This window comes from Pseudomonas sp. GW704-F2 (assembly GCF_059423025.1).
In genome coordinates this window covers 55,069-112,739 of sequence record NZ_JBWKXO010000016.1, presented here as the reverse complement: position 1 = coordinate 112,739, position 57,671 = coordinate 55,069, and the positions used below count along the sequence as shown (strand labels likewise).

53 protein-coding genes and 2 pseudogenes (1 of these 55 running past the window's edge) are annotated in these 57,671 nt (G+C 54.1%); 31 read left to right on the top strand and 24 right to left on the bottom strand.

The features are described 5' to 3' along the window. Window positions 1-199: 199 nt before the first annotated feature. The 12 genes from AC07W0_RS15695 to AC07W0_RS15640 all read left to right on the top strand — a co-directional run bounded on the left by AC07W0_RS15695 (window position 200) and on the right by AC07W0_RS15640 (window position 15,294). Window positions 200-970 carry a DeoR/GlpR family DNA-binding transcription regulator gene (locus AC07W0_RS15695; protein ID WP_169885952.1) on the top strand — a complete coding sequence of 257 codons (771 nt, stop codon included), beginning with the start codon at window positions 200-202 and terminating at the stop codon, window positions 968-970. A gap of 10 nt (window positions 971-980) precedes the next feature. Continuing rightward, the gene (gene glmS, locus AC07W0_RS15690) at window positions 981-2,813 is read left to right on the top strand and encodes a glutamine--fructose-6-phosphate transaminase (isomerizing) (RefSeq protein WP_046484443.1); all 1,833 of its coding nucleotides are present in this window, start codon (window positions 981-983) and stop codon (window positions 2,811-2,813) included. Between the two features lie 281 nt (window positions 2,814-3,094). Then, window positions 3,095-3,949, top strand: coding sequence for a TnsA endonuclease N-terminal domain-containing protein (locus AC07W0_RS15685; RefSeq protein ID WP_010567715.1), 855 nt, complete (start codon window positions 3,095-3,097; stop codon window positions 3,947-3,949). Next, window positions 3,946-6,114 carry a TnsB C-terminal domain-containing protein gene (locus AC07W0_RS15680; RefSeq protein ID WP_034101595.1) on the top strand — a complete coding sequence of 723 codons (2,169 nt, stop codon included), beginning with the start codon at window positions 3,946-3,948 and terminating at the stop codon, window positions 6,112-6,114. Before AC07W0_RS15685 ends, AC07W0_RS15680 begins: the two co-directional genes overlap by 4 nt. Further along, window positions 6,111-7,571, top strand: a complete 1,461-nt coding sequence (locus tag AC07W0_RS15675; protein WP_017848908.1) for an ATP-binding protein — start codon at window positions 6,111-6,113, stop codon at window positions 7,569-7,571. Before AC07W0_RS15680 ends, AC07W0_RS15675 begins: the two co-directional genes overlap by 4 nt. A 16-nt stretch (window positions 7,572-7,587) precedes the next feature. Then, on the top strand, window positions 7,588-9,255 hold the full coding sequence (locus AC07W0_RS15670) for a TnsD family Tn7-like transposition protein (RefSeq protein ID WP_082136168.1): 1,668 nt from the start codon (window positions 7,588-7,590) through the stop codon (window positions 9,253-9,255). A 382-nt stretch (window positions 9,256-9,637) separates the two neighbouring features. Beyond that, entirely contained in the window at window positions 9,638-11,269 is a 1,632-nt protein-coding gene (locus tag AC07W0_RS15665) for a TnsD family Tn7-like transposition protein (RefSeq protein ID WP_232591053.1), read from the top strand. Between the two features lie 187 nt (window positions 11,270-11,456). Next, window positions 11,457-11,789: a DUF2790 domain-containing protein gene (locus AC07W0_RS15660; RefSeq protein ID WP_034101776.1), complete on the top strand. Its 333-nt coding sequence runs from the start codon at window positions 11,457-11,459 to the stop codon at window positions 11,787-11,789. Window positions 11,790-12,006: 217 nt separating this feature from the next. Continuing rightward, a complete protein-coding gene (locus AC07W0_RS15655; RefSeq protein WP_010565095.1) occupies window positions 12,007-13,332 on the top strand; it encodes an OprD family porin in 1,326 nt (441 codons plus the stop codon). 484 nt (window positions 13,333-13,816) lie between these two features. Beyond that, entirely contained in the window at window positions 13,817-14,092 is a 276-nt protein-coding gene (locus tag AC07W0_RS15650) for a metal/formaldehyde-sensitive transcriptional repressor (RefSeq protein WP_010565096.1), read from the top strand. A gap of 11 nt (window positions 14,093-14,103) precedes the next feature. Continuing rightward, window positions 14,104-15,075 carry a CDF family Co(II)/Ni(II) efflux transporter DmeF gene (gene dmeF, locus AC07W0_RS15645; protein WP_010565097.1) on the top strand — a complete coding sequence of 324 codons (972 nt, stop codon included), beginning with the start codon at window positions 14,104-14,106 and terminating at the stop codon, window positions 15,073-15,075. A gap of 36 nt (window positions 15,076-15,111) precedes the next feature. After that, on the top strand, window positions 15,112-15,294 hold the full coding sequence (locus AC07W0_RS15640) for a DUF1289 domain-containing protein (RefSeq protein ID WP_010565098.1): 183 nt from the start codon (window positions 15,112-15,114) through the stop codon (window positions 15,292-15,294). Window positions 15,295-15,627: 333 nt separating this feature from the next. On the opposite strand, the gene AC07W0_RS15635 is transcribed toward AC07W0_RS15640, so the two are convergent. From AC07W0_RS15635 to AC07W0_RS15615, 5 genes are all read right to left on the bottom strand, one after another. Beyond that, on the bottom strand, window positions 15,628-16,095 hold the full coding sequence (locus AC07W0_RS15635; RefSeq protein WP_010565099.1) for a DUF411 domain-containing protein: 468 nt from the start codon (window positions 16,093-16,095) through the stop codon (window positions 15,628-15,630). Between the two features lie 129 nt (window positions 16,096-16,224). Next, on the bottom strand, window positions 16,225-17,289 hold the full coding sequence (locus AC07W0_RS15630) for a copper resistance protein B (protein WP_017848904.1): 1,065 nt from the start codon (window positions 17,287-17,289) through the stop codon (window positions 16,225-16,227). Further along, window positions 17,261-17,509, bottom strand: a complete 249-nt coding sequence (locus AC07W0_RS15625; RefSeq protein ID WP_130926104.1) for a hypothetical protein — start codon at window positions 17,507-17,509, stop codon at window positions 17,261-17,263. The genes AC07W0_RS15630 and AC07W0_RS15625 overlap by 29 nt, the downstream gene beginning before the upstream one ends. 12 nt (window positions 17,510-17,521) lie before the next feature. Beyond that, window positions 17,522-19,474 (bottom strand): copper resistance system multicopper oxidase, encoded by a 1,953-nt coding sequence (locus AC07W0_RS15620; RefSeq protein ID WP_016963499.1) that lies wholly within the window; start codon window positions 19,472-19,474, stop codon window positions 17,522-17,524. 178 nt (window positions 19,475-19,652) lie between these two features. Continuing rightward, the gene (locus AC07W0_RS15615; RefSeq protein ID WP_010565102.1) at window positions 19,653-19,859 is read right to left on the bottom strand and encodes a co-regulatory protein PtrA N-terminal domain-containing protein; all 207 of its coding nucleotides are present in this window, start codon (window positions 19,857-19,859) and stop codon (window positions 19,653-19,655) included. 399 nt (window positions 19,860-20,258) lie between these two features. On the opposite strand from AC07W0_RS15615, the gene flgB reads away from it, so the two are divergent. Further along, window positions 20,259-20,672, top strand: coding sequence for a flagellar basal body rod protein FlgB (flgB, locus tag AC07W0_RS15610; protein WP_010565103.1), 414 nt, complete (start codon window positions 20,259-20,261; stop codon window positions 20,670-20,672). Window positions 20,673-20,702: 30 nt separating this feature from the next. On the opposite strand, the gene AC07W0_RS15605 is transcribed toward flgB, so the two are convergent. The 5 genes from AC07W0_RS15605 to AC07W0_RS15585 form a co-directional block, all read right to left on the bottom strand. After that, window positions 20,703-20,903, bottom strand: a complete 201-nt coding sequence (locus AC07W0_RS15605; protein ID WP_010565104.1) for a heavy-metal-associated domain-containing protein — start codon at window positions 20,901-20,903, stop codon at window positions 20,703-20,705. A 112-nt stretch (window positions 20,904-21,015) separates the two neighbouring features. After that, the gene (locus AC07W0_RS15600) at window positions 21,016-23,373 is read right to left on the bottom strand and encodes a heavy metal translocating P-type ATPase (protein WP_080943238.1); all 2,358 of its coding nucleotides are present in this window, start codon (window positions 23,371-23,373) and stop codon (window positions 21,016-21,018) included. 2 nt (window positions 23,374-23,375) lie between these two features. Then, window positions 23,376-23,621, bottom strand: coding sequence for a DUF2933 domain-containing protein (locus AC07W0_RS15595; protein ID WP_026140267.1), 246 nt, complete (start codon window positions 23,619-23,621; stop codon window positions 23,376-23,378). A 93-nt stretch (window positions 23,622-23,714) separates the two neighbouring features. Then, window positions 23,715-24,251: a cupredoxin domain-containing protein gene (locus tag AC07W0_RS15590; protein ID WP_010565107.1), complete on the bottom strand. Its 537-nt coding sequence runs from the start codon at window positions 24,249-24,251 to the stop codon at window positions 23,715-23,717. A 166-nt stretch (window positions 24,252-24,417) separates the two neighbouring features. Next, window positions 24,418-24,771 (bottom strand): co-regulatory protein PtrA N-terminal domain-containing protein, encoded by a 354-nt coding sequence (locus tag AC07W0_RS15585; RefSeq protein ID WP_010565108.1) that lies wholly within the window; start codon window positions 24,769-24,771, stop codon window positions 24,418-24,420. Between the two features lie 205 nt (window positions 24,772-24,976). Here AC07W0_RS15585 and AC07W0_RS15580 point away from each other — a divergent pair, with 205 nt between their 5' ends. From AC07W0_RS15580 to AC07W0_RS15525, 12 genes are all read left to right on the top strand, one after another. After that, window positions 24,977-25,666 carry a heavy metal response regulator transcription factor gene (locus AC07W0_RS15580; protein ID WP_010565109.1) on the top strand — a complete coding sequence of 230 codons (690 nt, stop codon included), beginning with the start codon at window positions 24,977-24,979 and terminating at the stop codon, window positions 25,664-25,666. Continuing rightward, a complete protein-coding gene (gene copS, locus AC07W0_RS15575; RefSeq protein ID WP_010565110.1) occupies window positions 25,663-27,051 on the top strand; it encodes a copper resistance membrane spanning protein CopS in 1,389 nt (462 codons plus the stop codon). The genes AC07W0_RS15580 and copS overlap by 4 nt, the downstream gene beginning before the upstream one ends. Before the next feature lie 359 nt (window positions 27,052-27,410). After that, window positions 27,411-27,794, top strand: coding sequence for a copper homeostasis periplasmic binding protein CopC (gene copC, locus AC07W0_RS15570; RefSeq protein WP_010565111.1), 384 nt, complete (start codon window positions 27,411-27,413; stop codon window positions 27,792-27,794). Between the two features lie 3 nt (window positions 27,795-27,797). After that, window positions 27,798-28,736, top strand: coding sequence for a copper homeostasis membrane protein CopD (gene copD / locus AC07W0_RS15565; RefSeq protein ID WP_010565112.1), 939 nt, complete (start codon window positions 27,798-27,800; stop codon window positions 28,734-28,736). 74 nt (window positions 28,737-28,810) lie between these two features. Then, window positions 28,811-29,152, top strand: a complete 342-nt coding sequence (locus tag AC07W0_RS15560) for a hypothetical protein (RefSeq protein ID WP_080752870.1) — start codon at window positions 28,811-28,813, stop codon at window positions 29,150-29,152. Window positions 29,153-29,251: 99 nt separating this feature from the next. Continuing rightward, window positions 29,252-30,508, top strand: coding sequence for a TolC family protein (locus AC07W0_RS15555; RefSeq protein ID WP_010565113.1), 1,257 nt, complete (start codon window positions 29,252-29,254; stop codon window positions 30,506-30,508). Next, the gene (locus AC07W0_RS15550) at window positions 30,505-31,989 is read left to right on the top strand and encodes an efflux RND transporter periplasmic adaptor subunit (protein WP_010565114.1); all 1,485 of its coding nucleotides are present in this window, start codon (window positions 30,505-30,507) and stop codon (window positions 31,987-31,989) included. The genes AC07W0_RS15555 and AC07W0_RS15550 overlap by 4 nt, the downstream gene beginning before the upstream one ends. Then, window positions 31,986-35,129 carry an efflux RND transporter permease subunit gene (locus AC07W0_RS15545; protein ID WP_010565115.1) on the top strand — a complete coding sequence of 1,048 codons (3,144 nt, stop codon included), beginning with the start codon at window positions 31,986-31,988 and terminating at the stop codon, window positions 35,127-35,129. Before AC07W0_RS15550 ends, AC07W0_RS15545 begins: the two co-directional genes overlap by 4 nt. Before the next feature lie 352 nt (window positions 35,130-35,481). Continuing rightward, a complete protein-coding gene (locus AC07W0_RS15540; RefSeq protein WP_102617660.1) occupies window positions 35,482-36,648 on the top strand; it encodes an SAVED domain-containing protein in 1,167 nt (388 codons plus the stop codon). Then, window positions 36,649-37,899 carry a nucleotidyltransferase domain-containing protein gene (locus AC07W0_RS15535; RefSeq protein WP_102617661.1) on the top strand — a complete coding sequence of 417 codons (1,251 nt, stop codon included), beginning with the start codon at window positions 36,649-36,651 and terminating at the stop codon, window positions 37,897-37,899. It begins immediately after the preceding gene. After that, window positions 37,883-39,667: a ThiF family adenylyltransferase gene (locus AC07W0_RS15530; RefSeq protein WP_057005870.1), complete on the top strand. Its 1,785-nt coding sequence runs from the start codon at window positions 37,883-37,885 to the stop codon at window positions 39,665-39,667. Before AC07W0_RS15535 ends, AC07W0_RS15530 begins: the two co-directional genes overlap by 17 nt. Then, on the top strand, window positions 39,664-40,146 hold the full coding sequence (locus tag AC07W0_RS15525; RefSeq protein WP_057005871.1) for a Mov34/MPN/PAD-1 family protein: 483 nt from the start codon (window positions 39,664-39,666) through the stop codon (window positions 40,144-40,146). Before AC07W0_RS15530 ends, AC07W0_RS15525 begins: the two co-directional genes overlap by 4 nt. A 28-nt stretch (window positions 40,147-40,174) precedes the next feature. Here the strand turns inward: AC07W0_RS15525 and AC07W0_RS15520 are convergent, their stop codons facing one another. Next, on the bottom strand, window positions 40,175-40,723 hold the full coding sequence (locus tag AC07W0_RS15520; protein WP_010565120.1) for a 3'-5' exonuclease: 549 nt from the start codon (window positions 40,721-40,723) through the stop codon (window positions 40,175-40,177). A gap of 227 nt (window positions 40,724-40,950) precedes the next feature. Between AC07W0_RS15520 and AC07W0_RS15515 the strand changes: the two genes are divergently transcribed. Then, complete coding sequence (locus AC07W0_RS15515) at window positions 40,951-41,583, top strand: antitoxin Xre/MbcA/ParS toxin-binding domain-containing protein (RefSeq protein WP_219730814.1); 633 nt, start codon at window positions 40,951-40,953, stop codon at window positions 41,581-41,583. 122 nt (window positions 41,584-41,705) lie between these two features. Here AC07W0_RS15515 and AC07W0_RS15510 read toward each other — a convergent pair. Then, window positions 41,706-41,795: pseudogene (locus AC07W0_RS15510) on the bottom strand (arsenical resistance protein ArsH); the annotation flags it as partial. Window positions 41,796-41,805: 10 nt separating this feature from the next. On the opposite strand from AC07W0_RS15510, the pseudogene AC07W0_RS15505 reads away from it, so the two are divergent. From AC07W0_RS15505 to AC07W0_RS15495, 3 genes and pseudogenes are all read left to right on the top strand, one after another. Next, a pseudogene (locus AC07W0_RS15505) lies at window positions 41,806-42,351 on the top strand (arsinothricin resistance N-acetyltransferase ArsN1 family B). A 68-nt stretch (window positions 42,352-42,419) separates the two neighbouring features. After that, window positions 42,420-42,866, top strand: coding sequence for a DUF6957 family protein (locus AC07W0_RS15500; protein WP_146015062.1), 447 nt, complete (start codon window positions 42,420-42,422; stop codon window positions 42,864-42,866). A gap of 400 nt (window positions 42,867-43,266) precedes the next feature. Then, complete coding sequence (locus AC07W0_RS15495) at window positions 43,267-43,455, top strand: hypothetical protein (RefSeq protein WP_102617662.1); 189 nt, start codon at window positions 43,267-43,269, stop codon at window positions 43,453-43,455. A 134-nt stretch (window positions 43,456-43,589) separates the two neighbouring features. Here AC07W0_RS15495 and AC07W0_RS15490 read toward each other — a convergent pair whose 3' ends face one another. Continuing rightward, on the bottom strand, window positions 43,590-44,570 hold the full coding sequence (locus AC07W0_RS15490; RefSeq protein ID WP_083333486.1) for an IS5 family transposase: 981 nt from the start codon (window positions 44,568-44,570) through the stop codon (window positions 43,590-43,592). Here AC07W0_RS15490 and AC07W0_RS15485 point away from each other — a divergent pair. Both AC07W0_RS15485 and AC07W0_RS15480 read left to right on the top strand, forming a co-directional pair. Further along, a complete protein-coding gene (locus tag AC07W0_RS15485) occupies window positions 44,512-44,976 on the top strand; it encodes a MarR family transcriptional regulator (RefSeq protein ID WP_404942699.1) in 465 nt (154 codons plus the stop codon). The two genes, AC07W0_RS15490 and AC07W0_RS15485, sit on opposite strands and share 59 nt — an antisense overlap. A 76-nt stretch (window positions 44,977-45,052) precedes the next feature. After that, window positions 45,053-45,379, top strand: coding sequence for a DUF6957 family protein (locus AC07W0_RS15480; protein ID WP_404942698.1), 327 nt, complete (start codon window positions 45,053-45,055; stop codon window positions 45,377-45,379). A 160-nt stretch (window positions 45,380-45,539) separates the two neighbouring features. Here the strand turns inward: AC07W0_RS15480 and AC07W0_RS15475 are convergent, their stop codons facing one another. From AC07W0_RS15475 to AC07W0_RS15425, 11 genes are all read right to left on the bottom strand, one after another. Beyond that, window positions 45,540-45,725 (bottom strand): DUF3606 domain-containing protein, encoded by a 186-nt coding sequence (locus AC07W0_RS15475; RefSeq protein ID WP_057005873.1) that lies wholly within the window; start codon window positions 45,723-45,725, stop codon window positions 45,540-45,542. An 833-nt stretch (window positions 45,726-46,558) separates the two neighbouring features. Next, the gene (locus tag AC07W0_RS15470) at window positions 46,559-47,908 is read right to left on the bottom strand and encodes an ATP-binding protein (RefSeq protein WP_102617663.1); all 1,350 of its coding nucleotides are present in this window, start codon (window positions 47,906-47,908) and stop codon (window positions 46,559-46,561) included. Next, window positions 47,884-48,549: a response regulator gene (locus tag AC07W0_RS15465; RefSeq protein ID WP_057005899.1), complete on the bottom strand. Its 666-nt coding sequence runs from the start codon at window positions 48,547-48,549 to the stop codon at window positions 47,884-47,886. The genes AC07W0_RS15470 and AC07W0_RS15465 overlap by 25 nt, the downstream gene beginning before the upstream one ends. Window positions 48,550-48,613: 64 nt before the next feature. Further along, a complete protein-coding gene (locus AC07W0_RS15460) occupies window positions 48,614-49,042 on the bottom strand; it encodes a hypothetical protein (RefSeq protein ID WP_057005875.1) in 429 nt (142 codons plus the stop codon). Between the two features lie 16 nt (window positions 49,043-49,058). Beyond that, a complete protein-coding gene (locus AC07W0_RS15455) occupies window positions 49,059-49,823 on the bottom strand; it encodes a COG4705 family protein (protein WP_057005876.1) in 765 nt (254 codons plus the stop codon). Window positions 49,824-49,910: 87 nt separating this feature from the next. Further along, entirely contained in the window at window positions 49,911-50,939 is a 1,029-nt protein-coding gene (locus AC07W0_RS15450; protein ID WP_057005877.1) for an ABC transporter ATP-binding protein, read from the bottom strand. Beyond that, window positions 50,936-52,498 carry an ABC transporter permease gene (locus AC07W0_RS15445; protein ID WP_082643910.1) on the bottom strand — a complete coding sequence of 521 codons (1,563 nt, stop codon included), beginning with the start codon at window positions 52,496-52,498 and terminating at the stop codon, window positions 50,936-50,938. Before AC07W0_RS15445 ends, AC07W0_RS15450 begins: the two co-directional genes overlap by 4 nt. Before the next feature lie 27 nt (window positions 52,499-52,525). Further along, window positions 52,526-53,539, bottom strand: a complete 1,014-nt coding sequence (locus AC07W0_RS15440; protein WP_057005879.1) for an iron ABC transporter substrate-binding protein — start codon at window positions 53,537-53,539, stop codon at window positions 52,526-52,528. 1,028 nt (window positions 53,540-54,567) lie between these two features. Beyond that, window positions 54,568-55,353 (bottom strand): glycosyltransferase, encoded by a 786-nt coding sequence (locus tag AC07W0_RS15435; RefSeq protein ID WP_057005881.1) that lies wholly within the window; start codon window positions 55,351-55,353, stop codon window positions 54,568-54,570. 507 nt (window positions 55,354-55,860) lie between these two features. Next, window positions 55,861-57,228: a sensor histidine kinase gene (locus tag AC07W0_RS15430; RefSeq protein ID WP_026140411.1), complete on the bottom strand. Its 1,368-nt coding sequence runs from the start codon at window positions 57,226-57,228 to the stop codon at window positions 55,861-55,863. Continuing rightward, on the bottom strand, window positions 57,206-57,671 hold the 3' portion of the coding sequence (locus AC07W0_RS15425; protein ID WP_017850090.1) for a response regulator transcription factor. It continues 227 nt past the right edge of the window; only the last 466 of its 693 coding nucleotides appear in the window; its start codon lies beyond the right edge, outside the window — the gene reads right to left on this strand; the stop codon is at window positions 57,206-57,208. Before AC07W0_RS15425 ends, AC07W0_RS15430 begins: the two co-directional genes overlap by 23 nt.

Genomic DNA, 57,671 nt, shown 5'->3' with positions numbered 1-57,671 from the left:
AGCCAATGTGGGAGGGGGCTTGCCCCCGATGGCGACGGTCCAGTCAAAGCACTTAATGACTGACGCACTGCTATCGGGGGCAAGCCCCCTCCCACATTAGCCCTTCGCCAGTTTCAAAAATTTGCGGCATGCTGCTTGACGATCTTTCGCCAATAGGTTTTTATTGCCTTCGTTATCTTTCGAAACGAAACATAAATTCATCATGTCGAAACGAAATACACCCCAACGACGCCACAACATCCTGACCTTGCTCAATCAACTGGGCGAAGTCAGCGTGGATGAATTGGCCAAGCGTTTCGAAACCTCGGAAGTCACCATCCGCAAGGACCTGGCCGCCCTCGAAAGCAACGGCCTGCTGCTACGCCGTTACGGTGGCGCGATCACCATGCCCCAGGAACTCGTCGGCGACCCTGCCCAGCCGATCTCGGTCTACAAGCGCGCCATCGCACGTGCCGCCGTGATGCGCCTGCGCGAACATGCACGCATCATCATCGACAGCGGCAGCACCACTGCCGCCATGATCCCCGAACTGGGCCACCAGCCCGGCCTGGTGGTGATGACCAACTCCCTGCATGTGGCCCGTGCCTTGAGCGAACTGGAACACGAGCCGGTGCTGCTGATGACCGGCGGCACCTGGGACCCGCATTCGGACTCGTTCCAGGGCCAGGTTGCCGAGCAGGTGCTGCGTTCCTACGACTTTGATCAACTGTTCATCGGCGCCGACGGCATCGATCTGCAGCGCGGCACCACCACGTTCAACGAACTGCTGGGCCTGAGCCGCGTGATGGCCGAGGTCGCCCGTGAAGTGGTGGTGATGGTCGAGTCCGACAAGATCGGCCGCAAGATTCCCAACCTGGAACTGCCCTGGAGCAGCGTCCATACCCTGATCACCGATGATCGCCTGCCGCATGAGGCCCGCGACCAGATCCAAGCCCGCGGCATTACGCTGATATGCGCGGCAATCATCTAGGAGAAACACCATGTGTGGCATTGTTGGCGCAGTCGCTGAACGTAACATCACCCCCATCCTGATCGAAGGCCTCAAACGTCTGGAATACCGCGGCTATGACAGCGCCGGTGTGGCGGTCTTCACCAACGCCGGCAAGCTGGAGCGCCTGCGTCGTCCGGGCAAGGTCAGCGAGTTGGACCAGGCCCTGGCCGGCGAACCGCTGGTCGGTCGCCTGGGCATCGCCCACACCCGTTGGGCCACCCACGGTGCGCCGTGCGAACGTAACGCCCACCCGCACTTCTCCGGCGACGTGGCCGTGGTACACAACGGCATCATCGAAAACCACGAAGCGCTGCGTGAACAGTTGAAGAACCTGGGTTACGTGTTCACCTCGGACACCGACACCGAAGTCATCGCCCACCTGCTCGACCACAAGCTCAAGGACCACAGCGACCTGACCGCCGCCCTCAAGGCCACGGTCAAGGAACTGCACGGCGCCTACGGCCTGGCCGTGATCTGCGCGAGCCAACCCGACCGCGTGGTTGCCGCGCGCAGTGGCAGCCCGCTGGTGATCGGCCTGGGCCTGGGGGAAAACTTCCTCGCCTCCGACCAACTGGCCCTGCGCCAGGTCACCGACCGCTTCATGTACCTGGAAGAAGGCGATATTGCCGACATCCGCCGTGACAGCGTGGCGATCTGGGACGTAAACGGCAATTCCGTCGAGCGCGAAGCCGTGCAATACCGCGACGGCGCCGAAGCGGCCGACAAGGGCGCGTTCCGCCACTTCATGCTCAAGGAAATCCACGAGCAACCGGCCGTGGTGCAACGCACCCTGGAAGGTCGACTTGGCGACAAGCAAGTGCTGGTCAACGCCTTCGGCCCGCAAGCCGCCGAGCTGTTCGCCAAGGTGCGCAATGTCCAGATCGTGGCCTGCGGCACCAGCTACCACGCCGGGATGGTTGCGCGTTACTGGCTGGAAGAACTGGCCGGCATCCCGTGCCAGGTCGAAGTCGCCAGCGAATTCCGCTACCGCAAGGTGGTGGTGCAGCCCGACAGCCTGTTCGTGACCATCTCGCAGTCCGGCGAAACCGCCGACACCCTGGCCGCCCTGCGTAACGCCAAAGAGCTGGGCTTCCTCGCCAGCCTGGCGATCTGCAACGTCAGCATCAGCTCCCTGGTGCGTGAGTCCGACCTGACCCTGCTGACCCAGGCCGGTCGCGAAATCGGCGTGGCCTCCACCAAAGCCTTCACCACCCAACTGGTCGGCCTGCTGCTGCTGACCCTGTCCCTGGGCCAAGTACGCGGCACCCTGGCCCCCGGCGTCGAAGCCACCCTGGTGGAAGAACTGCGCCGCCTGCCGACCCGCCTCGGCGAAGCGCTGGCGATGGACAGCACCGTAGAAAAAGTCGCCGAGCTGTTCGCCGACAAGAACCACACCCTGTTCCTCGGCCGTGGCGCGCAATACCCGGTGGCGATGGAAGGCTCCCTGAAGCTCAAGGAAATTTCGTACATCCACGCCGAAGCCTACCCGGCCGGCGAACTGAAACACGGCCCATTGGCCCTGGTGGATGACGACATGCCGGTGGTCACCGTCGCGCCGAACAACGAACTGCTGGAGAAGCTCAAGTCCAACCTGCAGGAAGTGCGCGCCCGCGGCGGCCAACTGATCGTCTTCGCCGACGAGAAAGCCGGCATGGTCAATGGCGAAGGCACCCACGTCATCAACATGCCGCACATCCACGACACCCTGTCGCCGATCCTCTACACCATCCCGCTGCAATTGCTGTCGTACTACGTCGCCGTGCTCAAGGGCACCGACGTTGACCAGCCGCGCAACCTGGCGAAGTCGGTGACGGTGGAGTAATACGGCTGGCGCCTGGAGGCCTGGTGGTTTTGAACAATAAAGATTGACACAAAACAATAAAGTTTGACACTGATGAACATAGATTGACACAAGGCTCAACCCCCCGTATCTACAGGGGTTTTCCTTTCCAGGCTTTCCCTTTGGTCTGGATTCATCGCTTCAACTTTCAGCGGGTGTAGTCTGGAAAATGTTTTGAATACGGCCGCTTTGGCAGTCGTGTCCTTCTACGACTTTTTCTCGACGCGAGGTGAAGCGGTCCGCATCGACTGAGGAGGCGTGGGTTGCGAGGTCGTAAGTTTGCATCACAGCAGGACATTGAACGGCACATTGCAAATGGATTTGGCGAAGGCGCCGGGGCAAGCTACGTGCCTTGGCTGCGGGTACAAGATGTCCCGTCGATAGGTCGTTCGCACAAGATTCAAGGTGTGAAGATCGAGAGAATTCATCACCTACTGTCAGATCTCGAGCGTTCGTACTTCCTTGTGTGTGAATTTTCTGAAGACGTCGTGGATATCCGAGAGCAATACCCTTTACTACCCACAGAGCGTGCGCAAGCGATAGCGTCGGCGATAGCTGTACGCTATCCAAGATACCCTAGAACAACACTGCCTTATGTGATGACAACAGACTTCCTGTTAACTGTTAAAGACCCGAGCGGAAACTTCAAATCGGTAGCTAGGACGGTGAAGTATCGTTCCGATTTAATTGGCAACAGAAGTAAAAGAACGCTTGAGAAACTTGAGATTGAAAAGCGCTTTTGGGAAAGCCAAGGTGTTGATTGGAAAATCGTAACAGACGAGTTTTTTACACGAGATTTGATAAAAAATATTGGACTAATCAGGAGATACTCGAAGCTCTCTCGTGATTTAATGAAACTGCCGTTGCATTCGAATTTTATTGAGTGCCTAGTGAACAGCCGGGAATATTCGTGGACCTTGGCCACCTGTCTAAGAAAAATAGCATCCCTTCTGTCAATTTCCTATATAGACGCTCAAGCAATTTTCTTTCATCTGGTTTGGACCAAGATACTGAAAATAGATTTGGTTAACACTCCTCTCCATCTTACTGGTCTAGTTCCTGACTTCGAAGTTTCCGCGAGCCCTGTCCAAGTATCGTTGAAGGAGAAAATGTCATGACTGTTCTCGTTAATGACGTTTTCGAGCCTGTAACCGATCTGTCGGTCATCTCTACGATAGCCAGGCTCCTTTACCAGGATGAAACGCGTGACTTAGCAGTTGTGATAGATCTAGCTGACCCACCCCGGCAGCCGTACGCGGTTGGTCTGGAGGAGCTGCGTCGCTCGATAGCATCTGGTCACACCAAACCAGCAGCCATCACCACGCCCGAGTTTATGCTTGTGCTTGAGGAACAGTTGGATGAGAGAGCCAAGCAAGGCCGGGACGAAAAGTGGGCCGTTATCGCCCCTCTATTAGATCCTGAATACCCGGGACAAATATTTGTACGAGGTGAGTTAGGCCGGCTTGTTAGCAGACGGGCGTCAGAGCTCGGAATCCAGCGGAAAACGATCTATCGGCTTCTTTACCGATATTGGTTTTATGGTCAAGTTCGCAACTCATTGCTTAGTAATTATACGGCGGTAGGTGTTGCGGATAGAAAATATGATCCAAGTAGGCCACCAGGGCGAAAGCCTAAATTTCAAGGCGTTCTTACTTCGCCTTCCAAGATGCTTAGTGCGGTTGATAAACGATGCATCCGTGTTGGGTATGCTCTATATGTAAGAGATAAGAAATCTTCTATTTCGAGCGCATATGACGAAATGTTGAGACGATTCTACTCAGTTCGAGACATCTCTAAAAACAGTGAAGAAGAGCTTCGTTTGTTGCCTGGTTCAGAACTCCCCAGCTTGAGGCAGTTCCAATATTGGGGACAGATTTTTTTCGACGAGATTGAAACCGAGCGTGGCCGTAAAGGATTGAGGAGATGGTTAAAAGACTGCCGTCCGCTTTCAGGTACCGTTCGCGATTGGCTGCGTGGACCCTGTCATCAGTTCGAGATCGACGCGACTATTGCCGATATTTATTTGGTCAACAGCTACTCCAGGCGGATGCTCATTGGCCGGCCCGTAGTTTATATCGTTGTGGATAGCTTCTCCGGAATGATTGCTGGTCTCTATGTAGGATTGGAGGGCCCTAGTTGGAATGGGGCCAGGCAAGCGCTGTTCAACGCATTTACCTCCAAAGTCGAGTTCTGCGCTCAGAACGGCGTCGAAATCAATGCAGATGATTGGAATTGTCACCACCTGCCCCACCAGATTTACGCCGACCGAGGAGAGATGCTGTCACTCGCAGCAGAGGGGCTATCGTCAGGATTGGGAATTGAGATGGGCACTGCTCCGCCTTATCGGCCGGATTGGAAGCCTATGGTGGAAAGTCGGTTTGGCATTTTGAATGATTTGACGGGTATCAGATGGCTACCTGGCGGGGTAGCAGCGCGAGACAAAGAGCGAGGCGAGCGAGACTACCGGCTCGATGCCACGCTGAATCTCAAAGAGTTCACCCAAATCCTCATCAAGTGCGTACTCCACTATAACGGGCACCATCGACAGCCTGAACGACTGACTCAGGCGATGATGAATGACGGCGTTGAACCTACACCCAACGGGATATGGAATTGGGCCTACGACAACGACCTGATCGAATCCAACAAACGTCCTGACGAGCTGGTTTACCTCCATCTCTTGCCTCGCGAGCGCGCGACCGTTCAAAAGGGCGGGGTGATGTTTCGCGGCATGCACTACGTGTGTGATATGGCCATAGAGAAAGATTGGTTTGCCAAGGCTCGCAAAGGGGGCGTTTGGTCAATAGAGTGTTGGTTCGATCCGAACTCTGCGGCACACATTTGGATTCAGGGAGAGGCCAAGCAGTTTATCCGTTGTGATCTTCGACGATCGGATGCCGGTTACGCGAATTACCGCTCGGACGAGATTTTTGATCTGCTCGAAGCCTATCGCCAAAAACCGCCTACTCGCCGGCGAGCCGAGCTGGAAAGCCGTGTGCAGCTTAGCGATCAGGTCCACCAGATCATCAGTCATGCACTCGCAGAACGAAAACTGGAACCTGCTCCGCCCACCAAGGCAGAGGCCACTGGAAACATCCGCGAGAACCGCGCAGAAGAACGTCTCCGTGAGCGTGAAAATGCTGTTGTTCCTGAAGGCGTTAGGGCGGAGCCAGCTTCACTTCAATCTGAATTGACACCGAAAGCGCATGATTCATATGCCGGCGAGCGCACTGCGCAGGTTATCGATTTGCTCAAAAGAATTCGGCCAGGACAGGCAAAATGAAAGGTGCACAGACGTTTGCCAATTACGTCAGACAGGACATTAGTGAGTATGCGGGTAACCCGCTTATCGAAGCTTTGCCTCCGATATTGTCGGAGGCGGCGGCTGTTGAGCTGATCTCGAATTTTCCTCAGCCGGTGGATCCGAAAGAGCTGACGCTCGAAGGAGCCACTCGAATTCACTGTATCGACCGGCTAAGAACCGTGGTACAGCCGTTTTTGCTACATCTGGAACTGGAGGCCCTGTTCTCACTGCTCATTCGTCGAGGGTATGTTGGGCGTAACCCGATGTCGCCCGCTACCGTCCGGCATTTGCATTCTTTATCTGGGGCTCAGCGTTACCACGATGCGTTCAAGTCCACTGCAGAAACGTTTACCGTCGTTGGCCTGAGCGGCATTGGCAAGTCAACGGCACTCCACGCCATTTTGAGCCTTTATCCACAGACAATCCGTCATGAGCGCTATGAAGGAAAGCAGTTTGTTCATACCCAAATCACATGGCTGAAGCTTGACTGCCCTCGGGATGGATCGCTGGCTGGATTTTGTCAGCAGTTTTTTTATGCGGTGGGTGACGCTCTGGGAGACAAGGACTACCACAAGCGCTACAGGCATCGAAACATCAATGATGCGCTGCAACAAATGGAGCAGGTGGCCAGCACGTTTTTCATCGGCGCCTTATTGATCGACGAGCTGCAAAACCTCCACCTGGCGAAAACCGGTGGTAAGGAGAGCATGCTGAATTTTTTTCTGCATTTGGTAAATAACATTGGGATCCCGGTCGTTTTCAGTGGCACGAATTCGACGATTAGCCTGTTCTCAGAAGCCATGCGGACTGCCCGCCGAGTCTGTGGTGCCGGCACGCTCGAATTCAAACGATTCGAAAAGGATGATGAGGAGTGGCGGTTGTTGGTCGAAAATCTCTGGAGCTATCAGTGGTGCAAGCAGATTGCTGAGCTGACCGACGAGATTTTTGACACGCTGTATGAGCACACTCAAGGCGTCACAGATTTCTTGGTCAAGCTGCTGGTATTGAGTCAGCGTTATGCGGTCCAGAGTGGCTCGGAGTGTTTGACTGCTGAGATCCTGGTGAAGGTAAGCAACTCAAAAATGCAGATTCTAAAGCCAGCCCTTTCAGCTCTGCGTAGCCGAGATCCGAAGCGGATGCGACAGTTCGACGATTTGCTGCCGATCGAGGATCAGCTGAGCGAAATGATGGTCTTCGATGGTTTGGCACGAGAGGATCGCCTTGCCTTGCTTCGAAGCGTTGTATCCCGTGAGAAGCCGGCAGACCCATCTCCAAGCATTCTTGCGAAAGACCACCCATCGCCGATTGCTACTGCTGTGGAAAACTCAGAGGCTAAAGCGCTTAGCGAACATGACGCTCCTCTCGAAGCTCTGCGCGCTTCGGGCTGGCTCAACGAGGACCTTTTTGAGTTCTCACCGATGTATCACAAAGCGTGAGTCGGAGGGTGGTGAAGTGCACCTTAAACTCCATTTCTTCCCTGCCGCGTTTCCCGACGAGACGCTGCACAGCGTGATTTCTCGCTATGCCCGTCTTTGTGGTGTTCGTAATTGCCAAGCAGCATTTGCCGGACTGAAATCGGCGGCAGCATTTTCGCAAAATGTGGCATTCCCGAGTCACTTAGGGGATTTTGTCGATGCACTACCCAGCGGTACCGAGCTATCGGTAGCCGAGGTCCTCATGCGCCACACATTATTACCCTACTATGCGCCGTTTTTGAGGATGAGCCAGGTTGAACACGCTCGGACGCTGATGACCGCTGATGGGAAAGGTTTGATGTTAAAGCTGGGCGTCAACGCGAGCCGTATTGGATTCGCCTCCCGAGTGCGGTTATGCCCAGAATGTATCGCCCAAGATCAGGCTCAACGGGGAGTTGCTTACTGGCACAGGGTACACATGCTTCCAGGCGTGCTGGTATGTCCGCATCACGGCACGTCACTCAGGATTCTTGATCCTCGCTGGTCCAGCCGCAGCTCTCGACAACTTAATCTGCCGAGTGATGAGAATGTGCAAGCACACACGGTACTTCTCGACACCCCGTTGCGGTGTATGCCGCCGCTTCACGAAATAGCGTTGCGTTCGCTTCAGGTCATAGAGTCTGAAGTCAATGCTTTGTCGGCGGAGGCGGTGCGCTACACGCTTTTACAAAGGGCGACGCAGCTCAACCTTGCCTCTGATAACCATCGCTTGCACCTGCACATGCTGGCGCAGCACATGGCCGATTTTTTTGCCGCACTCCCGCGTGAATGGGAATTTTCTATACTCGGAGATGTTCGTGCAGGTACACCCGCCTCATGGGTCACGAAGCTGCTTCGTACGCCTATAACCTCCCACCATCCGCTCAAATACATTTTATTGGCCGGTGCTCTGGGCATTGAAATGGTGAGCTTGCTGCATGGTCAATGCCCAGTGAAACAGGCGGTGGCATGTGATCCGAAAGCTCACATTCGGCTTCTCGCGCGCCTTTCTCCGGTGATGCCTAGTAAAGGCCTGGACTGTTCGTCAGCCGCTGTGTGGAAACATGCTCTTGAAGGAGCTGATGCCAAAAAGATCGCTGCCGTTCTAGGCGTTTCATCAGCGTATGTCTATCGTCACATCCGAAATGTACCCGGTGGGCAAGATGCTTGGAGGGAGGCACGATTTCACATTGAGCTATGCGCAAGACGCGCGGCTTTCGAGGCTGATTATCGATGTTACAAAGCACATGCATGCAGGGGGTATGCATGGCTGTATCGTCACGATATACAGTGGCTTTCGGAGTCAACTGCAAACCCAAGCCCACATCGTACGCCTCGTCTAAATAGCACCGAAATGTTCGCTGCCCTCGATGCGAGACTGGCCGGCGAAGTCCGTCAGTGTGCCGATACGCTTTATGCTCTCGCGGGTAAGCCTGTCCGCATTTCGCGTACCAGGATTGGTCGGGAGCTTCATGTTCTTTCTCGCTTCGAAAAGCAGCTCTGCAAGCTTCCTCTCTGTGCAGCAATGCTCGAAAAAGTATGTGAACCAATCGAAGGCTTTCACGATAGGCGTCTGCGATGGGCTAGACGCCAATTGTTCTCGGAGGGCAAGCCTATATCACGTTCTTCGCTCTACAGGGTCGCGAGCATTCGGCCCCCGCTGTAATCCAGCCGGGCATTCCCTCTATCTAAAAAAAGTTCTAAATCAATTCACCGTGAACACATTGTTTTTCTGTTAATGAAAATTTACACCCACCAGAATAGCGCCGGCATACGCTGGATGATCACAATCATCATCTAAAACGTATTAACCCGCGATCACCCGAAATAGTTTTGCAATCGCCATTGGCTGACCTACACGGGTTATCGATACGTGTTCTGTATTTCAAGCAGTACGGGCGCGGCGGGGTTTAGATGAATTTACTACGATTCAAAGTTGAGCGGCTGTGTAATTTCCAAATCCAGACCGGATACAGAATTTTACGGGTTGCATATATACTGCCCCCGGATGCACGTTCTCTTCGACCCCTACCTTTAATTGGTAAATGATGTCTGATCTATTATTTTTTCCCGTGTCGATGCCGGATGAAATGCTGCACTCTCGTGTCACCCGCTATCACTATCTGTCAGGCAATAGAACCGCGGCAGAAACCTACCGCGATTTGTTCGCATCGAAACCCTTTTGCATTGGTGGCATCGTACCCAAGCAGATCGAGAGGCTCGCGCACAGGCTGCCGGGGCAATCGGAGAGCAATCTCGCAGAGCTGATCAGTAGCAATACTACTTTTCCTGCTTACCGGCCGTTTCTTGGGGTTAAGCAGGGGCCGGAGAACAACGAAGGACCGCTGGGTTATGACGGGGTGGTACGGGTGCCCCGCAGAGAAGAGTCCACCCATGGCAAGGCTAAGCTTTGTCCTACCTGCGTTCAGGAAGATTTGATTGAGCGGGGTTCTGCCTACTGGCATCGATCTCACCAGATACCCGGTGTTGCCGTCTGTTGGCGTCATGGCGACGCATTGATCCATGCCTGCCCCGAGTGCTCTCGCCCGTTCTACCGTAAATTGAAACTGCTTCCCAATCTGACTGAGCCATGCGCATGCGGCTGGAGCCCGTTAAACAGCGCAGCAATACACAAGGGTTCAAAGATGGAACAGAAAGTCGCTCTGTTCGCACACGATATCTTGCAACGCAATATTCCTCCGATAGGCAGCACGGTATTGAGTTCGTGCTACGTCCGCCAATGCAAGAAGCGCGGATTCATTTTCGGAAAAAATGCGGGCATTGCGAAACTATTCGACAGCATCCAAAGCGCTTACGGCGATGAACTTTTGGCGCAGATTGATCCAGCCTACAACAACGGAAAGCATGAGCAATGGATCCGGCTCAAATCAGATAAAGGTCAGCTAAATATGCCGCTCGCGCGGCATTTGATCATTGCTCTTCATTTGTTTTCCAGTGCAGATAACTTTGAAGAGGCTCTGAAGAATGAGTCTATCCTGCTGAGTGCCTCTGTTTCTACGCGAGTTCCCAAAGGCGAACAATCGCTTCCTAACCAAAAAACTAGATATCGCCAAAAAATTGAGTTGCTTTTAGCGCTGCGTACCGACGCCGATGTCGAGTACCTCTGGAAGAAGGCGTACAAACCTACGCAATGGATTCTAGAAAATGATAACGCATGGTTAATGGCAAAACTCCATGCACCTAAAAAACCTACAGTTACGGTCGAAAAGTCCGTCGACTCAAGAGACGGCGCCTATGCAGCCCTTATCGAAGCGGGCGTAGATGAGCTGTATAAAGTTACGAAAGATCCGAAGAGAGTGAACATTCGGAATTTGCAATCGCTACTCCCAGGTTCGTTACCTCATGAGCTGGATCTACGCAAGCAGAGGTTCCCCCTTACTTATCAACAGATCAAGATTCATCAGGAGTCAGTATGGCATTTCCGTCTAAGAACTTTGGTGTGGACTGTCTCTGAACTCATCAGGATGAAGCTCCCCGTGAATTACTCGACGGTAAGATTGACCTCAGCGGTATCAAGCAAGGTTTTCCTGGTTTTTTCCAGTTTCTTCGAGTGGGATCTGGAAAGCCTGGCCAGAACAGGGGTCGACGCAGAGGCCTTGCTCAGATCTACCGGCGTATCAAGGGATTGGGAGGGACCACCGGTTTCAATAAGCTTTTGAGGGCATCTGTGTTCCGTTAGCTTCTGCCAACCTTTGGTGATAACAAAAATGCCATCTGGCTTGAAAGCGTAAACGCGGAGTAGGGTCCACCTTTCACATTAGTAACCTTCGCGGCAGCTTTCTGAAAGCTTTCACTTGTTACTCTTTAACTCAGAAAATTGAGCTTTAGGAGAAAATCATGAAAGCAATGACAGCAATGAAAGCGTTTTGCGCCGCTTCGATTTTGACCTTATCTTCATTAGCCATGGCTGAAGGAGGCGGTGACCGTGTGTATGGTCGGATGATGCAAGAGAACCAACAGGCAATGGAGCAGTACGCCTTAGAAAACGGAAAGGCGATACCTGAAGTTGTTCATTATGAATATGGAATGAACCTTGATGTCCAGAAGGTAATCAGTACCACTCAGGCCAATAAAACCTGCGGCGTAGCCCCTTCGCGCATGACTTATGAAGATTCGGCGGGCAAGATCAACACCTTGGAGTACATGGTCATGGGCACAAACTGCCCGCACGGAAGCTAGTAGAGATAAGCGATGTCTGCACCAGACTACTCGATATATTTTTAGGCATGCTTACTGTTCGCTGACATAGAAGTAATTTTCAGGTCACGCTGGAGTTATCTATTGTATGAAATTATGTCTGCCGGCGCGTAGAGGAAACCCTCACGTGCCGGTGGCTTTTATAATGATAAAAATATTTCACAAAGAAACTCTGCCAAGCTAAAGCCTGGAGTGTTAAATGAACAATAAAAGCTTTTACAGTCTTTCTCTCATTGCCCTTGGCATGAGCATGGGGCAAGTTGCAGTGGGCGTTGAACAAAAGCCTGAAGGGTTCATTGAGGGGAGCACCTTTAGTATTCTCAATCGAAATCTTTATTTCAATCGAGATTATCGAAAAGGCCAGTCAAGTCCTACGGGCAATGGCTACTCAGCAGAGTGGGCTCATGGCATTATCGGTCGTTTTGAGTCTGGTTTTACACAAGGCGCCGTCGGGTTCGGCATCGATGCGTTTGCAATGGAAGGCCTCAAGCTTGACTCAGGCGATGGTCGCTCGGGAGCTCGAAGTTCAGTCGATGTCTTGCCGCACAACAGTAAAGGCCAACCTGAAGACTCCTATTCAAAAGTAGGCGGCGCCGCAAAGGTCCGTTTCCTGGATACAGTCGTCAAGGTAGGGGATGTCTTTCCGTCGACTCCTGTCGTGGCGTATGGGGATTCCCGACTCCTCCCGGAAAGTTTCCGTGGTGCAACGTTTACCAACACCAGCATCAAAGACCTGACCCTTCAGGGTGGTCGGCTGCATGCGATGAGCCAACCCAACTCCAGTGGCATGCGTGATGGCTTTTCGACTTTCTACGCCGGGGCGGTTGATGCTCCGTGGATTGCTTATCTAGGGGGCGATTACACCGTCAATGAGCACGTAGGTGTAAGTCTTTACACCAGCCAATTCAAGGATGTTTGGAACCAGTATTACGCGGGCACCACATTGAGCTATCCACTCTCAGACAGCGTATCGCTGATCGGTGGCTTTAATTATTACCGAGCCGTTGATGAGGGAAAAAAACTTCTGGGGAGCTTCGATAACAACATCTGGAGCGGCAAGACCGGGGTCAAATTCGGAGCTCATACGGTGACCGTCGGGTATCAGCGTAACAATGGCAACGACGACTTTGACTACCTACGTCAATCAGATTCGATTTTCTTGGATAACTCTATTCAGTACAGCGACTTCAACTCCCCGAAAGAGCAATCTTTGCAGCTACGCTATGATCTAGATATGCAGGCTTTCGGCATCCCCGGTCTTAGCTTCATGACTCGTTACGCGAAGGGTTGGGACGCGGACTATTCCAACGCGAACAGCGTGTACATGCGTCGCGGAGCGGATGGTGCCCCATTACAGGACCAAAAGCGTTGGGAGCGAGACATTGAGGCTAAGTACGTCATCCAGTCAGGTTCTCTGAAGGATATGTCTTTGCGTGTTCGCCAGGCAACGACACGAGCCACCGATTTCGAATCTGATTTGGACGAGGTCCGACTGATTGTCGAATATCCACTGCAACTCCTTTAACGGGCGCTAGCCCTCGGCATCAGGTGTCCGATTACCAGATACACCCCGTCTCTTTGTTTCTCCTTTGGTTTTGGAGACGGCTTAGGCGCCCTAGTGGCGCCTTTTTTTGTGGACTGTCGTTACAGTTTATTTGTCTTAGCCGTCGTTCCAGTGTTCGCACTATGGGGCCAACTACTGTACTGAGTCGCTTTTGCGGAAGATGACGTCTTGCTTGAGAGGCCTCATAGCCTATCCCTGAGTTGTACGGGGTTCTGCGCGATCCAAGGCTAGGGCATTCAGATAATCCTACAGACACCCGCCATCTAAGCGTGACTGAGGGGCGTATCTGCTCCTCGACTTTATTGGTTTTGCCCAGCAAAACGATATTGTTTCGATTGCAGATTTTATTGCAGCAACGCTGCCGGTCGGAAGGCTTCCACGGCACGCTTGTATGGTTCGTTGGAGCATGTGATGATGCACTCAATATAGGCAGGGGGGGTATGGTATGGGTCATTTGAGATCAAGCAAAGACAATCTTCTTAAACGCGTGAAGCGCATCGCTGGGCAGATCCAGGCGATTGAGCGAGCACTCGACTCTGATGATGACTGCTCCAAAACCTTGCTTTTGGTCGCTTCGACCCGTGGCGCTATTAATGGGCTGATGGATGAAATCATCGAAGATCACGCTCGTGAACACGTCGCGAATCCCACACTCAGCAACGAAGAAAGAGCGAAAGGCGTCGATGAGCTTCTCGAAGCCATTCGCCGCTATTCCAAATAGGATTTACCCAAATGAGTAATGCGTACATCGACTTTTCCCACGACCATATGTTCCTTGGGAAATCACATGAAGAAAACGCAAAGCGAACCTTGTGGGTAGTGGCTCTGACCGTCGTAATGATGGTTGCTGAAATCACTGCCGGTTATCTCACTGGCTCAATGGCATTGCTGGCAGATGGTTTTCACATGGCAACGCACGCCGGAGCACTTGGCATAGCCGCAGCTGCTTACGGTTACGCAAAAAGACATGCCTCAAGTGCGCGCTACAGTTTTGGAACTGGCAAGGTGGGAGACCTGGGTGGCTTCGCCTCTGCTCTGATTTTGGGACTGGTCTCCTTGGGAATTGCCGGAGAGTCGCTATTTCGTCTCTTTCAACCGACTCAAGTGCAATTCGGAACAGCGACTTTTATCGCAATTGTAGGATTAGCAGTGAATGTGGTGAGCGCGCTTTTGCTGTCTGGTGGTCATGATCATCACCATGGGCATGACCACGGCCACGATGAATCTCACCATGCGCATGGTCACGACAATAATTTGCGCTCTGCTTACGTTCACGTCATTGCAGATGCACTGACTTCGGTTCTGGCCATCGCAGCACTGCTTGCTGGTCGATACCTTGGCTGGGTATGGCTCGATCCTGCAATGGGGATTGTGGGTGCAGTTGTCATTGCGCGCTGGGCTTGGTCGTTGATGCGGGTGACTGCGGGTGTATTGCTCGATCAGACAGATGATCATGTCGCTGAAGAGATTCGTGAACTGGTTGAGCAACCGGGAGATGCTTCGATCATTGATCTTCATGTCTGGCAGGTGGGGCCGCAAGCCCGCGCTGCGATTGTGAGTGTTCTGGGCAGCCCAGCAGTGAATGCGGAAAACATACGAGAACGGCTTGCAACGGTTCATGAGATCACTCATTTGACAGTTGAGTACCGCACGAAGTTGGTCGCTGATTCACCCGATCAGCTCGCCGTGCTTGCTTCGCAATGAACCCGTAGCACGTAGAGTTCGACGAGAAATTGAACAATGGCCAAGGACATCGAAAATCCCTGTATCTCTGTTTGCCAGCTGAACAGCGAACTGTGCGTCAGCTGCGGTCGCACCAAGGAAGACATCAAAAAATGGAAACGAATGAAGCGTCCAGAAAAAATGGCCTCTGTACAACGGGCGACCCTGCGCCTGAAAAGCCTGCAAAAAAAGAACTCTTAAACCACCGTCATTTACATTTTCAACTTTTTCAGCCGAGACAGATGTCCTGGTTTGGGAGGGCAAGCTGAGGGGCAACGCCATTTCCAAACCGATCACTATCGCGGTCAGCAATCTGCTGCGCAGTGCGTGTCACGGCGTCATCACCAATTACTTGAACTCATCTAAAATTGTTATTGAGGACAGCGGTGCGGGGTTATCCGATGTGGTTTAAGTGCGCCTGTACAACTGTTGCTGATCGTCCTTGGCGAATTGTTTGAGAATAATGTCGACAGAGCAAGTCCCACTGCATGGCCATGAACGGTGACCATGCTGTAACGGGATGGATCGGGGGGGTTAGTTTTCGGGGTATTCAGCAATGACCTGATCTGTGCCAGCTTTGTTCCGGCCGATGATCTGGTAAGCCTCATGCACTCCGTCGACTTCCATTCCTGGAGAACCTGCTGGCATACCAGGGGCGGCGATTCCGAGAAGGTCGTCACGTTTGCTCATCGCAATTATTTGCTCGGCAGGCACGTGACCTTCAACAAACTTTCCGTTGATCATCGCAGTGTGGCAAGACGAGAGTCGTGGAGCGACCCCCAGATCTTGTTTGACAGCACTCATGTTGGTCTCTACATGATCTATGACGGTGAAGCCATTGGCCTCAAGATGCTGAATCCACTTCTTACAGCATCCGCAGTTAGCATCTCGGTGAACATCGATGGCCAACGCCTGTGCTGCTTGAGCGGTTGAACCGATGAACAGTGCGGCGAACGTTGCGATACGCAGAAATCGACTTGAGAGTCGGAAGCTACCTGTCATGGATATTTCCTTTTCCCTTGGCGGCGGCGAGATGAATGCCGCTGCAAAGGTTTGGTTGAAGGTATTATATTTGAGTCGGGGAGCCGCCCCCCTGTTATTCAAAAATCGTAGGGCTTTTGCTCAAACCACTCAGAACCACATCCGAATACCGGCTACAAATCGAGCCTCGTTGGTCTTTTCCCCTTCATCGCTGGCCAGGTCGGCGGTCTTGCCGTAGGAGCGATTCCAGGTAACCCCGACATAAGGGGCAAATTGGCGAACAATCTCGTAACGCAACCGGAACCCTACTTCGGTGTTGGCCAATCCAGATCCTATGCCGCGCTGGGGATCATTTTTTCCATACATGTTTACTTCGACTGTCGGCTGTAAGATCAGGCGATTTGTCAGCAGGATGTCGTAATCGCCTTCAAATCGAGCAGCGGTTTGACCGTTTTCACCGATATAGGCAGTCGCTTCAGCTTCAAAGTTATAGAGGGCCATGCCCTGAATACCGAGCGCTCCCCATGTTTGAGGCGACCCGGGTTTGAAGTCTTGCCGAACGCCCGTGACGACATCCCACCATGGACCGATGGCGTGCCCCCAGAGTGCTTGGAGTTCGGCGTTTTCCGTCACGCCATTGGTACGTTCACCTTCCGAACGCAGCCACAGGCGATCAACGTCACCGCCGATCCACCCTTTGGCATCCCAGGCCAACGCACTCCCGTTGTCAGCGTCTTGGTACTCAAACTTATCCAGAAGGATGAACGAGTTGATTTTTTTGTCGTGTACACCATGACCTGCCACATCTGGAAAGGCGGCTGCACGGTCAGCGTCGGTAAGTACGGGGACAGGGGTTCGGCTTGTGGTCGTAGCCCCTCCAGCCATGCTTTCCATACCGTCCATTTGCCCGTCGTCCATGCTCATCTTGCTGTGATCCATGGCCCCCATCTTGTTATGGTCCATAGTTCCCATTGAGCCGTGGTCCATCTTGGAGTGATCCATTGCGCCATCTTTTGCTTTGGCTGGTTTGGATTTCTGCGCAGTTGAAGGCTTCGCGTTCGCACTTGATGGCATCGCCATCGACGGATCCATCTCCTCAGCAGCTTGGGCCATGAAGAAAAATGCAGGACTGGTAGAGACTGCAAGTGCCATCAACGTTGGGCGTAAAAATTTACTGGTCATGATCTCAATCTGCCTTTTTGGTTTTTTGGTCATGATCCATCGACTCATGGCTCATCTTGCTATTGTCCATTGCCCCGTGATCTAGCTTCGAATCGTTCGCCGTCATTGCTGGCTTGTCCGTTGCTGTAGCAGGAACATTGGTTGAATGATCGCTGCCATTTTCTTGTGCCAGCACCATGGGCGGGAGTCCACCCAGCAGGCCAACGGCAAAGAGGCAACCCACCAGGGAATTACGATTAAGGTATGTGCTCACAGATCGTCTCCTTTACTCATCAACCCGTACTTCACGGAACATGCCCATTTCCATATGGAAAAGCAGGTGGCAGTGATAGGCCCAACGGCCTAAGGCATCAGCGGTAACTCGATAGCTGCGTTTGGTACCTGGCGGCATATCGATCGTGTGCTTGCGCACCATGAACTTGCCGTTCTCATCCTCGAGGTCACTCCACATGCCGTGAAGGTGGATGGGGTGGGTCATCATGGTGTCGTTCACCAAGGTGATGCGCAGACGCTCACCGTACTTCAGGCGAAGCGGCTCGGCGTCAGAGAATTTTATGCCGTTAAACGACCACGAAAACTTCTCCATGTGACCGGTCAAATGAAGCTCGATGGTACGATTTGGCTCGCGGCCGTCAGGGTCTTGGAAAGTGCTTTTCAAGTCGGAGTAAGTGAGCACTCGACGACCATTATTCCGCAAGCCTATTCCAGGATCGTTTAGTTTTGGCGTTGGATTCATGGCTTGCATGTCAACCAGGGGGTTGTTGGTTTCGGAGGCAGGGTGTGTCTGCATTTCTCCACCCATACCGCCCATGCCAGCCATCCCTGACATATCACCACTACCCATTCCAGCCATCTTGCTGTGGTCCATCCCGGCCATGCTGGACATGTCGCCTTTGTCCATGCCCGCCATCTTGCTGTGATCCATACCCGCCATGTTAGTCATGTCACCGCTGTCCATGCCGGTCATCCCGGTCATGTCGCTTTGGTCCATACCGGTCATCTTGCTGTGGTCCATGCCAGCCATGCCCGACATTTCACCTGACTTCTTCTCGGCGCCGCCCATACCGGCCATGCTGCCATGGTCCATACCAGCCATACCGCCCATCCCCATGTCATCCATAGTGACGATTGGACGTGGATCTATAGCAGGTACCTGAGCAACTAGCCCTTCACGAAGTGCGAGGGTTCCGCGTGCATAACCCGTCCGATCCATAGACTGGGCGAAGATGGTGTAAGCCTCTTCACTGGCAGGCTCTACGATCACGTCATACGTTTCAGCTACGGCGATGCGGAATTCGTCAACGCTCACTGGGTTCACGTGTTGGCCGTCGGCGGCCACAACGGTCATTTTCAAACCAGGAATGCGGACGTCGAAATAGCTCATCGCCGAGCCGTTGATAAAGCGTAGGCGTAGCTTCTCACCCGGCTTGAAAATACCGGTCCAGTTACCGTTGGGCGCCTGGCCATTCATGAGATAGGTGTAAGTATCTGCGCTGACGTCTCCAAGGTCGGTTGGGCTCATGTTCATTTCAGCCCACATCTTCCTGTCAGCTACTGTTGCTGACCAACCTTGCTTACTGACATCGTCGATGAAATCACCAACAGTGCGTTTATGGTGGTTGTAGTAGCCCGACTGTTTCTTAAGCTTGGCCATGACACGACTAGGATCTTCATCGGTCCAGTCAGTCAACATCACCACATAGTCGCGGTTGTATTGAAAAGGTTCAGGCTCTTTCGAGTCGATAACGATTGGTCCGTAAACCCCTGCCTGCTCCTGTAAGCCCGAGTGGCTGTGGTACCAGTACGTACCATTCTGATGAACCTTGAACTTGTACTCGTACATGCCGTCGGGTGCAATGCCATGGAAACTCAAGCCAGGTACACCGTCCATATTGGCCGGCAGGATGATCCCGTGCCAATGGATTGAGGTGTCTTGGTCCAGGCGGTTTTTTACACGCAGAGTGACCGTCTCTCCTTCGCGCCAACGCAGCAAAGGTCCTGGCAATGATCCATTGATAGTCATGGCTGTTCGCGGCGAGCCGGTTATGTTTACCGGGGTTTCACCAATAAACAGATCAAATTCATTGCCGGTGAGTACGCTCGGCAGACCAGGACTTGTCACCGCCCATACAGGAGTGCGCCAAAGGCCAAAGCCGCCGAGAATGCCACCAGCGGCCAAGCCTTTTACGAATGTCCGTCTAGAGGTTTTGGAATGCATGCCGTTTATTTCCAATCAGTCAAAAGGGAAGCCGTGCGAAACAACCGATCATGAGTTGCCCGGATCAGCTTTGCCCACCGTCACAAAAGACAAACTCTTACGGCAAGCGAGTTCAGAAATTGCCACATTTAAACCACCGCAGTGATTACATTTCTGTCAGCTTGGAGGGCCCAGCTATTTAGCAATTCTTGTGGTCCATCGCCTTGGCTTTGCTTTCAGCGACAGGAGGTTGGGCATTTTGCGTTTGAGCCACTCGGTACGATTCCATCGAATTATTCCTGGCCACTTCCATGCGTGCGAAAGTCCGGTCACCACCGCCTTCAGCCATAGCCAAAGAAGAAACGGTCAGAGCAGCGATGACGAACAAGGTTTTGATAGGATTCATTTGGGGTTCCTCGGATGAGTATTGATGCCCCCTGAATCCACATCAATCGTTGACTCTAAGAGGTGAGCTTGAGGCTCAATAGGACTATAAGACTCATCCCCTGACAGGAAGCTTAGGCCAATATTACAGTTGTGTCAGGTTGCGATATTTCTCTTGAGATACAGAGTGAATAGTCCGTAAGGTCTAAGCCATCCAGCGTCACATAACCGCCATTTACTCTTTAAAACTTACCTGTGCGGTTGTGTAATCTTCCGGTCACTTTCGCGGAGGTTTGACGTTTTTTCGTTCGCACTTGAATTGTATCTCGACTCGGATGCACTACGTTAAGCACTTGAGTGTTCGATATAGGTGGGAATGCTAAATGGCAGCGTAACTTAGCGTAACTAAAGGTGGCCACCGGTGAGTATTAATTTTGAAAAAGCGCTTGGCTCCGCAGAAAGAGCATTACTTTTTCGCAGCCAACGAGCTGAGGTGCTTAGCAATAATATCGCTAATGTCGACACTCCTAACTTTAAGGCCAGAGATTTGGACTTTTCCGCTGTCCTGGCTAGCCAGACAAAAGGAGGTTTTGCTACTCCGTTCTCTTTGAAAACAACAAACCCAAAACATATTGCCGTAAACGAATTAGCAAGTGATATTCACAGCGGCGCTTTGCTTTACAGCACGCCGAACCAACCTTCCATTGATCAAAATACTGTGGATCAACAGGTCGAGGTGGCAAAATATACGGAAAATTCGATTCATTTCGAAACTGCTTTTACTCGATTGAATGGAGCATTTAAGGGGCTACTTAAAGCTCTACGAGGTGACTAATAAACCTCACCCAGCGAGGGAATCAGCGCCTCAGGCGCTGATTTGGGAAGGGAAACCGAGTGCTTCCACAGTTTTACGGACCTGCTCTGGGGGTTCGCTGCTTTCAACGGTTACCTTACCTGCCGCGCGATCCACGGAAACCGTAGCCTTGCTGTCCAGTGACTGAATTGCTTTGGTGATTTTGCTGACGCAGCTACCGCAACCAATGCCTGATACGTTTAAGACGAACATGGTTATTCCTCTTGTGCTGAGCGGTCTCTTTTCACCGCAACACCAGCATCAACGTTGACACAATGGCAAGGTCAAGGGTTATGTATTAACGGGCTGCGAGCATCGGTTACGCTCAATCTATTCGGGTATTCCTCAGTCTCAAAGCATTGAAAACTACAGATGCAGAACTGACGCTCATGGCTAACGCAGCGATCATTGGCGACAGAAGGTGCCCCGTCAGTGGGTAGAGCAGGCCTGCGGCGAGGGGGATACCCATTGAGTTGTAAAGGAAGGCGAACCCCAAGTTTTGCCGCATGTTTTTCACCGTTGCAACCGAAAGTGCCCGTGCTCGTAAAATCCCCATCAGGTCGCCTTTTACCAGCGTGAGCTGCGCGCTATTCATCGCGACGTCAGTCCCTGTACCCATGGCAATGCCCACGTCTGCTCGCGCCAAGGCCGGTGCGTCGTTGATACCGTCGCCGGCCATGGCAACCTTTCGACCGGATTGCTGGAGGTCCGCCACCAGGCGCTCCTTGTCCTGAGGTTTCACTTCACCATGAACCTCTTCAATACCCATCTCCCTGGCGACAGCACGTGCGGTGGTGAGCCCGTCTCCGGTGGCCATGATGATTTTTACGTTATCAGCCTTAAGCTTGGTGACTGCTTCTTTAGAGGTCGGTTTTATCGGGTCTGAGACCGCCAGTAATCCTGCCAAGACCCCGTCAACTGCTAGATAGATGATGCTGATGCCTTCAAGGCGCAACAACTCTGCACGGTCTTGTAAGACCTTAGTGCTCACGCCGGCAGCTTCCATCAGTGCAGTGTTGCCCAGCTGTACTTTCTTACCATCAACGAGGCCACTGACTCCAATCCCTGACCCGGACTCAAACGATTCAGGCTTGGTGAGCGCAACATTTTCAGTTCGGGCGTGATCGACGATGGCATGAGCCAAAGGGTGTTCGCTGCCTTGATCAAGGCTAGCGGCCAGTTGAAGAACATCGTGTGGGTTGAAATCTGGTGTGGCCTCCACACTGTGAAATACCGGCCGTCCCTCTGTCAGGGTCCCAGTTTTATCGACAATCAGTGTGTCGATCTTGCAAAGGTTTTCGATGGCTCTGGCATCCCTGAACAGCACACCCATACTGGCGGCTTTACCCGTCGAAACCATGATCGACATGGGCGTTGCGAGACCCAGTGCACAGGGGCAAGCGATGATAAGTACGGCGACAGCGTTGATCAGGCCGAAGACCCAGCTGGGTTCTGGGCCGAATAGCCCCCAGCCTAAGAGTGTCAGCAACGCAATCGCGATAACCCCCATCACAAAGTAGCCGGCAATCGAGTCGGCCATTCGTTGCATTGGCGCTTTGGAGCGTTGGGCTAGAGCGACCATTTGTACTATCTGCGACAGCATGGTGTCGGCGCCGACCTTTTGCGCCTCCATCACCAAGCTCCCATGAGTATTAAGCGTGGCGCCGATCAAACTATCCCCTGCTCTTTTCATTACCGGCACAGGTTCACCAGTGAGCATGGATTCATCCACCGCACTTTCTCCCTCGAGTACGGAGCCATCAACTGGCACCTTTTCACCAGGTCTGACCCGCAAATGGTCTCCCAAGTGAACATGGGTAAGAGGAATGTCTTCCTCCTGACCATCGGCGTTGATCTTGCGTGCAGTCTTGGGAGACAGGCCTAGAAGGGACTTAATGGCGGCGGAGGTTTGTGAACGTGCTTTGAGCTCAAGAATCTGCCCAAGCAAGGTGAGCGAGATGATGACCGCAGCGGCTTCGAAGTAGACGCCGATGCGTCCATCTTGCATGAAGGTGGTGGGAAAACTTTGGGGAAATAGGGTTGCCGCGACGCTGTAAAGATAGGCTGCGGCAGTCCCCAGCCCAATCAGAGTCCACATGTTTGGACTGCGATTTCTAACAGATGCTATGGCCCTTACAAAAAAGGGCCAACCTGCCCATAAGGTGACCGGCGTCGCCAGAGCGAACTCGATCCAGTTTTGAACCGAGCCGTGGAAGAATTGTAATGAATGACCCGCCATGGCTAGAAGGGTCACTATCACGGTTAAAGGCAGCGACCACCAAAAGCGGCGAGCGAAATCCCGGAGCTCGGTTTTGTCATCGTCATCTAGCGCGGGCATGACCGGTTCTAATGTCATGCCACATTTAGGGCAATTGCCGGGCCCTGGCTGTCTTATTTCCGGGTGCATAGGACAGGTAAATTCAGTGGCTACTTGTAGCACAGGCTCTGTAGCGGAGATGCTGGGTTCAGTGCTGGGATGATTACCACTGTAGTGGTCTGGATCTGCCCGAAATTTCTCTTGGCATTTCTGGCTGCAAAATTGATACATCTGTCCCTGATAAGACTCGCCAAATTTACTTGGAGGCGTAACCGCCATACCGCACACCGGGTCACGTAGATCACCGTCAGGGGGCGAGGCAGCGTGGGCGGGACCGTGATCGTGATGGCTCGGTGTAGTGGGCATAGCTATTTTTCGTCCTTGTTGGTTGCTGCCTGATCGCCATGATCATGTCCGCCATGTCCATGCCCAAAAAAATGCATCAATGGACAGATCAACAGAATGAGATAGGGCAAATACGGATAAACGTGGCTGAAATGTTCCCGCACCACGTAGAAGGCACCGATCGCGATGAGCATGATCAGTACAACGCCTGTTTTGCGCCTCCAAAATGGAGGGGTGGTGCTTCCAAACGGATGCTGATGGTTATTCATGATCTAGACCCCAGTGTGAGCGAGTTGCTCTGATCTCTGCCTCAGAGCGTAGTCAACTCTCGCGTCGACGCGGTTTTAGCTGTCAGCTCAGGCTTACTTCAAGTCAAATTGACCGACCATCCCCGACTGGTAATGACCTGGCACGTTGCAGGCAAATTGAAGTCCGGCGCTGTTGTTGAAGGTCCAGATCAACTCCTTGGTTGCTCCTGGCTCGACCAGCACGCTGTTCGGGTCGTTATGTTCCATTCCGACCATCTTCATCCCTCCCATGCTGTGGCCCATGTTGCCCGTCATCTTCCCAGCACCGATGGGTGTAAGCGTTCCATTCTGGAACATGCTCGCCATTTCTTTTTGGTGCGCCGCATGAGCAGCGGCCTGACCGATATTGAACTCGTGCAGCAGCGCCCCTTTGTTGTGAAGTACAAAGCGAACTGTTTCACCGGGCTTTACGTCGATGTTTTTAGTTTTGAAGAAAATATCACCCATCTCCACATCAACCGTGCGAGTAACCTCAGAGGCGACTCCAGGCTGGCCAATATCCTCTTTCCCATGACCTGCGCTGGCCATCGCTGTAGCACCGAAGAGTAGGGTGATTGCCGCAATAACTGGGGTAATAAGCTTATTTTTCATGGTGACCTCGTGGGTTAAGAGCGAATCACTGGCTATGCTAAAGGGGCGGAGCTGCCACTTAACTGACCTGAACACTACATTTCTGTAAGTTTTCAAAAGAAAACGCGGCGCCCGAATGACGCCGTGTTTAGAGGACCGGTTCAAAAAACCAATGAGACCTGGTTGGTCACTGATGGTTTTCAGAAAGCATCAGTTTGTGCTCGCGCTGCATTTGGCTCAAAACGTCATCAACCATAGCATCGTGTTTTTCCATCCAGGCGAGGTGCTGCTGAGGTGACATTGATGCGTTTGGGTGATCTTGATGGAGCTGGCTCATGATTTCGCCCAGCATTTTCATATGCTCGGCCATGTGTACATGGCGCTGTCCTTCAGGGGCTTTTTCAGCTTGTACCAAGGTTGCTTCTGCTTTGTCGCGCAGGCTCTCCATACGCTCCGCGATCCGGTCTGCGCCACCTTCAGCCAACGCAGAAGCCGAGACGAGTATCGAGCTCACAAAGAAAAGGACTTTTAGGCGATTCATAGGACAGCTCCTTATGGATTTATTTTCCGGCTCCCTTAGGTTTCATGCTGAAGAGTCGGTCGAGCACCAAGAAGTACTCATGTTTGAACCCTAGACAGCGCTCGCTGACAACTACCTGAAGCCAATATTACTTTTCTGTCAGTTGCTGGTTGGCAGAAGCATTTCGTTGCAGACTCAGCCTCACAATTATTTGAGAGCCACCCCCATGAGACTTCTGGTTGCGGAAGACGAACCCAAAATAGGTATCTATTTGCAGCAAGGACTCACTGAGGCGGGGTTCAATGTTGATCGCTTTACCAATGGCCAAGACGCGCTTCAGCACGCTTTGAGCGAGGCGTATGACCTGCTGATTCTCGATGTGATGATGCCTGGGCTGGACGGATGGGAAGTACTTCAGAAGGTGCGAGCATCCGGAAAAAATGTCCCCGTGCTTTTTCTCACGGCGCGAGACCGCGTTGAGGATCGCGTCAAAGGACTTGAGCTGGGGGCAGACGATTACCTTATAAAACCCTTCGCATTTTCTGAATTGCTGGCCCGCGTCAGAACGCTGCTGCGAAGAGGGAGCACAGCCCCCTCCCAAACCCACATGAAATTGGCGGATCTTGAGGTTGACCTGCTCAAGCGCAGGGTTGTCCGTGGAGGCAAACGTATAGATCTCACAGCCAAAGAGTTTGCGTTACTCGAATTGCTGCTCCGTCGTCGAGGCGAGGTTCTCCCCAAGTCACTTATTGCTTCCCAAGTTTGGGATATGAACTTCGACAGCGATACCAACGTCATCGAGGTCGCGGTCAGGAGGCTCAGAGCGAAGATTGATGATGATTTTGAGGTCAAGCTGATCCACACCTCTCGGGGGATGGGTTACATGTTGGACGCACCGGACTCGGGGTCGGAATGAAGCGAATGTCACTGACTACCCGCATGAGCCTGATGTTCATGCTTGCTGTAACAGCTGTGCTCACCGTCGCCGGACTCAGTTTTAACAACCTTAGCCGGCATCACTTCAAGATGCTGGATCAGCAGGCGCTGAACGAAAAGCTTCACTCGACGCAAAGAATTTTGACTGGGTTGAATAGCATTGATCAGTTCAGTGATGTTAAGCCCGAGCTGGAGGCGCTGCTTGGTGCTCATCGTGATTTGACAGCACTTATCATCGATGGTGACGGCAAGCTCCTGTTTGCTGATCCTGGTCCGATCGTAGTGCCGGAAGACTACCGAACAATCACAAACAGCAATGTCTGGGAGTGGCGAGATGAGGAGCAGGTATTTCGAGGAGTGACGGCACAAGCCATTGTGACAGGGCAAGACAAGCCATTGACCGTGATGTTGATCTTTGATGTTACTCAACATATGGCTTTCTTCGAGACGCTTGAACGCTGGTTTTGGATAGGGCTGGTGATCAGCGCGCTGGTCAGTGCTGCACTGGGCTGGATGGTCGCGAGTAGTGGCCTACGGCCTATCCGCCTAGTTACTCAGGTCGCGGCTTCAATGTCAGCTAAATCACTCAAAGAGCGTATTCCGTTAGGTCCCGTTCCTAAAGAGCTCCAGCAGATGGTGTTGTCGTTCAACGCAATGTTATCCAGATTGGACGATGCGTTTGTTCGTTTATCGAACTTCTCTGCGGACATTGCTCACGAATTACGAACGCCGGTCAGTAATTTGATGACTCACACTGAAGTGGTTTTATCTAGAAAAAGGAATATTGAGGACTACGAAGATAATCTGTACTCAAATCTTGATGATTTAAAACGTATGGGCCGGATGATTGATGACATGCTTTTTCTGGCGAAATCAGACAACGGTCTGATTACACATGAAAACAAACCGATAGACCTGGTAGCGGTAGTAGAGAAATTACTCGAATACTACCGCTTGCTTGCTGATGAGCGAGGGATCGACCTCAAAGTCACAGGGAGGGGGAGCGTCCGAGGTGACGTCCTTATGCTCGACAGGGCCATCTCTAATCTGCTCTCAAATGCACTCCGGTACACCCCCGAAGGGGAGTGTATTAGTGTCGATATCCGGCAGAAAGGAACTTCAATATCGGTCTCCGTGGAGAACCCTGGAAAGCCAATCGCGCCTGAGCATCTTGAAAAGTTGTTCGATCGTTTTTATCGCGTGGACCCGGCTCGCAGAGAAGGGAGCCCAAGCAATGCAGGGCTAGGTTTGTCGATCACTCGATCAATCATAGAAGCGCATGACGGCAAGATTTGGTGTACGTCATCAAGCGGAAAAACAGCCTTTCATATTGAACTCCCTTGTGCGGATGAAAAAAAGGCGTAAGGCCCGTTGCTCATATATATATAGCAGCATGTGGTTAGCTCAAAGGGAACGTTCGTGGATGACGGAAACCTCTTGGCGCGTCGCAAAGGGAGTCACGTATTCGGCCCTGTATACGCGCTTATCAGTGTCCAAAATCCCACCTCAAGCTGACTGAAATGTAATCGAATAGTTTGCGTTCATGTGGCATCGTGTACTCGCACTGTGACGTTAGAGTTCTTGTGATTTCTTCCTGTCCAGCCCGCCCTAGGACACGGAATCTGCTAGGTATTCGCCAGTGGCTTTAACAAGCGTCAAAAAGTAAAAACTAGATATTCCCTAAAAAACCTAGAACCAACAGCTCTTGCTGTGAGGAGTCTTGCATGTCATTCCTTAAAACTACCACCGTAGCTGTTGCGCTGACTGCGGGTTTGCTTCTGAGTGCAGTTGCTCAGGCGCATCCAAAGCTGGTTTCTTCTACTCCCGCTGAAGGGTCGGATGCGGCGGCTCCTTCTAAAATTGAACTGCACTTTTCTGAGAATCTAACGACTCAGTTCTCTGGTGCCAAACTGATCATGACCGATATGCCTGGCATGCCGAACTCTCCTATGGGCGTAAAAGCCGGCGTTGCAGGTGGCAGTGATCCGAAGACGATGGTTATCACGCCCGCATCGCCATTGACCACGGGTACTTATAAAGTCGAATGGCGTGCCGTCTCCTCGGACACTCACCCGATTACCGGTAACTTTTCCTTCAAAGTGAAATGATTCATGAGCGACTCAATAAATATCGCTGTTCGCTTTGCCCTTTATTTCGATCTTATGCTCTTATTTGGACTGGCAATTTTCGGTCTTTATAGCCTGAGGGGTAAAGAAAGAGTATCGGGAGCGGTTTTGAATTTTGAGTCGCTTCTTTACGGTACATCTGTTGTAGGTGTAGCTCTGTCCCTTGCAGCCATGCTGTTGCTTGCGAAAGCAATGAGTGGCGTATCGGGCTTTATGGAGCTACATCACCATATTTTTCAAATGGTTCTCATGGGGACTGACGTCGGTTTGACCTGGATGGTCCGAATAGGGGCGTTGGTGACGGCAATTATTGGCGTTTCCCTGAACAAGCGCTTTCCAACACTGAGTCTTTGGATTGTCACTGTCTGTGGCGCGATTGCGCTAGCGACGCTGGCATGGACGGGGCACGGAGCAATGGACGAGGGAAGCCGTCGCTACTGGCACTTTATTAGCGACATCTTCCATCTTTTGGCCGCAGGCGGTTGGTTGGGTGCGCTAGCGGCATTTGCCCTGCTGCTGCGTTTGAAATCACTGAAAGGTGAGCGAGAAGCACGAATTCTTGCTCGGGTACTGACAGGGTTTGAATCGGCCGGCGCGGTGATTGTAGTGATCATCAGCATTACGGGAGTGGCGAACTACCTATTTATCGTTGGGCCAAATCTCGATGAGGTGATGCTCAGCACTTATGGCGAGTTGCTATTTTTGAAGGTCCTGCTCTTTGCCGGGATGATCGTATTAGCGACGCTCAACCGTTTTCACCTAAGCCCGCTCTTGGAACGTTCTGTTCGAAATGGAGACTATGCTGTCGCGGTCAATGCCTTGCGCCGTAGCATGAAGCTCGAATTTTCAATGGCAGTCATCATTATTTGTCTCATAGCATGGTTAGGTACTTTAAGCCCAGTAATGGAAATGAGCGCCGCATAGCGGTTGGTGATAGCCGACAAAGGAGTCTCAAGGGTGAATTGTAAGGGCCATTTGCACCGTCTACACTCCAGCTCATGAAACGCTACCTGCGGTTTTGCCTAATTTTCCTGATTAGCTTGGCGCTTCCCCTCAGCGGGATGGCGGGTGTTCAGGCATCGACTGAACCATGCCCGATGAAAACCATGGGCATGGCGATGATGGATGGTATGGGGCAAGACTGCTGCCACGACATGAAAAGTCCCACCGAGCATGGAAAACCCTGTAAGCCGGGCCAGGAATGCAAAACTGGCGGTATGCTGCAAGTCTCGATCATCAAGCCTCCTATCACCTTGTCCAGTCCTCTCGTTCTGCCCTTCTCCAGCCATTTCCCACTCGTACAAACCCCTTCAGGGGTATGGCGACCGCCCCGTACTTGATTCCTGTACCACACTGAGCCTCATTCCGCTTTAGCGGGATGGCATATCTGCGCGCATGTCTTATGAAGCGCGCGGTGGATCATCACAGGAATCGTGAACATGAACTTCAAGTGCTATTGCACAGGTTGGTCCCTTGTGGCCGGCCTGGCGGCAAGCGTACTGGCATTGCCGTGCCTCGCTGGCGTATTGACACTCGATGAAGCTTTGCGGCTGGCCGAAAACAATGCACCGTCGTTGACCGCACAAGACGCCAAAATTCAAGCAGCCACCAGCGCGGCCATTCCCGCTGGCGAACTACCAGATCCCAAGCTACTGCTGGGCGTCCAGAACTACCCCATTGGTGGTCCGGACAGATGGAGCATCGACCAGGACTTCATGACCATGCAAGTGGTCGGGATCAGGCAGGAGATGCCTAACAGCGACAAGCGCAAAGCACGTATCGAGGTCGCGGATGCGGCTGTTGATAGAGCGTCCGCCGAGCGTCGAGTGGCGCGTCTGAACGTCCGACAGTCCACGGCACTGGCCTGGATCAGTAGCTACTCGGTTGAGCGTAAAGATGTGATGTTCCAGGACTTCTATAAAGAAAACCGTCTTCTAAGCGATACCGTCCGGTCACAGATTGCGGGTGGCCGCGCTCAACCCGCCGATGCGGTCACACCTAAACAGGAAGCTGCTCAACTGGCCGAGCTGCAGGATGATTTAGTTCGCCAACGTGCGCAGGCCCGGGCTGCCCTCAAGCGCTGGATTGGCCCTGCCGCCAATGACAAACCGGTGGGCAGCTTGCCTGATTGGCCCATCGAAACCTCTGGTTACTCCCATAAGCTGCAACATCACCCCGAACTAGCTGCTTTTGTGCCGATGACCCGAGAAGCACAAGCCAAGATTCGTGAAGCTAAGGCGGAAAAGCAATCTGACTGGAGCTGGGAATTCGACTATCAGCATCGCGGCCAACAGTTCGGTGATATGGTCAGCGTGCAGTTTTCATGGGATCTCCCGCTGTTTCCTGACTCTCGGCAAAACCCCAAGATTGCGGCCAAGCACGCCGAACTAAACCAGCTTGAGGCTGAGCGCGAAGCCCTGTCACGCGAGCATACCCAGCAACTAGAGGATGAACTGGCCGACTACGAGCGCCTCAATCGTTCAGTCAACCGTAATCAGGAAAGCTTGTTGCCGCTGGCTAAAGAAAAGGTCGAACTCACCATGGCCAGCTACCGCTCCGGCAAGGGTGATTTGAAATCGGTTGTGGCCGCCCGACGCGAACTCATCGAAGCCCGTCTCAAGCAGATTGACGTTGAAGAGCAACGTGCTCTTACCAGCGCTCGCCTGTATTTCTCCTACGGGGAGTCCGCTCAATGATTTTTAAAGTATGGAAAGGGACTTTAGTCGTCGGCATCTCGATTGCCTTGGGTGTTGCCGGTGGTTACTGGTTAGCTCAACCGCGAATGAGCGGAGTAGCTGGTGTTGTGCAGGATCAGGAACCCAAAGCCTCTGCTGATCGAAAAGTTCTGTATTGGTATGACCCAATGTACCCACAACAGAAATTCGATAAACCGGGTAAGTCACCCTTCATGGACATGCAGATGATCCCTCAATACGCAGATACCAAGGGGGACAGCGCTGCCATTCGAATTGATCCAAGCCTGACTCAGAACCTTGGTATGCGATTGGCAAGTGTCAGTCGAGGCTTATTTGCCTCGACACTGAACGTGGTAGGTGTGCTGGCCTTCAACGAACGGGACGTTGCAGTCATTCAGGCCCGTACGGCGGGTTTTGTCGAGCGCGTGTATGCCCATGCACCTGGTGATGTGCTGAAAGCGAATGCCGCCTTGGCAGATATGTTGGTTCCGGATTGGGCAGCTGCTCAGGAGGAATTTCTCGCCCTCAAGCGTAGTGGCGATGCTGGCTTGCTTACAGCGGCCCGGCAGCGATTGCGGCTAACCGGAATGCCAACTTCGTTAATTGCTCAAGTTGAGCGCAGTGGCAAGGTTCAGCCGAACCTGACTCTGACCACCCCTATTGGTGGTGTGCTTCAAGAACTGAGTGTGCGTGAAGGTATGACGGTGGCCGCAGGCGAGACGCTGGCTCGTGTTAATGGTTTGAGCAGTGTCTGGCTGGCCGTGGCTGTACCAGAGTCGGAAGCTGGGTCAATCGTCATAGGGCAAGCAGCCGAAGCGCGTTTGTCCGCGTTCCCTGGAGTTGTGCTCAAGGGCGTCGTAAGTGCGATTCTTCCGGAAACCAGTTCGGACAGTCGCACACTTCGCGTTCGAGTCGAGTTACCCAATCCGGATGGTCGACTTAGACCAGGTTTGACCGCACAGGTAAGCCTCAACCGTTCGACGGAGCAAAGTGTTTTGTGGGTGCCGAGCGAGGCCGTCATTCGTACCGGTCGACGTGCGTTGGTGATGCTCTCTGAAGACGCTGGTCGATATCGCCCGGTGGAGGTGCAGTTAGGACAGGATAACGATGGCAAGACGGCTATATTGAAAGGCTTGGAAGAGGGGCAGAAAGTGGTGACCTCTGGCCAGTTCCTGCTCGACTCGGAGGCCAGTCTCAAGGGCGTTGTCGCAAGCTCATTGGACGTTTCGCCATCTACTGTAACCGTCGGAGCTTTGCATGAGGCCGATGGTCAGATCGTTGAGATCAACGACAAAGAAGTCACGCTCGCCCACGGTCCCTTCAAGACATTGGGTATGCCAGGCATGACGATGACTTTCCCTCTCGCCACTCCAGCTCTGATGAAGGGCCTAAAAACGGGCGACAAGGTTCGGATTGCTGTCAGCCAGACGGATGATGGTCTGCGCGTTGAGCGTCTGGAACGCTCTGGGAGCCAGCCATGATTGCGGCCCTTATTCGCTGGTCGGTGGCCAACCGCTTTCTTGTGTTGCTGGCGACGCTGTTCGTCACGGCATGGGGTATCTGGGCGGTTCAAAGTACGCCCATCGATGCATTGCCAGACCTGTCGGATGTTCAGGTAATTATCCGTACACCTTATCCAGGCCAAGCCCCACAGATCGTCGAGAACCAGGTGACCTATCCATTGGCAACCACCATGCTCTCAGTGCCTGGGGCCAAGACTGTGCGCGGTTATTCCTTCTTTGGCGACAGCTTCGTTTACGTGCTGTTCGAAGACGGAACTGACTTGTACTGGGCCCGCTCGCGGGTGTTGGAATACCTGAGCCAGATACAGAGTCGCCTTCCGGCCAGTGCCAAGCCCGCCTTAGGACCTGATGCCACAGGGGTTGGCTGGATTTTTCAGTACGCGCTGGTTGATCGCAGTGGTGGGCACGATCTGGCGCAACTGCGAGCCCTACAGGATTGGTTTCTCAAGTTCGAGCTCAAGACACTGCCGAACGTTGCGGAAGTGGCCACCGTGGGTGGCATGGTCAAACAGTACCAGGTCCAACTCGATCCGCTTAAGTTGGCGAACTTGGGTATCACGCAGTCTGAGGTGACCGAGGCGATCGGCAAGGCCAATCAGGAAACCGGTGGGGCCGTGCTGGAAATGGCGGAGACAGAGTTCATCGTACGAGCTTCCGGCTACCTGAAGACGCTCAATGACTTTCGCGCTATCCCACTCAAACTGGGCACCGGCGGTGTGCCGGTCACCCTGGGCGATGTTGCCACGATTCAGTTGGGGCCTGAGATGCGTCGAGGCATCACCGAACTGGATGGCGAAGGTGAGACTGTCGGCGGCGTGGTGATTCTGCGCAGCGGTAAGAATGCTCGTGAAACCATTGCGGCGGTCAAAACCAAACTCGACGAGCTGAAAAGCAGTTTGCCGGCCGGGGTAGAAATCGTCACCACCTACGACCGCAGCAAGTTGATTGATCGTGCCGTGGAAAACCTCAGCCACAAGCTGATCGAAGAGTTCATCGTCGTCGCGTTGGTCTGCGGGATCTTTCTCTGGCACCTGCGCTCATCCCTGGTAGCAATTATCTCCCTTCCAGTGGGGGTGTTGATTGCTTTCATCGTCATGCGCTACCAAGGCATCAATGCCAACATCATGTCCTTGGGCGGGATCGCCATCGCTATCGGCGCCATGGTCGACGCCGCAGTGGTGATGATCGAGAATGCCCACAAGAAGGTAGAGGCCTGGCACATGGCCCACCCAGGGGAGGAACTCAAGGGTGAGCATCACTGGCACGTGATGACCGAAGCGGCTGCCGAGGTAGGACCTGCATTGTTCTTCTGTCTGCTGATCATCACCCTGTCGTTCATTCCGGTGTTCACGCTGGAGGCTCAGGAAGGACGTCTATTCGGTCCATTGGCGTTCACCAAAACCTACGCTATGGCCGCAGCGGCTGGACTGTCGGTAACTCTCGTACCGGTGCTGATGGGGTATTGGATTCGTGGACGAATTCCCAATGAGCAACAGAATCCGCTAAATCGCTGGCTGATCCGGATCTACGAGCCCGCTCTGGACGCCGTATTACGTCGACCCAAAGTAACACTGCTGGTTGCGTTGCTGGTCTTTGTCAGCGCGTTGTGGCCGATCTCTCGTCTGGGTGGTGAGTTTCTTCCCCCGCTGGACGAAGGGGACCTGCTCTATATGCCATCAGCTCTGCCGGGATTATCGGCTCAGAAGGCCGCGCAACTGCTTCAACAGACTGACCGTCTGATAAAGACAGTTCCAGAGGTCGAACACGTATTCGGAAAAGCCGGCCGCGCTGAAACCGCGACTGACCCCGCACCTTTGGAAATGTTCGAAACCACCATCCAATTCAAGCCGCACGAGCAATGGCGGCCAGGCATGACCCAGGAAAAACTCGTGGAGGAGCTGGACCGAGTGGTGCGTGTCCCAGGCTTGACCAACATCTGGATACCGCCGATTCGTAACCGCATTGACATGCTGGCTACCGGTATCAAAAGCCCGATTGGTGTGAAAGTTGCCGGTACCAACCTGACGGAGATCGATGCCGTAACCCAAGCCGTCGAACGTGTAGCCAAGGACGTGCCAGGTGTCAGTTCAGCGTTGGCCGAACGACTGACCGGTGGCCGCTATATTGACGTGGATATAGATCGTAACGCTGCGGCCCGCTATGGGTTAAATATTGCCGATGTGCAGTCGATCGTGGCCGGCGCAATAGGCGGTGAAAACGTCGGGGAGACGATTGAAGGGCTGGCTCGTTTCCCGATCAACGTCCGTTACCCTCGCGAGTGGCGTGACTCACTCGGTGCCCTGGAGCAGTTGCCGATCTACACACCTTTGGGTAGTCAGATCACCCTTGGCACTGTGGCGAAGATCAAGGTCAGCGATGGTCCGCCTATGCTCAAGAGTGAGAACGCACGACCTTCAGGCTGGGTGTATATCGACGTGCGTGGCCGGGACATTGCCTCAGTAGTCGCCGATCTTCGACGGATCGTCAGCGAGCAGGTTAAGTTGCAGCCCGGTATGAGCCTGAGCTACTCAGGACAGTTCGAATTTCTCGAAAGGGCCAACGCACGACTCAAACTGGTGGTGCCTGCCACGCTGTTGATCATATTCGTGCTGCTCTACCTAACGTTTTCTCGATTTGATGAGGCCTTGCTGATCATGGCCACTCTGCCATTCGCACTGACTGGTGGGGCATGGTTTCTCTATCTGTTGGGATTCAACCTGTCGGTTGCCACCGGGGTCGGCTTTATCGCCTTGGCCGGTGTTTCTGCCGAATTTGGCGTGATCATGCTGCTCTACCTGAAAAATGCATGGACCGAGCGTCAAGACCTCGTTGACAACACAGAACGCGGGTTGATGGCCGCGATTCGTGAAGGCGCTGTCCAGCGCGTTCGACCTAAGGCTATGACCGTGGCAGTGGTTATCGCTGGTTTGTTACCTATACTTTTGGGAAGCGGTACCGGTAGCGAGGTTATGAGCCGCATTGCCGCCCCGATGATTGGCGGTATGGTTACGGCACCCTTGCTATCGCTGTTTGTGATCCCGGCGGCCTATCACCTCATGCGTCGTCGACACTTGTCCGTTGAGCCTGGCAAGCACTGACGCGTAAAAATGCATACGAAAGGGGCTGCGCTTGCAGCCTCGCTTGAGCTGCATAGCCGTTTTCATCAGTCCTACGCGCGGTATGTATCGAAATTAGCAAGTTTATGTCTTTTGCATAAATTCGCTAATTTCGATACATACGCTGTGGTCAGTGCCATTACCCAACAGCACTTGCCAGAAAACGAACGCCGCCACCACTGCGTTTCGATGAGCCAAAAAAGCATCCTGCTCAAAGGCGACTCAGCATTCGTCACTCTCAGATCTCTCTTGAAATCGGGACAAATGACCCTAATATGACCTTATATTGCCATCATCGTTTTCAATCATGGATGTTTTTCGGGGGGCGGTCGAAATGGCAGAAAAAGAAGACGCTAAGCCCGCGAGCGGGCGCTTTAACACGAATGATGAGACGAAGCGGATCGTATGGACACAGACCGCTGGTCATTGTGAACTGTGCGGCACAGATCTAACGTTCGATTATCGTGCCGGCAAGCCAATGAAATGGGGCGAAGTGGCGCATATCCTACCCGCCAGTCCCAAGGGGCCTCGGGGACGCACGGATCATGATGCTGAGGCGCACACTAACGATACTGCTAACCTGATGCTCCTGTGCCCAGGCTGTCATGACAAAATTGATCGTGACGCAGATGGCTACCCTGAAAATGATCTGAGCGGTTTGCACCAAGCGTACCTTGAACGCATCCGACTCGCCGCAACGACCCCCGATGGTGGCAGAGCCATTCCTCTCATCGTCCAGAGTCAGCATTTTCAGACGATCAACGATATCCCCGTTCGCGATCTGTTGACTGCGATGTCCGCCGAGGGATTAACCGCCTTCGATCAAGGCATCAAAATCGCCTTCGCTGCGCCCGGACCACGTGGCAGGGACACTACCTATTGGCAGAACGTCAAAGACAGCGTCCAGTATGAGCTAGAGCAGCAACTCAAGCGTCGCGGCGGCACCTATGGCGACTCGCCCGCGCTGGCAGTAGTCGGCTTGGCCGACATCCCGGCTTTGATGATGTTGGGCCAGAGTATCGGCGACCGTTCCAAGCGCTTGATCTTCTCCTTTCACCGCGAGCATCTTTTGCGCTGGCCTGATCAGTCCGCTGAGCCGCCCGCTTTTTTGTTTACACCTCCCCCCGACGGCGACGGGCCACTGGCGCTGGTGCTCTCCATTTCTGCGCAAGTTCCAGTTCGCGACGTGACCGATGCTCTGCCCGGTGCACGTATTGCAGAGCTGTCGATCCCAGAACCAAGCTATGCGATGGTACAAAACCGCCGGGTGATTCATGCCTTTCGTGACGCACTTCAAATACGACTGAGCCAGCTTGAAGCTCTGACTCCTGACCCTATCCACGTCTTCGCCGCTATTCCTGCGGCATTGGCCATCGAGTTTGGCGCGTTGCTCACAACGCAGCATCAACATACGTACCTGATCTTCGATCGGGACAAAGAAAACCAAGATCGGTTTACGCAAACACTGCAATTGGGCTCGGTGGCCCAGGAGGCTAGGTAAATGCTATTGAGCAACGAACAGACTAAGCGCAGCAGTTGGGAATATTTTCTGCTGCGCGCCGCACGGGAAATCTCGCTGTCGGAAGCGCAGTACGAAAAAATCAATGACCGCTACTCCCAACTGGAAAAAATCCTCTCGGCTTCCGACAACCCGCTGCTCGCTGAGGCCCATATCTTCGTTCAGGGCTCAATGCGGCTGAAAACCACCATCAAGCCAATTCCCGGCGCGCCTGCGGATCTGGACACCATTGATGCGGACGCGATTATCTGGCTCCCTCACGCTCAAGGCGCTGGTGCGAAGGAAGTTCTAGAGGCGATTGAACAGCGTTTTAGAGAAGGCTCCCGCGTTCAGGAAGAAGTTAAGCAACTACGTCGTGGTATTCGGATCGTTTATGCCGATGAAAATCCAGGTTTTCACATCGATGTCACACCTGCCCGCGCGATCAACGGAAATGGCGAAGCAAACGGCGAGGGAAAGCTGGAGGTTCCGGATCGGGTCACAGGGTGGAAAGCAAGCAGCCCTATTCCTTACTCGAATTGGTTGCAGGTCGCTTCCGCCCAGGAAATCTCCTTGGAAAGCTTGGTGATTGCCAAAAGCCAGCGAATGCTTGATGCCGCGACACAAGATCCTTTGCCGCATTATCAGGACTACATCGATCAAGATCCCCTGCGTGCGACCATAAAGCTGCTCAAGCGGCATCGCGATGAATGGGCCATCAAAACAAGGAGCGCTGATACTCGGCCCATATCTGCAGTTATCACCACCCTGGCCACTCACGCGTACCTGGATGTCGTGAAGGAGTCGCAGTCGAAGCCTCTGGCACCGCTCGATGCAATTCTGGAAATCGTTCGCAGAATGCCGCAGCACATCGCGCAAAGAGGTAGCGATTGCTTTGTCTGCAACCCTGCCGATAACGGCGAAAACTTTGCAGAGAAGTGGAATCGACCGGGCGAGGGGCAAGGCTATCGCCAAGCATTTACCAAGTGGCATGCGGACGCCAGTGCATCTCTGTCATTGGGTTTGGAAAGTTTTGAATCCAACGATTCCTTTGCCGAGGCAGTGAAAAAGAATTTCGGTATTGCACCGGCATTCATTACGGCAGTGAACAATGAGATCCCTGCGAATTGGACGATGCCCGGTCGACCGGATGGCACTACTCGAAACTCTGCTTCGATGGGTTCGCTCTTCGGAGGGGCCAGCGGTGGCGGAACCTCTCAGTCGAGCGTAAAGCCAGTTGGACGCCTTGGCTGATCCTCTTAAGACGCCATTGCAGCGCGGAATCGCAGCACTGCGAAATACCCTAGGTCAGGATGCAGCCGATGCATTGCTTCAGCCCGCACCCATGCGGGCTGACGAAGCGGCGTGCTTTCACTTCCCCTTGCCCATCGATTACACGGGGCAGGAGCGGCGACTGCGTATTGGTTTCCCCTCCAACTTTCCCCGTGGGCTCTTGCGGCTGAACGTCGAACCTTCTCCATGGCTGGTTTGGCCGCATGCCACTAAGTCGGGGCTTTGCCTTCATGGCTTTCAGGAACGCCCCATTATGGGCTCTCCGGAGGTCGTGGTAGAGGACAGCCTTGCTCGCTTGGCCCAGATCGTTTCGTTGTCCAAGATGGGATCAAGTCAGGCAACGCGCGATATCGAATTTCAGAATGAGATCACTACCTACTGGTCTTTTCAGCACGGACAGTCGTACCAAAACCTTTTACTTTTGGATCGACCTCAGGCTGCCTCGCAGTTGTTTGCTCTCAGCGATCCGCGCCGGGCTGTGCCATCCGGTCAGGAAACGGTTTGGCTAGCATCGAACATAGCTGCACTCAAAGCGCATTACCGACGGGTTGTCGGACGTTCCGCTGTCATTCGCGCGGCCGAAACTCCCGGTTTTTACGTCAAGCTTCAGACTTATCCGGATATCCGCACCCCGGATCCAGAAGATTTATTGCTGTGGCTCACGCCACACCTTCAACCAGACGATGCCGAGCAATTACTGGCATGGTTTGAGCTGCATGGAACGTTGGCGAGTCGATGGATTGTCCTGGAGCTTCCTGGGGGGACGGATGCTCCAACTTATTGCCTCAATGTGCGCTCGCTTGGCGTACAGCAAGAGCGGGGGGCAAAGTTTGGCTTGCGCACAGCGCGCCGCCGGCCAGCCATCGCAAATGCACATCCTCCGGCACTTGTCCGCGCAACTGCCCTAGACGTGCTTGATCGTGCGTCCATTCTGTCCCGCGATATAAGCGGCACTGCAAAGCACCTTGAAAATGCTCGGGTCGTTTGTGTTGGCGTTGGCTCGTTAGGCAGTGCGGTGGCAATACAATTGGCACGCTCCGGTGTCGGCCACCTTACCCTCATCGATCCTGACACTCTGGTGTCAGCCAATCTGGGTAGGCACGTTCTGGGAGCGGATAGCCTAGGGAGGCTGAAAGCCTCAGCGTTGAGGGACAAGATTCTGTTAGATCTTCCGACTACAGAATGCACCGCTTATTCGACTTTCGCCGAAGTAGTGATGAGCAGCAAACCAGAAGTATTCGATAACGCAGATCTGGTGGTGATCACAACAGCAGACTGGCAGTCGGAAGTCACTGTATGGCGAGCAAAATCCAGCGGCGTTACTTGGGGACTGTTACAAGCCTGGAGCGAACCGTACACCCAGGTAGGCCATGCGCTATTCGCACCAGCCGGTACCTTTGATGGCCGTCATTTGTTTACAGACATCGGCGATTTCCTGCATAAATTCACGGACTGGCCGGGTGGAGGTGTTGTTTCACTCCCCGCGTGTGGGGAGAGCTTCATTCCAGGCGGATCACTGGGAATGACCAATATCGCTTCAATGGTGTCACACACGGCTTTACGCGCATTGACCGGCAACATCGACAGTGCGGCCTGGGTCAGCAGTATTTACAGACCTGAAGATGTGCAGAGCCTAGGAGGCCAATACCATGGGCCCAAACTGCCAGAGGGGGCGCAGCAACTCCTACTCGAGCGCGGATGGCCGGAACCTAAGGATGAAATGGTATGACGGATATCGCTTGGCGCTGGAGATGGGCGGAGGTGGATTCCGAGCTATTGGTGTCGCAAGCTGTCGCGAACATCTTGGATAGTCATCGGCAGGGCCTTTTTGGCGTGGAGCGAGGGGGACAGTTATTCGTCAACCCGGTTAATCCGAAAGGATTGCTGCTGGCCTTGGCCACGTTGCCTCATCGCGCCGATCGGTCAGGCTGGTCTTGGTTAGAGTTGGATGCGGAGCGGTGCCGTCAGGAGATCCAAGCTGCCAACGAACAAGGGTTACGTCTGGTGGGCTATTGGCATACGCATCCCCAATCTGTTCCGGTGATTTCTCCGGCAGACATAGGAAGTTTCTCCAGATTTGCTGCGCGTTACACGCAGGATCTGCCGCACCCAATAGCCGTTATCGTTGGCAAGTCCGAAAAACCAGAAGGCATCAAGGCTTGGTCGTTCAGGGGCGGCAGATATGTTGAGGCAACCTGGCTTAGATAAGCTTCAAGTCGGTGCCATGGGAGGCACGTCAGCGGTTACCCTTACCCGCCAGCATTAGCGCGAAGAGCTCTGCCTGAAAGCGAGCATCATCCAATGCGTTATGGTTCGGTTCGCTGAGTGGCTTCAGCGCAGCGGTCATCTTGGATGATTTTGTTTCCTGCCAGCTGCAACCTACAGCTCCCATGAAGTAGGCCTTCATGTCGATAGCGGTAAAACCAAAGGGGTTGGTTTCCAAGTATTTGTGGAAGTAGTAGTTGACGAATGACCAGTCAAACGGTGCATTGAGTCCTACGAAAATGACCTTCTGCCCCGTTTGGCAGGATGATTTCAGCCATTCACCAAATGTCAGCATCGCCTGTTGCGGAGTGAGTCCTTCGCGCTCCAGCTTCTCCAGACTCAGCCCCGATACTGCCAGTGCTTCTGGGTCGTGTTTTGGGCTGTCAGGTCGTAGTTCAAGATAGATGGACGTGGCAGGTTGATCTACAAGGCAAGCTCCAATGGAAAGCAGACTGTATTCGCCTGGTATAGGTCCAGAAGTCTCGACGTCGACGGAAACATAAAGCTCATCAGGGTTCATGTCATATCCTTTTCGTGTAGTTGCCAGATCACGCTCAAGCTCGTAACCATGTGACGGTGGAAAGGCGGCAAAGCCATTGCCCCATTTTTTGCTGTTGCACTCGCTATCCGGCGTTCGAGCAGCGGCAGTGCATGTCTACCGGAGGAGTGCACGTTCCTTTGGTCAGCTCTGCGCCCGAGCATAATGATGTGTGTCATTCTCTAATCGCGGATGAGGGCCGGACAATCATGAGCGAGCGTTGGATAGTCAAGTGCCAGAATACTGAGGACGGTACTGGCGACATCATCATTGATCTACCTCCAGAGTTGCTTGACCAAATGGGGTTAGGTGTTGGGGACGACCTGGAGCTAACGGTAGCGAATGGCACATTAGTGCTGACGCCCATGGACAACGCAGCATCAGTGCGGCCCATGTTTGCTGGCGTCCTGCGTCAGGATGCCTATCATGCTTACCGCACGCGTCTGGAGGCGCTTCTTCATATCTCCGTCAATGCTTCGGATCTGGACATTCACGACATGATTGTAGCTGGCTTCTCGGCCAGCCTGATCAAGGTGCTTTGTGATGATGGAACCCTAAGCGACGAAGAACGCAACAGAATAATTCACCCAAAAGCGCTCAAAACAAAATTGGCAGCCAATCAGCTTTTAACGTTGCATGAGAGTGACCACCTGTTCCGGTTTGGACACATTACCGCCATGGCCGAGGTGATCTTCGGTGACAAAGGGAAGGCCAAACAATGGCTTTCGAAACCCAAAGCCCGTTTTTTGGGAGAAAGCCCATCGGCGATGGTCACTACGTCTCACGGCACACATCTAGTCGAAGAAATGCTGATTCAGGTGTCTGAAGGCATGTCATTTTAATCCAGCCGCAGCCGAGTAGAATCAACCCAAGCGAGTACGCGATCGCAGCTGGCATTGTTAAGGCGGCGCGCTCCGTTAACTCGGGTGCCCACGGAATTGCTGAATATTTTTCTAACCTATCTTCAGATGGAGCGCTGATTCTCTCGTTTCGACAGCTCTTCAGCCGGCTCTTTGCGTTCGGAGTAACGGTCTACCAAGTAGTCCTGACGGTCAAGGAAAGACATGAATTATAAAGTGAGGGTTGCTACACCCGCTGATGCCTCTGACATCCAGGCTATCTATGCGCCGATGGTTTTGGACACGGTCATCTCGTTTTAGCTGACGCCACCGACTGTCGATGAGATGGCAGCACGAATAGCCGCAACACTGCCAACGTATCCCTATCTGGTAGCAGAGATGGACGGCAAGGTCGTTGGATACGCTTATGCCAGCCAGCATCGAGCCAGTGAAGCCTATCGTTGGTCGGTGGATGTCACCGTGTATGTCGATCCGTCAGTGCACCGAAAAGGGGTTGGTCGTGCCCTTTATCAGCAGCTTCTACCAGTCCTAGAGAAACAGGGGTTTCATGCAGCCTATGCCGGCATCGCCTTACCCAACGCGGGAAGCATAGGCATCCATGAAGCGCTCGGGCTCACCCACATCGGCACCTACCCCGAGGTAGGGTTCAAGCACGGCCAATGGCATAGCGTGGGGTATTGGCGCAAAACACTTTGTGCGGTGGAGCCGCCAATAGAAATCATCCCGTTCAGTGAGATAAAGGGAGAGTAGAGGAACGAGATGTGGGATGATCTAGCTGCTATTCGTCGCCATCGGTACCAGGCGATTCGCCGGGAGCTATGCTGAAGGATGCTTCTCATTCGAATCGGTTTTTTGATTGGCCGGAGGAACGAATGAATTTGGCAGGGTTTACCTCACTGCTTTCTGCAGGGGAGAAAACAAGCGGGTGCCAACTCGCCAACCCAGATGCTGTGGCCCTGGCCAATCTGCACTTCCCTTCCCGTGCCTACTGTCTTGTTGCTGATTGGGCAATATTGGACATCGAAATTACAACACGTCAGAGAAAAGCCATCACCGATAGAGGGTTAATCCCTGCTCTGGTTTACGCTTTGACCGTTATCCAAGATAGCAAAGGCCGCTTCCCAACTGGCGATTGGGTTCGAACAACTTTGGCGGTTTCTTTCACTCATGGGTGTCTGTTTGAGACGAAGAATACGATTTATGTATTGATGGGGTTCGGTCGAAGGCTTCGTACAGATCTCGATATAGCACTTAGCCTATGTTGAGCCGTTGCAACAATGAGTGCTCATAAGTCAGCTGGTTTCACTGCACATGTTCTCGTTCGATAGGACGTGCTGGAGCGCATTGCAATTTAAACTTGAGTTCAAATTGATCAAAAAACAGGCAAAAATCCGCGTATCAAGCCTATCTCAAATTAACTAATAATTTTGCCAGTATCTTCATATTTAACAGATAGTTATGACGATTCTGATGGGCGCCTCTATTTAGATAGCAGCTGCGCTTGGCGATAACGTTTCTCCTGTAGCCATTTTTTTTGAGGTTCCAGGCAATGAATTCCGTCCTGTTTGTGATTGATAGAGCGCTTTCGGCTGATCCGTTGAAGCTAGCGTTGTGCTGTATCTTGCTTCTGAGTGCTGGTTTGCTGATGCATGCGTGGAGGTCGAAATGAGCGAAGTCGAAATGGGTCGTCCTGTGTCTGAATGGGCCAAAATGCCTGTCGATTGGATACGTGCAGGCGAGCTAGTCAACTTTGCGGATGAGTCCTATTCGGTAAAGTCGATGTGGTTGAAGGAGGATAAGTCCGCAAGAAACGCATGCATTTCCTCGCTCAAGCTTTACCTAGGGATGGTCTGAAGTAGGCCGCTATTTTTCGACTGCTGAGCCATAGGCGCTTTCAAAAAACGGCAGCCGTTCAAAATCGATCAAGTCTGCCGCCTATTCCATCCATTTTTGCCGCTGCACGCGCCTCGCAGCAGCTATTTCACTCATTACGGACGCACCTCTCCTACGCTGGAGAGCAAATATCGACGCGCCATCCACAGGTTTGACAGGGCGAACAGCGTCACCATCTGAGCAGTGTTCTTCACCAAGCCTCGGAAGCGCACTTTCGTATAACCAAACTGGCGCTTGATCACCCGAAATGGATGCTCAACCTTGGCGCGAAACTGGGCCTTGGCTTTCTCGATCTTGCGCATCGCTTTGTACAACGCGCTGCGTTTACCGTGTTTTTTGTAGGTACTGCGCCGGGCTGCAATCTGCCAGATGACGTGGCGTCCCGCATGCTCTTCGCGCTTCTCGACACCGGTATAGCCTGCATCGGCGCAGACCACGTTCTCAGCACCGTGTAGCAATTTGTCGACTTGGGTTATATCCGCGACGTTGGCCGCAGTGACCACCACGCTGTGCACCAGCCCTGACTCATCGTCGACACCAATGTGAGCTTTGGCACCGAAGTAATACTGGTTACCTTTCTTTGTCTGGTGCATTTCCGGGTCGCGTTTGCCGTCCTTGTTCTTGGTCGAACTGGGCGCATGAATCAGCGTGGCATCGACGATGGTGCCTTGTCGCAGTGACAAGCCACGGTCGCCCAGATAGCCATTGATCACGCCGAGAATACCAGCGGCCAACTCGTGCTTTTCCAGCAGGCGACGGAAGTTGAGGATGGTAGTTTCATCTGGGATCCGCTCCAGGCTCAGACCGGAAAACTGGCGCAAGATCGTCGTCTCGTACAGAGCTTCCTCCATCGCAGGATCGCTGTAACCGAACCAGTTCTGCATGAGATGAACCCGCAGCATCGCCATCAAAGGATAGGCAGGACGACCACCTTCGCCCTTCGGGTAATGAGGCTCGATCAGGGCAATCAAACCCTTCCAGGGTACGACACGATCCATCTCGATCAGGAACAATTCCTTGCGGGTCTGCTTGCGCTTACCGGCGTACTCGGCATCGGCGAAGGTCATCTGCTTCATTGAAAAGCTCGGCGATTGGTGTCCGGGGATTTTGCCAAATCAGGAAGTCTTTTTCAGGATTTCCCTAGCGCTGTGCTGTCGAGCAGATTTCATAACTGGAAATGCGAAGGTGACTTATGAGGAGCTGATTCGGCTCACTGGCTTGTCTCGGCCAACTGTTGCGAAGGCGTTGACGCGACTAGAAGTAGAGGGGCTTATTCAGCGAAAAGCACAGGCCCTCAGGAAGGGGTCGAGCATCCTGATTTGCGGCTGGCTTGAAAGTAAAAGCTGGGCGAAGATCCCGAAACGCTGGCTCTACGATGGCTCGTCTGGAGCGAAAATTCTCATGCTTACTGAGTTCAACTTCAGCAGAGCGTCATTGTCGGCATTAAAGGTGTACTTAGCCTTACTTGCGTACAGGGACTAAAATCGAGGTGGCATCGCTATGCTGTCCTATGACCGGTTAGCGCTGATTACCGGTGTTAAGAGACACCACATCGCGGATGCCATTACTCCGAGATAGTGAATATAGGAGATATTCGGACCAGTCCCACCTGCAATTGATGCAGGATAAGGAGGCAGGTTTGAATCGATTTCGCAGGCACCACTTCCCTGTGATGCTTCGTTCTAGCTTGAGTCTGCGAATTTTTCCTTTGCTTGGTGAATCGCCATTCAGGTTGGTAGTGGACACCGACGAACGAACAGCCATCACCGATAGAGGGCTTATCCCTGCCCTGGTTTATGCATTGACCGTTATCCAAGATAGTAAAGGCCGTTTTGCACCTGGTGATTGGGTCAGATCAACGTTGGAGGTTTGCCGCTGTTACTGATAGGGTGATAACTCACACTGTGCTGAAACGCTGAGTTTCCTGCAGCGTTCAACCGTCTGTCGTCTTGGAAGCGCAGAGCTCTCACCGGGCTAGTGAGCGGCATTGCTAATGCACGAATGAAGCCGAAGCATTGACGTCTATTAAGCGAAGTCTTGAGTGGTCAGGCGTGCTGGGAGAGAGTGAAATGGCGCTTCACTGCCGTAAGTGAATTCCCCACCTGGCGGACGGCTGCTCGGATCTCATCTTTAGTGACCCCGAACTTCACGGCCCAAAAGCTGAGCTCGAAGCCGTCGTTTATGTTGATTATGAGCGCATCAGTGTTATCCGCGGACTTTTTCTTTTTCATCGGGCTCTCCTTGCCAGCATTCACAGGTTGTCTATCAGAGTAATTTATGCTGACGAATCCCGCTGATTTTTTTAGCGATTTTCTTCAGGGGGCCATGATCATTAGGCTCTAAAAGATCTGGCGATCAAGGAATGCGATCGAGCCGATGGATCCCTGTTTGGCAGTCATATACTTGACAGTGAACATTGATACCCAATGCCCTCGAGCCGATATTGATAATTCCCCGTTCGAAAGCGGCAGGTCTTCTTGGGGAGGATCATATCCTGCAGCCTAAATGGAGACTAAACGAATCGCCCATGGTTTTATGGGAGTTTTCCTACAGACACATAACTAGGTAACTGGATATTCTCGACTGAATAGATAAGCATAAACGGAACGGACCTAATGGGCGGGCAATGGGTTGCGATTACTAGTATGTTGGCGGTTGCTTGGATCGTATTCATCGCGCTGATCATCGAGAGGTATCTCAGTTGACTCCCAATAGCGTCCTCGAGCTACCGCAATTTTTAAATATGCTTGTGAGCCAAAGTCGGAGAAACGCACCAAAGCGCCCTTCACGTCGTAAACGCCTACGTAACTCTCTTCCAATACGCCGCTTATGTTCAAAAGGCCCATACACCTGAACCAGGTGTGGGGGGCCTTTTTTAAGGTTTGTCGGTAATCAAGCCCCCACACTGGCATGCCAGTACAGGGGCTTGGGTGAGGAGCGCGTCGTCCGTGGCGTCAGAGGGTTTCATTGTCGGGCGTCTATAGGGCTGATAAGGCCAATCTAGGGCGGATGTTGGCAAAAAAGGTCAAAAAAGGTGGTGATTGTCTTTGTTCGGCGCAGGTGCTTACAGCGCTTGCAGCCAAACCGTCACGCACAGGCCACGCTGCGCTTGGGTATCACTGAACGACAACTGCACCCGTGCGCCGCTGCGCTCGGCAATCGCCTTGACGATCGACAGACCCAGCCCGGAGCCGGCCTCGTCGGTGCCCAGGCTGCGGTAGAATGGGTCGAACACCCGCGCCTGTTCCTCTGTGGCAATGCCGGGGCCGGAGTCCTTGATGTGCAGCAGTACTCCGCCTGGGGTCTGGGTCACCGAGAGGTCTATGCGCCCGCCCTCCGGGGTATAGCGAATGGCGTTGTCCACCAGGTTTTTCACCAGGGTGAACAGGTCCATCGCGTTGAAGGTCACGTGCACGTCCTGAGCGCCGTCCACGCCTATATCGAGTTGCTTGCGTTCGGCCAGCGGCAACAGGTCTTCAAGGACCTGGCGATACACAGCATGCACCGATAGGCGGGTGTGTTCTCGTTCCGAGGTTGACTGTGCTGCCGCCAGACACAGCAGTTGGTCAATCAGCTGGCGCCCACGCGCGATGCCCCGGAACAGCGGCACAAAACGTTCGCGGCTCATGGGCGACATATCGGTGGCGGCCAGCCGGTCTGCCTGCAACGCCAAGGCCGTCATGGGTGAGCGCAACTCGTGGGCGGCATCGGCGACAAACCGCCGCTGGATGTCCATGGACTGTGCGACGCGCGCCAGCAGGCGATTGATCGCCACCACAAACGGGCGCACTTCGGTGGGCAGGTGCTGTTCCTCGATGGGATGCAATTCTTGCTCGGCGCGTTGGTCGATCTCGGCCGCCAGCACACCAATCGGGCGAAACAGCTTGCGCACCAGGTCGCCGACTACCAGTAACAGCACGGGGAAAAGAATCAGGAACGGCAACAAACTGCGCCAGGCGGCTTCACGGGCGTCCTTGTCGCGGGCGTCGGACTCCTGGGTCACGGCGATGCGCTCGCCACCGGTGGTGGTGTGCACCAGCACGCGAAAGGCTTCACCGGCCACCTGAACCGTGGACAAGCCATCCGCCAGGTTGACGGGAAAGGGCATCGGCAGAGCTTCATCGGTGGTTCCTGTGGCGTGCGGGCTGTCGCTCAGGCGCTGGATGATCACCCGGGTTTCTTCGTCGTCGCCGGCCAGCGCCGGGCCTTCTGGGTATTGCAGGGTCATCTGCTGGCGGTCGAACAGCATCGCCACCTGGCGCAAGGTGGCGTCCTGTTGTTCGTGAGTTTCTTCAAACGCCGAGACAAACGCAAACACGCTGGCCGCCAACGCCACCAGCAGGATCGCCAGGCACAGGGTCACCGACAGTCGCAGTTGCACCGACTCACTCAAACGCTTTTTGAAACCATCCATCCCATGCCCCTGACATTCTTGATCACGTGGGTGCCCAACTTGCGCCGCAAGGCGTGAATCAGGAACTCGATGGCGTTGCTCTCCACTTCATTACCCCAGCCATACAGGCGGTCTTCCAACTCACTGCGCGAAAGGATCGCCCCCGGGCGGATAAGCAACGCTTGCAGCAGGGCAAATTCGCGGCTGGACAACGCCACCTCGCGCTGTTCGTCGGTGTTCGCGTGTTTGCTCAGCAGGTCCAAGGTCACCACGCCATTGCCCAGCACCGACTGGGCGGCGCCACCCTTGCGGCGTAGCACGGCGCGAATGCGTGCCAGCAGTTCGGCGATGTCGAAGGGTTTGAGCAGGTAATCGTCGGCGCCACTGTCCAGGCCGCGCAGGCGGTCGTCGAGGTTGTCGCGGGCGGTGATGATCAGCAGGGGCACGGGGTTGTTGCGCGCGCGGATGCAGTCCAGCACGTCGAGGCCGTCCTTGCCGGGCAGGCCCAGATCAAGCAGCACCAGATCGTAGACGTGGGTGTCGAGGGCGGCCAGGCCCGTGAGGCCGTTTTTAACCCAGTCGGCGGCATAGCTCGCATCGCTGAGCGCGCTCTGGATGGCGTCGCCAATCATGGGGTCGTCTTCGACCAGTAGAATCCGCATCTTGCTCTCCAGCACCAACGCAAACGCGGCGAGGAAGTCGCCGCGTGTGTAGTGAAGCATGTTGTCAGCCTTTCATCGAATCGAAGCCCTTGAGCAGGTCGTCCATTGCGGCCTGGCAGTCGGCCTGGTTCGGGCTGGTATCACGCAATGCCGAGAGCGCGTGGTCGATGGCTTTATCTAGCACGTGCCAGTCACTGGCTGCACGCGGTTTGATCCCGGCTTCGGCGCTGTCCCAGCTGCTTTCCAGGTCCTTTATGCGGGCTTTGGCGCCGGCCAGGTCGTGCTTGGAGACCAGGGCCGACACGTCTGCGGCAATGTTGCGGAACTCTGACAGGTCCCCTAGTTTCGAGGATTGGCGCTGGCTGCTGCTTGAGCCGGCACTGGTTGCGTCCTTAGGTTTATCGGCAGGTTTCGAACAGCCAGTGACGATGCTCAGCAGGCCGATGGCGGAAAGAATCGCGACGTGGCGAATCATGTCTCTGAGGTTAAGCATAGAGATGTCCTTGGGTTCAATGAGTAAGGGGTTTGCGGTTGCCGATGCTGAATTGAGCCACGGCCACCAGCAGAACGATGACGAACAGGAACAGCGCGCTGGTCCAGCTGGCGCCCATGCCCAGGCCACCATAAGTCTTGGCCTGGGTGAGCAGGTCGCCCAGCGAAGCACCGAAGGGGCGGGTGAGGATGTAGGCGACCCAGAAGGTCAGCACGCTGTTGACGCCCAGGCGCCAGGCCAGCAGGGCAACGCCGATCAGGCCTGCGAAAATCACGGCGCCGAAGGTGAAACCCAGGCCCAGTGCTTCGGTGGCCAGGTCGCCGGCGGCAGTGCCCAGGGCGAAGGTGCAGAGCACCGTGGTCCAATAGAACCATTCGCGCCGTGGGGTGACGATGTCGCGGATGGACAGGCTGCGCTCGGTGCGGTACCAGAGCATGAAATTGAGCGCGAGCAGCACCGAGAAAATCGCTGTGCTGGCATACAGGCTGACGTCGAGTTTATCGGTGAGGATATCGGTGATCTGTGTGCCGACGATGCTCACCAGCACCACGGTCAGCCAGTAGATCCACGGCGTGTAGGCCTTGGTGCGCAGCTGTCCGAACAGCGCGAGCCCCAGCAGTGCGGCCATGCCGAGGCTGGTGGGGCCGGCGCCGAAGCCGGCATCCACGGCGAGGTAATCCGCTCCGGTTTCGCCCACGGTGGTGGACAGTATCTTGATCACCCAGAATGACAGTGTCACCTCGGGTACTTTGTTCAGCCAACGGGCTGCTGTGGCATTCATCGGGATTACCTCTCCTTGACCGCGCGGCGGTTGGCGCAAGGGAGAATGTACGGCACGAGACTTAGCTGAGACTGAGGGCCGGGTTTTTTATCCAAACAGCACGTGGGCGGTGCCCGTGGTCGACAGGTGCACCGCGCTGCCGGCCAGTGGCGCCAGCAGGCCGGCGCTGCGCACCAGGATCGTATGGCTCGGGTCAGCGTGCAACGCCACGGTCAGCGTGCAGGTGTTGCCGCCGAACTCGCGCTCGGTCACCACGCCAGGGCAACCGGTGGCACTGAGGTGCACCTGCTCAGGGCGCAGCATGATCCGCGCCGTGTCGTGGCTCAGCGGGCTGTTGGTCTGGATCCGCCCCAGGTCGCAGTCGGCCCAGCCGGCCTGGATACGCGCGGGCAGCACCACCGCATCTCCGAGAAATAGCGCGGTCTGCTCATCGGCCGGGTACTGGTACATCTCCATAGGGGGGCCCGACTGCACCAGGCGGCCCTGGCGCATCACCGCCAATTGGTCGGCAAACGACAGTGCTTCCGCCTGATCATGGGTCACCAGAACAGTGGTGATGCCGGCATCGCTCAGCAGCCGCGCAACCATCTTGCGCATCGCCGAGCGCAGGCCGGTGTCCAGCGCGGAAAACGGCTCATCCAGCAACATCAGCCTTGGCTGCTGGGCCAAGGCCCGGGCGAGTGCCACCCGTTGTTGCTGGCCGCCAGACAGTTCATGGGGCCAGCGCCGCGCCATATTGGCGTCGAGGGCCACGCTGTCCATCAGCTCGGCGATACGGCTGTGGTGCGCCTCGCCCTTGGCCGTCAGGCCAAAGCCGATGTTGTCGGCCACCGTCATGTGCGGGAACAGTGCGCCATCCTGCGGCACATAGCCGATCTGGCGCTGATGGGCCGGCACGGCGTGGGTGGTGTCCACCAGGACCTGGCCGTTGAGTGTGAGGCTGCCGCTGTCGGGGAATTCAAACCCGGCGATCATGCGCAACAAGGTGGTCTTGCCGGAGCCGGAGGGCCCGACGATCACCGTGCGCCCGCCGGTGGGCACCGACAGGCTGACGTCGGCCAAGGCGCGCTGGCTGCCGAAGGATTTGCAGAGGGCGTGGAGTTCAAGGGCGTTCATCGGCCTGCCGTGCGTTTGGATTGGTGGTAGAGGAGGCCGGTCAACGGCAGTGACATCAGGATCAGGATTAGCGCGTAAGGCGCGGCGGCAGCGTAGTCTATCTCGCTGGTCATCGCCCAGAAGCCGGTGGCCAGGGTGCGCGTGCCATTGGGTGCGAGCAGCAAGGTGGCAGTCAGTTCGTTGGCGATAGCCAGGAACACCAGCGCCGCCCCGGCAGCCGCGGCGGGTGCGGCCAGGCGCAGGGTGATCTGCCACAGGGCTCGGCCCGGCGAGCGGCCGAGGCTGCGGGCCATGTTTTCCAGCTCCACCGGCGCCTGGGCGATGCCTGCGCGCAGGCTCACTAGGGCCCGTGGCAGGAAAATCAACAGGTAGGCGAGCAGCACGGTAATAGTGGTTTGGTAGATTGGCCGGGCGAAGTGGATGGTCACCGTGACCAAGGCCAGCGCCACCACGATGCCCGGCAACGAACTGGTGATGTAGTTGCAACCCTCCAGAATGCGCCGCAAGCGCCCCGGCGCACGGATCGACAGCCACGCAATCGGCACTGCCGCGCAGGTGGTCAACACCGCGCCGGCCACCCCCAGCAATAGGGTTTGCTCCAGCGCCGGCAGCAATTCGTTGAAGCGCCAGACCTCGCGGCCGCCAGCGATCAACCATTGGCTCAGGGTCACCAGCGGAACGCCAAGGGCCAGCGCGCAGGTGAGGCTTTGCAGGCCCAGGGCGAGCGGGATGGTGCGCGGGCTCAGGCGCACGATGCGCTGCTCGCGGGCGCTGCCGGAGCCGACCCGCGCATAGCGGGCGTGGCCGCGTGCGGCGGACTCAGCGGTGAGCATCGCCAGGCAACACAGCGCCAGCACCGCCGCAAGCATATTGGCGGCAGGGCCGTTAAAGGTGGATTTGAACTGATCGAAAATCGCGGTGGTGAACGTATCGAAACGAATCATCGCGTACAAGCCGTATTCGGCGAGTAAATGCAGGCCCACCAGCAGTGCGCCGCCGCAGATCGCCAGGCGCAACTGCGGCAGCACCACGCGAAAAAAAACCGCCCACGGCTTGAGGCCCAGGGACTCGGCTACGTCTTCAATCGCAGGGTCGAGCCGACGCAAGGTCGCCGCCACCGGCATGTACAGAAACGGGAAATAGGCAATCACCGACACCAGTACGCCGGCCGGCAAGCCGTGCATCGAAGGCACCAGGCTCACCCACGCGTAACTATGCACAAATGCCGGCACCGCCAGCGGCGCGACTGCCAACAGCGACCACAGCCGCCGCCCCGGCAGGTCGGTACGCTCGGTCAGCCACGCCAGCGCAGTGCCCAGCAGGATGCACAGTGGCAGGGTGATCACCACCAGCAGAACGGTGTTGACCAACAGTTCACCCACACGCGCGCGCCACACCAACGCTTCGATCTGCGCCCAGCCGATTTGCCAGGACACGCCGATCACAAACGCAATCGGCAGCAGTGCCAGCAGCGACACCAGCACCGACAAACTCGTAACCCACCTGCCCTCACGGCCTTTGAACAGGCCGTGAACGCGGCGTTGCGCGGGCGCCGTCAGCGCTTGGGCCGCAGCCTCAGGCAACAATCAGAGCAGCCCGGCCTGGGTCATCAACTCCACCGCTTTTTTGCTGTTGAGCTTGGAGGCGTCGACTTTCGGCGCGTCCAGCTGTGCCAGCGGGGTCAGCTTGGGGTTGGATTGCGCGCCCTGGCCCACGGCGTATTCGAACGAATTGCCGTCCTTGAGGATGGCCTGGCCGTCTTTGCCGGTGATCCATTTCAAGAACGCCTGGGCTTCTTCTTTATGTTTGCTGGAAGCCAATACCCCGGCGCCGGAGATGCTCACAAACGCGCCAGGGTCCTGGTGCTTGAAATAGTGCAGTTGGGTGTTCTTGCTGTTTTCGCCGGTCTTGGACTGGTCGACGAAGCTGTAGTAGTGATAGATCACGCCGCTGTCGACTTGGCCGGCGTTGACGGCCTTGAGAACGGCGCTGTTGCCACGGTAGATGGTCGCATTGGCTTTCATCGCCTTGAGCCAGTCGAGGGTGGCGGCTTCACCCTTGAGTTCCAGCACCGCGGCGACGATGGCCTGGAAGTCGGCACCGGCCGGTGAGGCGGCCCAGCGGCCTTTCCAGTTGGCCGAGGCCAGGTCCATCAGGGATTTCGGCAGGTCGGCCTCTTTGAGTTTGGACGGGTTGTACACAAACACCGTGGAGCGTGCGGCAATGCCCAGCCACTTGCCTTGGGTCGGGCGGTAGGCGGCGTCCACCTGTTGCAGGGTGGCCGGCGCGACCGGCGCGAACAGCCCGGCATTGTCTACCAGCACCATGGCCGGGGAGTTTTCGGTGAGGAACACATCGGCCGGGGAGGCGGCGCCTTCCTGCACGATCTGGTTGCCCATCTCGGTGTCGTCGCCGTTACGGATGGTGACTGGAATCCCGGTTTCCTGGGTGAAGCCCTCAACCCAAGCCTTGGTCAGACTTTCGTGCTGGGCGTTGTACACCACGATGCCGGCCGTGTCGGCGGCATACACCTGCCCGGCGCCGAACAATGCGGTGGCGATAAGGGCTTTAGTGAGGAAAGATGGTAGACGGGAAGCCATACGTTGAATGCTCCGTTTTTTTATGGATACACGGGAAGCCCGTGGGTTGTCGATTGAGACTGGATCAATAGGAATCATTTGCATGTTGAAGCGCGGCGAATGTAGAGCCGTGAATGAGAAAAAAATGTCAAATAAACGGTTAACAAATGTAATTAGCCTTATCAGGCGACGCTGTTAGAACTATGGGAGGAAGCTGTTCTGTCTGCGCTTATTCTCTTGGCTGTAGGCAACTTCCCAAATGTAATTCAAACCCTCCGAGCTGGTGTCTGAGGCGTATTCGCTTGCATATATTCCGAAGCCATCTTCATTGCATTCAGGGATGCGAGGCATGGCGCAGGGCTATATCAACGACCGCACGACCGACTACCACAGCTTGAAATCCCGCTTGATGGACCCTGGCATCAGCCTGTAACGTTCTGACCATTTTGATGTGTTGATCCGCCACCTGCGCCGTGAGCTGGTGAGGTCCAGACAGCTGGTGATTGTGCCCTACAACCTGAGCTATTCGCTGGAAGAAGCCTGGTTGGTGCGCCATGCCGAAGCGATTCGCCGGAGCTGGATAAACGCCGCTGGCACCCAGGTGTCAACGACTATGACCTACTGCAAAGCCTGCTGGGGTGCAACTCGCTAGGCATCGGCAGCGCGCGTCCACTTCTCCTCCTTACCTCCAAGGGCATCGGTGAGAGCTGTCGGGGTTGGGTAGGGTGTCTTGGCTACCTACGTGACGCTTTTTCTTACAGAGATATTTCTTGGCTACCGTTGATCGTATTAACTTCAGTCCGCATGACCCTTCTATTAAATACCGCCTGATTACCTACTCGTCGAATAGCCCCCGCGTAGTAATCGAAGGGCTACCACAAATCTTCTGGGTAGATGGCTTGCCCAGAAGAGAGGCCAACTTCTGGCTATGGAGAGTGTCACCAATGGTGAAGCACAGCCTCTTTTTATATGCGCTGAGCTTATGTAAAGGCGAAGTTAGATAGCGGAATTTTTCTGAGGTTGAGCGAATACAGATCCGTTGCCGCCTTTTAACGTTTTAAACCCTGTGTAATCTGGTTATACATCCTGACTCTTCTGTGGTTTCTGGTGTAGCCGCCTAGTGAGGAAATCGTTCCACTTTGAATATGGTCTAGATAGCGAAACATTTTCCGAGGCGATATAAATCTAATTTTATAATCCAACTCGGTCATCCTGTCCTGAAGCTCATAGCCTGGATTGCGTTCATCCATTTGAAAATGCAAGCCGTGCTTTTTGATCAATCTTACATCCCACAGGGTGCAAAAGCTTTTTAGGTGTTTTTCTATATATGGTTTCGGTTCCCTCGATTTTATTCCAAGCGCTTTAAGACTACGCCTGGTGTAATGTTTAAAAAATCGTGATGATATTCTCCAGGCCGAGCGAAAAAAGCCTCTATTCAGCTGCTCCAAGCATCCAACGGCTGCTACGTCTTGTTGTTCGGCGCATTGCGCGAGCATCATGTTAAAAACTTCAAGGTCATAAATGAAAGTGTCGGTATGCAAAAGAAATACATATTCCGTTTCCACGAAACCTAAAGCGAGATCAAGAGCTCGGCCATGAGCAATATTTCCAGCCTCAGGATGCTCTGGTTTTCGCTCAATCAAGTTGATCCAACTTAAAGTTCGAAGATACTCTGTGCTTGAATCTCTGGAGTCGTTGTCCACCACATAAACAGAAATACCTTTTTCTTTCACGGTATCTTGCAGGAGCTGGAGGCATTTCTTGGTCAGCTCAAGCGACTTGTAGTTAACCAAAGCGATGCTGTAGATTGCCTTTTCTGGGTGGTGATCTTTCATAGCCAATTAACTCTCGAATTTGATTGTCTTTGTTATAGCAGGCAACAACCAGCGAAGCCGCCCGGCTACCCCCCCCCATCGAAAAAGTATGCTCGTCCAATTCTGAGACTTTTACATTGGATGCGCGCAATTAAACTGCCATAAAAAGACAATGCCTCTTATTGCAGAATTTTTTACCTATGGAGAACTCAATGCCTAGCTGTTTGCTTTAGGGGATTTATTCTTTATTTATTCTGCGCCTGGGAGCTTATAGTTCAGTTCCCTTGCAGATGAATTTTTTGACAGGTTTGTCGCTATGAGAGGTGGTTGATACCCCAACAATCGTCGCATCCTACTGGTAGGCAAAAAAATTCAGGATGTAACTCTGAAACGAAAGCAGGTCAAAGACCTGCTGACGTGCATAGCGGACGATCCAAATACAGGGATATCAGTTGAGCCAAGAGACAGGCAAGCAATCGAATGGGTTGCTCGCCGAGTGACGAAAGCTTTAGATATGGATACAGGGTCTCAAGCGTTTTGTGCTTTACCTATCAAGTCCACCCGGCATCCAGGCCGGGCATCGTGCACCTGTAGGGACATGTCATGTAAACGTGCTACAGCTGAAACCATACTTAAGCCCAGGCCATTGCCTGGCGTATGACGGCTGGACTCTGAGCGATAAAGTCTACGGAAAACCGCTTCCCGTTCCTCCTCCGGTATTCCGGGCCCATGGTCACGGATACTGATTCCACAGTTGTTAGAATCTGCCGAGACTGTTACTTCGACGTCACTTCCGTCCGGTGAAAACTTGATGGCGTTATCGATGAGGTTGCAAACCGCATCAAACAGTAACTGCGAATCCCCCATTACTGTGTCGACTCCCTCGCATGGCTTGAACTCTAGATTCATACCACGTTCATCAGCGAGAGGCTCAAAGAGCTCAACTGCATCAGCGCAGATTTGATTGAAACCAACAAGGGTAAAATTACTGCGTCTAGCACTGCCTTCTATTTCTGAAATGCGCAGCAGTGCCCGGAAGGTTTGCATTAGACCCTTAGCATCCTCAATGGCTGTGTCGATGGCGCTGGCGTACTCTTTTTGCGTCAAGCTACGCCGCTGTGCACGTTCTAATCCAGCGATCAATCGAGTCAGCGGTGTTCGCAAGTCATGAGCAATATCATCGCATACACCTTTGACTTCACTCATCAGCCGTTCAAGTGCATCTAGCATGCCGTTTACCACGCCGGCAATACGATCAATATCGTCGTTATTTCCCCGTGTAGGTAAACGCCCACTGAGATCACCCTCCACAATTATTTTTATGGAGCGGCTAAGTACGTCTAAACGGCGGCGAGCAGATACGCCTAATGCAATCGCTCCTAGTAGCCCAACTACTATAAGTAGTGAGCCTCCTGAAACCAGAGCATTGACCAAAAGTTCGTCAAACTCACGAATATCGTGAATATCCTGGCCGATCAGAAGAGTGCTTCCATCATCCAGTTTGTGAACAAGGTAGCGGATAGGCCGATCATGCCCGTTAGCTTTATCCCAGAAAAATTCCGCAGGCTTATCGTATGCACTGAACGTAGGCAGGGTTGATAGCGCCCCCGCAATCGTTGTACCAGCAGAATCGAATAGCGTATATGGGAGCCGCCCTTCGGGGTCTTGTTCCGTATGTTTAAGTATTTCTGTACGTCGTAGCGCAGGCTCTTGGGCGTTTTGGCGGTCTACCTCTCGATGCAGTGCAGTATCCACCTCTGAGATCAGATATCCGGTAGTCTGCCAATAAATATAACCAAATAACGCGAAAAACGAGCACCCAAATAATGCCAGGAACATAAGGGCTGTTCGAAAGCTGATGGTACGTGGAATCTCACTCAGGCGAACGTAGGACATAACCAGCCCCCCGAATGGTTTGGAGCATTGGAGAATCGCCCTCGCCATCAATCTTATGACGCAGACGACCAATATGAACATCTATCACATTGGTGCGGTCGTCATAACTATAATTCCAGACAGCCTCGAAGAGCATGGTTCGCGTGACGACTTGCCCGGCATGTTGAGCGAGATACTCTAGTAACGCGTATTCACGAGGCAATAAGTCAATCTGTCTTTCGCCTCGGCGCACTGAGCGTCGTAGGAGGTCAATTTCCAGATTCCCAATGCGTAATCGACTGTCTCGATTTGCTGCGGAAGGAGGTGCCCTTCGGCGATTCAGAGCATCTAGTCGAGCAGTCAGCTCAATGAACTCGAACGGCTTGGTCAAATAGTCATCGCCTCCTGCACGAAGGCCTCGAACCCGCTCATCTAAAGCGCTTAGCGCACTGAGAATCAGAACC

Bases quoted from the DNA above. Each gene is read 5' to 3' on its own strand.
- AC07W0_RS15560 (WP_080752870.1), top strand. From the start codon at position 28,811: ATGAAACGCTACCTGCGGTTTTGCCTAATTTTCCTGATTAGCTTGGCG.
- AC07W0_RS15680 (WP_034101595.1), top strand. From the start codon at position 3,946: ATGACTGTTCTCGTTAATGACGTTTTCGAGCCTGTAACCGATCTGTCG.
- AC07W0_RS15520 (WP_010565120.1), bottom strand. From the start codon at position 40,723: ATGAACCCTGATGAGCTTTATGTTTCCGTCGACGTCGAGACTTCTGGA.
- copD (WP_010565112.1), top strand. From the start codon at position 27,798: ATGAGCGACTCAATAAATATCGCTGTTCGCTTTGCCCTTTATTTCGAT.
- AC07W0_RS15640 (WP_010565098.1), top strand. From the start codon at position 15,112: ATGGCCAAGGACATCGAAAATCCCTGTATCTCTGTTTGCCAGCTGAAC.
- AC07W0_RS15600 (WP_080943238.1), bottom strand. From the start codon at position 23,373: ATGCCCACTACACCGAGCCATCACGATCACGGTCCCGCCCACGCTGCC.
- dmeF (WP_010565097.1), top strand. From the start codon at position 14,104: ATGAGTAATGCGTACATCGACTTTTCCCACGACCATATGTTCCTTGGG.
- AC07W0_RS15500 (WP_146015062.1), top strand. From the start codon at position 42,420: ATGCTGAAGGATGCTTCTCATTCGAATCGGTTTTTTGATTGGCCGGAG.
- AC07W0_RS15580 (WP_010565109.1), top strand. From the start codon at position 24,977: ATGAGACTTCTGGTTGCGGAAGACGAACCCAAAATAGGTATCTATTTG.
- AC07W0_RS15590 (WP_010565107.1), bottom strand. From the start codon at position 24,251: ATGAAAAATAAGCTTATTACCCCAGTTATTGCGGCAATCACCCTACTC.
- copS (WP_010565110.1), top strand. From the start codon at position 25,663: ATGAAGCGAATGTCACTGACTACCCGCATGAGCCTGATGTTCATGCTT.
- AC07W0_RS15525 (WP_057005871.1), top strand. From the start codon at position 39,664: ATGACGGATATCGCTTGGCGCTGGAGATGGGCGGAGGTGGATTCCGAG.
- AC07W0_RS15515 (WP_219730814.1), top strand. From the start codon at position 40,951: ATGAGCGAGCGTTGGATAGTCAAGTGCCAGAATACTGAGGACGGTACT.
- AC07W0_RS15675 (WP_017848908.1), top strand. From the start codon at position 6,111: ATGAAAGGTGCACAGACGTTTGCCAATTACGTCAGACAGGACATTAGT.
- copC (WP_010565111.1), top strand. From the start codon at position 27,411: ATGTCATTCCTTAAAACTACCACCGTAGCTGTTGCGCTGACTGCGGGT.
- AC07W0_RS15465 (WP_057005899.1), bottom strand. From the start codon at position 48,549: ATGCGGATTCTACTGGTCGAAGACGACCCCATGATTGGCGACGCCATC.
- AC07W0_RS15550 (WP_010565114.1), top strand. From the start codon at position 30,505: ATGATTTTTAAAGTATGGAAAGGGACTTTAGTCGTCGGCATCTCGATT.
- AC07W0_RS15450 (WP_057005877.1), bottom strand. From the start codon at position 50,939: ATGAACGCCCTTGAACTCCACGCCCTCTGCAAATCCTTCGGCAGCCAG.
- AC07W0_RS15620 (WP_016963499.1), bottom strand. From the start codon at position 19,474: ATGCATTCCAAAACCTCTAGACGGACATTCGTAAAAGGCTTGGCCGCT.
- AC07W0_RS15460 (WP_057005875.1), bottom strand. From the start codon at position 49,042: ATGCTTAACCTCAGAGACATGATTCGCCACGTCGCGATTCTTTCCGCC.
- AC07W0_RS15665 (WP_232591053.1), top strand. From the start codon at position 9,638: ATGTCTGATCTATTATTTTTTCCCGTGTCGATGCCGGATGAAATGCTG.
- AC07W0_RS15430 (WP_026140411.1), bottom strand. From the start codon at position 57,228: ATGTCCTACGTTCGCCTGAGTGAGATTCCACGTACCATCAGCTTTCGA.
- AC07W0_RS15660 (WP_034101776.1), top strand. From the start codon at position 11,457: ATGACAGCAATGAAAGCGTTTTGCGCCGCTTCGATTTTGACCTTATCT.
- AC07W0_RS15455 (WP_057005876.1), bottom strand. From the start codon at position 49,823: ATGAATGCCACAGCAGCCCGTTGGCTGAACAAAGTACCCGAGGTGACA.
- AC07W0_RS15480 (WP_404942698.1), top strand. From the start codon at position 45,053: ATGCCATTACTCCGAGATAGTGAATATAGGAGATATTCGGACCAGTCC.
- AC07W0_RS15540 (WP_102617660.1), top strand. From the start codon at position 35,482: ATGGCAGAAAAAGAAGACGCTAAGCCCGCGAGCGGGCGCTTTAACACG.
- AC07W0_RS15555 (WP_010565113.1), top strand. From the start codon at position 29,252: ATGAACTTCAAGTGCTATTGCACAGGTTGGTCCCTTGTGGCCGGCCTG.
- AC07W0_RS15435 (WP_057005881.1), bottom strand. From the start codon at position 55,353: ATGAAAGATCACCACCCAGAAAAGGCAATCTACAGCATCGCTTTGGTT.
- AC07W0_RS15495 (WP_102617662.1), top strand. From the start codon at position 43,267: ATGAGCGAAGTCGAAATGGGTCGTCCTGTGTCTGAATGGGCCAAAATG.
- AC07W0_RS15585 (WP_010565108.1), bottom strand. From the start codon at position 24,771: ATGAATCGCCTAAAAGTCCTTTTCTTTGTGAGCTCGATACTCGTCTCG.
- AC07W0_RS15655 (WP_010565095.1), top strand. From the start codon at position 12,007: ATGAACAATAAAAGCTTTTACAGTCTTTCTCTCATTGCCCTTGGCATG.
- AC07W0_RS15635 (WP_010565099.1), bottom strand. From the start codon at position 16,095: ATGACAGGTAGCTTCCGACTCTCAAGTCGATTTCTGCGTATCGCAACG.
- AC07W0_RS15595 (WP_026140267.1), bottom strand. From the start codon at position 23,621: ATGAATAACCATCAGCATCCGTTTGGAAGCACCACCCCTCCATTTTGG.
- AC07W0_RS15535 (WP_102617661.1), top strand. From the start codon at position 36,649: ATGCTATTGAGCAACGAACAGACTAAGCGCAGCAGTTGGGAATATTTT.
- AC07W0_RS15545 (WP_010565115.1), top strand. From the start codon at position 31,986: ATGATTGCGGCCCTTATTCGCTGGTCGGTGGCCAACCGCTTTCTTGTG.
- AC07W0_RS15470 (WP_102617663.1), bottom strand. From the start codon at position 47,908: ATGGATGGTTTCAAAAAGCGTTTGAGTGAGTCGGTGCAACTGCGACTG.
- AC07W0_RS15475 (WP_057005873.1), bottom strand. From the start codon at position 45,725: ATGAAAAAGAAAAAGTCCGCGGATAACACTGATGCGCTCATAATCAAC.
- glmS (WP_046484443.1), top strand. From the start codon at position 981: ATGTGTGGCATTGTTGGCGCAGTCGCTGAACGTAACATCACCCCCATC.
- AC07W0_RS15650 (WP_010565096.1), top strand. From the start codon at position 13,817: ATGGGTCATTTGAGATCAAGCAAAGACAATCTTCTTAAACGCGTGAAG.
- AC07W0_RS15605 (WP_010565104.1), bottom strand. From the start codon at position 20,903: ATGTTCGTCTTAAACGTATCAGGCATTGGTTGCGGTAGCTGCGTCAGC.
- AC07W0_RS15440 (WP_057005879.1), bottom strand. From the start codon at position 53,539: ATGGCTTCCCGTCTACCATCTTTCCTCACTAAAGCCCTTATCGCCACC.
- AC07W0_RS15630 (WP_017848904.1), bottom strand. From the start codon at position 17,289: ATGACCAAAAAACCAAAAAGGCAGATTGAGATCATGACCAGTAAATTT.
- AC07W0_RS15615 (WP_010565102.1), bottom strand. From the start codon at position 19,859: ATGAATCCTATCAAAACCTTGTTCGTCATCGCTGCTCTGACCGTTTCT.
- AC07W0_RS15490 (WP_083333486.1), bottom strand. From the start codon at position 44,570: ATGAAGCAGATGACCTTCGCCGATGCCGAGTACGCCGGTAAGCGCAAG.